The sequence below is a fragment of the Ramlibacter lithotrophicus genome, from assembly GCF_012184415.1.
In the GTDB taxonomy this organism is placed as follows: Bacteria; Pseudomonadota; Gammaproteobacteria; order Burkholderiales; family Burkholderiaceae_C; genus Ramlibacter; species Ramlibacter lithotrophicus.
In genome coordinates, this window is record NZ_VTOX01000007.1 from 1 (window position 1) to 53,522 (window position 53,522).

The 53,522-nt window shown below is 68.8% G+C and carries 58 protein-coding genes and 2 tRNA genes (1 of these 60 running past the window's edge); 34 read left to right on the top strand and 26 right to left on the bottom strand.

Annotated elements, in window-relative coordinates:
- From RAMLITH_RS25855 to RAMLITH_RS17590, 5 genes are all read left to right on the top strand, one after another.
- On the top strand, positions 1-236 hold a 236-nt coding region (locus RAMLITH_RS25855), incomplete at its 5' end, for a LexA family protein (RefSeq protein ID WP_420376921.1).
- A 93-nt stretch (positions 237-329) separates the two neighbouring features.
- Entirely contained in the window at positions 330-629 is a 300-nt protein-coding gene (locus RAMLITH_RS17575) for a hypothetical protein (protein WP_168108749.1), read from the top strand.
- Complete coding sequence (locus RAMLITH_RS17580; protein ID WP_168108750.1) at positions 629-1,327, top strand: hypothetical protein; 699 nt, start codon at positions 629-631, stop codon at positions 1,325-1,327. The genes RAMLITH_RS17575 and RAMLITH_RS17580 overlap by 1 nt, the downstream gene beginning before the upstream one ends.
- A 2-nt stretch (positions 1,328-1,329) precedes the next feature.
- Positions 1,330-2,550 carry an IS1595 family transposase gene (locus tag RAMLITH_RS17585; RefSeq protein WP_168108751.1) on the top strand — a complete coding sequence of 407 codons (1,221 nt, stop codon included), beginning with the start codon at positions 1,330-1,332 and terminating at the stop codon, positions 2,548-2,550.
- Positions 2,551-2,558: 8 nt separating this feature from the next.
- On the top strand, positions 2,559-2,906 hold the full coding sequence (locus tag RAMLITH_RS17590) for a hypothetical protein (protein WP_168108752.1): 348 nt from the start codon (positions 2,559-2,561) through the stop codon (positions 2,904-2,906).
- Here the strand turns inward: RAMLITH_RS17590 and RAMLITH_RS17595 are convergent.
- The 4 genes from RAMLITH_RS17595 to RAMLITH_RS17610 form a co-directional block, all read right to left on the bottom strand.
- Positions 2,903-3,232, bottom strand: a complete 330-nt coding sequence (locus tag RAMLITH_RS17595; protein WP_168108753.1) for a hypothetical protein — start codon at positions 3,230-3,232, stop codon at positions 2,903-2,905. The genes RAMLITH_RS17590 and RAMLITH_RS17595 overlap by 4 nt on opposite strands.
- Entirely contained in the window at positions 3,223-3,672 is a 450-nt protein-coding gene (locus RAMLITH_RS17600; RefSeq protein WP_168108754.1) for a hypothetical protein, read from the bottom strand. Before RAMLITH_RS17600 ends, RAMLITH_RS17595 begins: the two co-directional genes overlap by 10 nt.
- Before the next feature lie 10 nt (positions 3,673-3,682).
- Positions 3,683-4,315, bottom strand: a complete 633-nt coding sequence (locus RAMLITH_RS17605) for a hypothetical protein (RefSeq protein WP_168108755.1) — start codon at positions 4,313-4,315, stop codon at positions 3,683-3,685.
- A gap of 211 nt (positions 4,316-4,526) precedes the next feature.
- Positions 4,527-5,102, bottom strand: coding sequence for an HU family DNA-binding protein (locus RAMLITH_RS17610; RefSeq protein ID WP_168108756.1), 576 nt, complete (start codon positions 5,100-5,102; stop codon positions 4,527-4,529).
- Here RAMLITH_RS17610 and yghU point away from each other — a divergent pair.
- The 7 genes from yghU to RAMLITH_RS17645 all read left to right on the top strand — a co-directional run bounded on the left by yghU (position 5,101) and on the right by RAMLITH_RS17645 (position 10,835).
- Complete coding sequence (gene yghU, locus RAMLITH_RS17615; RefSeq protein ID WP_168108757.1) at positions 5,101-5,976, top strand: glutathione-dependent disulfide-bond oxidoreductase; 876 nt, start codon at positions 5,101-5,103, stop codon at positions 5,974-5,976. The genes RAMLITH_RS17610 and yghU overlap by 2 nt on opposite strands.
- Before the next feature lie 27 nt (positions 5,977-6,003).
- Positions 6,004-6,636, top strand: a complete 633-nt coding sequence (locus tag RAMLITH_RS17620) for a glutathione S-transferase family protein (RefSeq protein ID WP_168108758.1) — start codon at positions 6,004-6,006, stop codon at positions 6,634-6,636.
- A gap of 110 nt (positions 6,637-6,746) precedes the next feature.
- A complete protein-coding gene (locus tag RAMLITH_RS17625) occupies positions 6,747-7,424 on the top strand; it encodes a response regulator (protein WP_168108759.1) in 678 nt (225 codons plus the stop codon).
- The gene (locus tag RAMLITH_RS17630; protein ID WP_168108760.1) at positions 7,411-8,817 is read left to right on the top strand and encodes a sensor histidine kinase; all 1,407 of its coding nucleotides are present in this window, start codon (positions 7,411-7,413) and stop codon (positions 8,815-8,817) included. Before RAMLITH_RS17625 ends, RAMLITH_RS17630 begins: the two co-directional genes overlap by 14 nt.
- Positions 8,818-8,938: 121 nt before the next feature.
- Positions 8,939-9,649 carry a TerC family protein gene (locus RAMLITH_RS17635; RefSeq protein ID WP_168108761.1) on the top strand — a complete coding sequence of 237 codons (711 nt, stop codon included), beginning with the start codon at positions 8,939-8,941 and terminating at the stop codon, positions 9,647-9,649.
- A gap of 14 nt (positions 9,650-9,663) precedes the next feature.
- Positions 9,664-10,089 carry a universal stress protein gene (locus RAMLITH_RS17640; RefSeq protein ID WP_181956433.1) on the top strand — a complete coding sequence of 142 codons (426 nt, stop codon included), beginning with the start codon at positions 9,664-9,666 and terminating at the stop codon, positions 10,087-10,089.
- A gap of 176 nt (positions 10,090-10,265) precedes the next feature.
- A complete protein-coding gene (locus tag RAMLITH_RS17645) occupies positions 10,266-10,835 on the top strand; it encodes a DUF488 family protein (RefSeq protein ID WP_202883296.1) in 570 nt (189 codons plus the stop codon).
- A gap of 58 nt (positions 10,836-10,893) precedes the next feature.
- On the opposite strand, the gene RAMLITH_RS17650 is transcribed toward RAMLITH_RS17645, so the two are convergent.
- The 6 genes from RAMLITH_RS17650 to RAMLITH_RS17675 form a co-directional block, all read right to left on the bottom strand.
- Positions 10,894-11,316 carry a hypothetical protein gene (locus RAMLITH_RS17650; protein ID WP_168108763.1) on the bottom strand — a complete coding sequence of 141 codons (423 nt, stop codon included), beginning with the start codon at positions 11,314-11,316 and terminating at the stop codon, positions 10,894-10,896.
- A gap of 150 nt (positions 11,317-11,466) precedes the next feature.
- A complete protein-coding gene (locus RAMLITH_RS17655; RefSeq protein ID WP_168108764.1) occupies positions 11,467-12,279 on the bottom strand; it encodes an ABC transporter permease in 813 nt (270 codons plus the stop codon).
- Positions 12,279-13,457 carry an ABC transporter permease gene (locus RAMLITH_RS17660; protein ID WP_168108765.1) on the bottom strand — a complete coding sequence of 393 codons (1,179 nt, stop codon included), beginning with the start codon at positions 13,455-13,457 and terminating at the stop codon, positions 12,279-12,281. The genes RAMLITH_RS17655 and RAMLITH_RS17660 overlap by 1 nt, the downstream gene beginning before the upstream one ends.
- Positions 13,458-13,480: 23 nt before the next feature.
- Positions 13,481-14,530 carry an ABC transporter substrate-binding protein gene (locus RAMLITH_RS17665; protein ID WP_168108766.1) on the bottom strand — a complete coding sequence of 350 codons (1,050 nt, stop codon included), beginning with the start codon at positions 14,528-14,530 and terminating at the stop codon, positions 13,481-13,483.
- Positions 14,531-14,559: 29 nt separating this feature from the next.
- A complete protein-coding gene (locus RAMLITH_RS17670; RefSeq protein ID WP_168108767.1) occupies positions 14,560-15,684 on the bottom strand; it encodes an ABC transporter ATP-binding protein in 1,125 nt (374 codons plus the stop codon).
- A complete protein-coding gene (locus tag RAMLITH_RS17675; protein WP_168108768.1) occupies positions 15,675-17,063 on the bottom strand; it encodes an aminotransferase in 1,389 nt (462 codons plus the stop codon). The genes RAMLITH_RS17670 and RAMLITH_RS17675 overlap by 10 nt, the downstream gene beginning before the upstream one ends.
- A 299-nt stretch (positions 17,064-17,362) precedes the next feature.
- On the opposite strand from RAMLITH_RS17675, the gene RAMLITH_RS17680 reads away from it, so the two are divergent.
- Positions 17,363-18,313, top strand: a complete 951-nt coding sequence (locus tag RAMLITH_RS17680; RefSeq protein WP_168108769.1) for a rhodanese-like domain-containing protein — start codon at positions 17,363-17,365, stop codon at positions 18,311-18,313.
- Between the two features lie 91 nt (positions 18,314-18,404).
- On the top strand, positions 18,405-18,884 hold the full coding sequence (locus tag RAMLITH_RS17685; RefSeq protein ID WP_168108770.1) for a hypothetical protein: 480 nt from the start codon (positions 18,405-18,407) through the stop codon (positions 18,882-18,884).
- A 656-nt stretch (positions 18,885-19,540) separates the two neighbouring features.
- Here RAMLITH_RS17685 and RAMLITH_RS17690 read toward each other — a convergent pair.
- Together RAMLITH_RS17690 and hrcA are read right to left on the bottom strand one after the other, a co-directional pair.
- A tRNA-Ile gene (locus RAMLITH_RS17690) sits at positions 19,541-19,617 on the bottom strand.
- A 12-nt stretch (positions 19,618-19,629) separates the two neighbouring features.
- Entirely contained in the window at positions 19,630-20,643 is a 1,014-nt protein-coding gene (gene hrcA, locus RAMLITH_RS17695) for a heat-inducible transcriptional repressor HrcA (RefSeq protein ID WP_168108771.1), read from the bottom strand.
- A gap of 137 nt (positions 20,644-20,780) precedes the next feature.
- Here hrcA and RAMLITH_RS17700 point away from each other — a divergent pair, with 137 nt between their 5' ends.
- Genes RAMLITH_RS17700 through rapZ form a run of 3 tightly spaced genes read left to right on the top strand, consistent with a single transcriptional unit; the run spans position 20,781 to position 24,207 of the window.
- Positions 20,781-21,674: an NAD kinase gene (locus tag RAMLITH_RS17700; RefSeq protein WP_168108772.1), complete on the top strand. Its 894-nt coding sequence runs from the start codon at positions 20,781-20,783 to the stop codon at positions 21,672-21,674.
- Positions 21,674-23,335, top strand: a complete 1,662-nt coding sequence (recN, locus tag RAMLITH_RS17705) for a DNA repair protein RecN (protein ID WP_168108773.1) — start codon at positions 21,674-21,676, stop codon at positions 23,333-23,335. Before RAMLITH_RS17700 ends, recN begins: the two co-directional genes overlap by 1 nt.
- On the top strand, positions 23,332-24,207 hold the full coding sequence (rapZ, locus tag RAMLITH_RS17710; protein WP_168108774.1) for an RNase adapter RapZ: 876 nt from the start codon (positions 23,332-23,334) through the stop codon (positions 24,205-24,207). Before recN ends, rapZ begins: the two co-directional genes overlap by 4 nt.
- Positions 24,208-24,562: 355 nt before the next feature.
- Here rapZ and mutY read toward each other — a convergent pair whose 3' ends face one another.
- The 3 genes from mutY to mutM form a co-directional block, all read right to left on the bottom strand.
- Entirely contained in the window at positions 24,563-25,606 is a 1,044-nt protein-coding gene (gene mutY / locus RAMLITH_RS17715; protein WP_168108775.1) for an A/G-specific adenine glycosylase, read from the bottom strand.
- Entirely contained in the window at positions 25,603-27,564 is a 1,962-nt protein-coding gene (locus RAMLITH_RS17720; protein ID WP_168108776.1) for a dynamin family protein, read from the bottom strand. The genes mutY and RAMLITH_RS17720 overlap by 4 nt, the downstream gene beginning before the upstream one ends.
- 112 nt (positions 27,565-27,676) lie before the next feature.
- A complete protein-coding gene (gene mutM, locus RAMLITH_RS17725; protein WP_168108777.1) occupies positions 27,677-28,492 on the bottom strand; it encodes a bifunctional DNA-formamidopyrimidine glycosylase/DNA-(apurinic or apyrimidinic site) lyase in 816 nt (271 codons plus the stop codon).
- 23 nt (positions 28,493-28,515) lie between these two features.
- Here mutM and RAMLITH_RS17730 point away from each other — a divergent pair, with 23 nt between their 5' ends.
- From RAMLITH_RS17730 to RAMLITH_RS17765, 8 genes are all read left to right on the top strand, one after another.
- Entirely contained in the window at positions 28,516-30,228 is a 1,713-nt protein-coding gene (locus RAMLITH_RS17730) for a tetratricopeptide repeat protein (RefSeq protein ID WP_168108778.1), read from the top strand.
- Positions 30,225-30,716 carry an outer membrane lipoprotein LolB gene (locus tag RAMLITH_RS17735; RefSeq protein ID WP_168108779.1) on the top strand — a complete coding sequence of 164 codons (492 nt, stop codon included), beginning with the start codon at positions 30,225-30,227 and terminating at the stop codon, positions 30,714-30,716. The genes RAMLITH_RS17730 and RAMLITH_RS17735 overlap by 4 nt, the downstream gene beginning before the upstream one ends.
- Complete coding sequence (gene ispE / locus RAMLITH_RS17740; RefSeq protein WP_168108780.1) at positions 30,713-31,576, top strand: 4-(cytidine 5'-diphospho)-2-C-methyl-D-erythritol kinase; 864 nt, start codon at positions 30,713-30,715, stop codon at positions 31,574-31,576. Before RAMLITH_RS17735 ends, ispE begins: the two co-directional genes overlap by 4 nt.
- 35 nt (positions 31,577-31,611) lie before the next feature.
- A tRNA-Gln gene (locus RAMLITH_RS17745) sits at positions 31,612-31,688 on the top strand.
- A 49-nt stretch (positions 31,689-31,737) separates the two neighbouring features.
- Positions 31,738-32,718, top strand: coding sequence for a ribose-phosphate pyrophosphokinase (locus RAMLITH_RS17750; protein WP_168108781.1), 981 nt, complete (start codon positions 31,738-31,740; stop codon positions 32,716-32,718).
- Positions 32,719-32,814: 96 nt separating this feature from the next.
- Positions 32,815-33,489 carry a 50S ribosomal protein L25/general stress protein Ctc gene (locus tag RAMLITH_RS17755; RefSeq protein ID WP_168108782.1) on the top strand — a complete coding sequence of 225 codons (675 nt, stop codon included), beginning with the start codon at positions 32,815-32,817 and terminating at the stop codon, positions 33,487-33,489.
- A 72-nt stretch (positions 33,490-33,561) separates the two neighbouring features.
- Positions 33,562-34,170, top strand: a complete 609-nt coding sequence (gene pth, locus RAMLITH_RS17760) for an aminoacyl-tRNA hydrolase (RefSeq protein ID WP_168108783.1) — start codon at positions 33,562-33,564, stop codon at positions 34,168-34,170.
- A gap of 25 nt (positions 34,171-34,195) precedes the next feature.
- Positions 34,196-34,618, top strand: coding sequence for a hypothetical protein (locus RAMLITH_RS17765; protein WP_168108784.1), 423 nt, complete (start codon positions 34,196-34,198; stop codon positions 34,616-34,618).
- Between the two features lie 9 nt (positions 34,619-34,627).
- Here RAMLITH_RS17765 and RAMLITH_RS17770 read toward each other — a convergent pair whose 3' ends face one another.
- Positions 34,628-34,921, bottom strand: coding sequence for a YfhL family 4Fe-4S dicluster ferredoxin (locus RAMLITH_RS17770; protein ID WP_168108785.1), 294 nt, complete (start codon positions 34,919-34,921; stop codon positions 34,628-34,630).
- Positions 34,922-34,975: 54 nt separating this feature from the next.
- Between RAMLITH_RS17770 and RAMLITH_RS17775 the strand changes: the two genes are divergently transcribed.
- From RAMLITH_RS17775 to RAMLITH_RS17800, 6 genes are all read left to right on the top strand, one after another.
- Positions 34,976-35,926: an ABC transporter permease gene (locus RAMLITH_RS17775; protein WP_168108786.1), complete on the top strand. Its 951-nt coding sequence runs from the start codon at positions 34,976-34,978 to the stop codon at positions 35,924-35,926.
- A gap of 271 nt (positions 35,927-36,197) precedes the next feature.
- Positions 36,198-37,073 (top strand): ABC transporter permease, encoded by an 876-nt coding sequence (locus tag RAMLITH_RS17780; RefSeq protein ID WP_168108787.1) that lies wholly within the window; start codon positions 36,198-36,200, stop codon positions 37,071-37,073.
- Positions 37,074-37,084: 11 nt separating this feature from the next.
- Positions 37,085-38,080 carry an ABC transporter ATP-binding protein gene (locus tag RAMLITH_RS17785; RefSeq protein WP_168108788.1) on the top strand — a complete coding sequence of 332 codons (996 nt, stop codon included), beginning with the start codon at positions 37,085-37,087 and terminating at the stop codon, positions 38,078-38,080.
- Positions 38,077-38,937, top strand: coding sequence for an ATP-binding cassette domain-containing protein (locus tag RAMLITH_RS17790; RefSeq protein ID WP_168108789.1), 861 nt, complete (start codon positions 38,077-38,079; stop codon positions 38,935-38,937). Before RAMLITH_RS17785 ends, RAMLITH_RS17790 begins: the two co-directional genes overlap by 4 nt.
- 47 nt (positions 38,938-38,984) lie before the next feature.
- Positions 38,985-40,490, top strand: coding sequence for an ABC transporter substrate-binding protein (locus tag RAMLITH_RS17795; RefSeq protein WP_168108790.1), 1,506 nt, complete (start codon positions 38,985-38,987; stop codon positions 40,488-40,490).
- Positions 40,491-40,503: 13 nt separating this feature from the next.
- Positions 40,504-41,937 (top strand): amidase, encoded by a 1,434-nt coding sequence (locus tag RAMLITH_RS17800; protein WP_168108791.1) that lies wholly within the window; start codon positions 40,504-40,506, stop codon positions 41,935-41,937.
- Positions 41,938-41,952: 15 nt separating this feature from the next.
- On the opposite strand, the gene RAMLITH_RS17805 is transcribed toward RAMLITH_RS17800, so the two are convergent.
- From RAMLITH_RS17805 to RAMLITH_RS17825, 5 genes are all read right to left on the bottom strand, one after another.
- Positions 41,953-42,621: a histidine phosphatase family protein gene (locus RAMLITH_RS17805; protein ID WP_168108792.1), complete on the bottom strand. Its 669-nt coding sequence runs from the start codon at positions 42,619-42,621 to the stop codon at positions 41,953-41,955.
- 107 nt (positions 42,622-42,728) lie between these two features.
- A complete protein-coding gene (coaD, locus tag RAMLITH_RS17810) occupies positions 42,729-43,229 on the bottom strand; it encodes a pantetheine-phosphate adenylyltransferase (protein ID WP_168108793.1) in 501 nt (166 codons plus the stop codon).
- A 46-nt stretch (positions 43,230-43,275) separates the two neighbouring features.
- Positions 43,276-43,881 carry a 16S rRNA (guanine(966)-N(2))-methyltransferase RsmD gene (rsmD, locus tag RAMLITH_RS17815; RefSeq protein WP_168108794.1) on the bottom strand — a complete coding sequence of 202 codons (606 nt, stop codon included), beginning with the start codon at positions 43,879-43,881 and terminating at the stop codon, positions 43,276-43,278.
- On the bottom strand, positions 43,881-45,254 hold the full coding sequence (locus RAMLITH_RS17820) for a M16 family metallopeptidase (RefSeq protein WP_168108795.1): 1,374 nt from the start codon (positions 45,252-45,254) through the stop codon (positions 43,881-43,883). Before RAMLITH_RS17820 ends, rsmD begins: the two co-directional genes overlap by 1 nt.
- A 17-nt stretch (positions 45,255-45,271) precedes the next feature.
- Positions 45,272-46,687: a M16 family metallopeptidase gene (locus tag RAMLITH_RS17825; protein ID WP_168108796.1), complete on the bottom strand. Its 1,416-nt coding sequence runs from the start codon at positions 46,685-46,687 to the stop codon at positions 45,272-45,274.
- A gap of 28 nt (positions 46,688-46,715) precedes the next feature.
- On the opposite strand from RAMLITH_RS17825, the gene ftsY reads away from it, so the two are divergent.
- Positions 46,716-47,855, top strand: coding sequence for a signal recognition particle-docking protein FtsY (gene ftsY / locus RAMLITH_RS17830; RefSeq protein ID WP_168108797.1), 1,140 nt, complete (start codon positions 46,716-46,718; stop codon positions 47,853-47,855).
- Here the strand turns inward: ftsY and cutA are convergent.
- Both cutA and RAMLITH_RS17840 read right to left on the bottom strand, forming a co-directional pair.
- Entirely contained in the window at positions 47,850-48,236 is a 387-nt protein-coding gene (gene cutA, locus RAMLITH_RS17835) for a divalent-cation tolerance protein CutA (protein ID WP_168108798.1), read from the bottom strand. The two genes, ftsY and cutA, sit on opposite strands and share 6 nt — an antisense overlap.
- The gene (locus RAMLITH_RS17840; RefSeq protein ID WP_168108799.1) at positions 48,233-48,685 is read right to left on the bottom strand and encodes a hypothetical protein; all 453 of its coding nucleotides are present in this window, start codon (positions 48,683-48,685) and stop codon (positions 48,233-48,235) included. Before RAMLITH_RS17840 ends, cutA begins: the two co-directional genes overlap by 4 nt.
- A 196-nt stretch (positions 48,686-48,881) precedes the next feature.
- On the opposite strand from RAMLITH_RS17840, the gene rpoH reads away from it, so the two are divergent.
- A complete protein-coding gene (gene rpoH / locus RAMLITH_RS17845; RefSeq protein ID WP_168108800.1) occupies positions 48,882-49,814 on the top strand; it encodes an RNA polymerase sigma factor RpoH in 933 nt (310 codons plus the stop codon).
- Positions 49,815-49,903: 89 nt separating this feature from the next.
- Positions 49,904-51,622 (top strand): sensor domain-containing diguanylate cyclase, encoded by a 1,719-nt coding sequence (locus RAMLITH_RS17850; RefSeq protein WP_168108801.1) that lies wholly within the window; start codon positions 49,904-49,906, stop codon positions 51,620-51,622.
- A gap of 10 nt (positions 51,623-51,632) precedes the next feature.
- Here the strand turns inward: RAMLITH_RS17850 and RAMLITH_RS17855 are convergent, their stop codons facing one another.
- The 3 genes in view from RAMLITH_RS17855 to RAMLITH_RS17865 are tightly spaced (each overlapping or abutting the next) and all read right to left on the bottom strand, a layout consistent with a single transcriptional unit that may run on beyond the window.
- A complete protein-coding gene (locus tag RAMLITH_RS17855; protein WP_168108802.1) occupies positions 51,633-52,241 on the bottom strand; it encodes an SCO family protein in 609 nt (202 codons plus the stop codon).
- Entirely contained in the window at positions 52,238-53,152 is a 915-nt protein-coding gene (gene cyoE, locus RAMLITH_RS17860) for a heme o synthase (RefSeq protein WP_168108803.1), read from the bottom strand. Before cyoE ends, RAMLITH_RS17855 begins: the two co-directional genes overlap by 4 nt.
- Positions 53,149-53,522, bottom strand: partial view of a COX15/CtaA family protein gene (locus RAMLITH_RS17865; RefSeq protein WP_168108804.1) — the 3' portion only. It continues 778 nt past the right edge of the window; only the last 374 of its 1,152 coding nucleotides appear in the window; its start codon lies off the right edge, out of view — the gene reads right to left on this strand; it ends in the stop codon at positions 53,149-53,151. The genes cyoE and RAMLITH_RS17865 overlap by 4 nt, the downstream gene beginning before the upstream one ends.

Genomic DNA, 53,522 nt, shown 5'->3' on the forward strand with positions numbered 1-53,522 from the left:
AACATGCTCACGTTGATCACTCCTGCTTCCCCTGCTCATTTCCTGAGCAGGCCAGTGTCTACACGTGGGTCAGTTTTGGCCGATCGCGCCCCTCAAAGGTGGGTCAGTTTTCAGTGATCATCAACAGCCGCTTCTACCTGCAGGCGGCCAACCCGGACTACTCCGACATCTTTCCGGAAGGCGAGCTGGAGATTCTGGGCGTCGTGGTCGGCCAGTGCCGGACGTACCGGAGATAGGTGATGCAGGCCGGAAAAGCAGTTCTCCAGCCTAAAACGAGCCGCTTAAAGCGGCCGGGTTCTTAGACGCGCGATAGGTCAAAGGACACGAAGATGAAGGTCAAAGTTAGAACGCTGCGCCATCAGGGACAAAGCCTCAACCAGGACGACCTGCGCAAGCTGCCGCCCCGTGTGGGCGAACTGCGCGTCATTGAAGAACGCGACCCGGCTCTGCACCGGCAGGTTCTCCGGGCGCGGCTGCTGGACATCACCCGGGACGCAGAGCGGGACATCCTGCCGGCGCTCTCGGACGCGCGCCTGGTGTTCGCCGCGGACGGCAAGATGACCCTCATCGGAACGGAGCGCAACGAGCGGGTCGAATACGGACAGACTTGGTCCGTCGAGGTGGCCTGATGCTGCACGTCTTCATCCACTCCGGCGCGCTCGACGAGCGCAACCCCGGCAACCAGCTGGCCGTGCTGGACATCGCGTACGCCAAGCGTTCGTACATGGCGGACTACGACATCGCACTCCTGGTGAAAGGCTACGGGGAGGCCCGCCGCGACGCCGTCAAGGGCTACCCGCGCTGGTCCGGGAGCCTCTGGGACCTCGTGGCCAGGGCGCTGACCCGTGCGTTGTACGAGGCCGATGAAGCTCCACCCGCAGGCCCCGTGGACCGGCGCTGCGCCTATGCAACCAAGCTGTGTATTGCCGTCTTTCGCTCGACCGCGGAAGAGGGGCCTGGCTTCGAGATTGCCACCGGCGAAATCGTGCAGGCTGGCAAGCGAGGTTTGTACACGGTGAACCTCGAAGAAGACATTCTTGGCCGGCGCAGCGCCACCTTCGAGTACGGCACGAAGCGACTGGTACACGCCGACTTGGTGTTGCGCGCTCTGTGCTGGGCGCTGTTCGGCAAGGACACGTTGGGGCGCCGGCCGGCGCTCATCCTGCCGCCCGCCATCAAGGTCGACGGTGTTGAGCGGTTTGACATCGAGAACCTTGAGGAGCCGGCTCGCACCGGCTTCGACCGGTACCGCGCGCCGGCGGGGACCACGTCTCCCGACCCGATGCCCAAAGCGGAGGACTACGCCCGCTTCCTCACGAGAGGCTGACCATGAGTGCAGCGGCGACTCCTCCTGGCAACTTCCCTCTGCGTAGCCGCACGGGGACGGCATCTTGGCACCTGAGCAAGCGAGCTGTCGACCTGACGCAGGAGCACATTGCCCGCCTGACTGAACTCCAAGCCGTGATGATGATGGCGGAGGCAAACTGGGGGTCGACGACACAGATGCCGTGTGTGCACTGCGGCACCGTGGACGTGCATTACTGGTCGAAGGAGCAGCTGCGCTGGAAGTGCAAGTGCTGCGGCAAGCGCTTCTCCGCCACATCGGGCACGGGCCTGGCCGACCACAAGCTGCCGTTGAAGAAGATTTTCCAGATTGCGCTGTCCTGGTCGAACGGAGCATCCGGGATGCCCGCGCTGCAGCTTCGCCGGGATTGGGGTGTTGCCTACAACACGGTCTTCACGCTTCTGCACCGGTTTCGGGAGGGCCTTGTGCGCAGCTTTAACGTGGGCATGCTCGCCGGCACCCACGAGATGGACGGCATGGACGTGAACGGCCGACGCTATCGCGAGAAGCGAAACAAGCCGCTTGGCGGCAAGGCGGCGGCTGGCAGCGGCCCCAAAATCCCTGAGTTCTTGCTCAAGCCGAAGGACGGCGAAGAAGTTGTGGGGCCTCCCACCCCACCGAAGTGGGGCAAAGCTGCAAAGCAGCCCATCGACCGGCGTCTCATCATCGCCATGGTGCAGCGCGGGGAGAGCGCTGGCCTGGGCAGCGCGGCGACTCGCATCGCTATTTCCAAGACGGAGTCTCGCGTCAGTGTGACGACCATGGCAACGCGCCATGCCTCCGCAGAGTCGGTGATGATGACCGACGAGGACCCGTCCTACGCCGCGTTCGGGGCGCTGTTCGCCCAGCACGAGACCATCAACCACTCGGTGGGCTACAGCAAGCCGGGTGGCATTTCGAACAACCTGGCCGAAAGCCTGAACTCGCGCCTGCGTCGCGGCGCAGAAGGCATCTACTTGAACCAGAGCGGCAAGTACACCCACGACTACTCGGTGGAGCAGGCTTGGCGCAGCGACTACCGACGAACGCCAACCGGCAAGCGCTTCCTGAGCCTTCTACGGTACGCATGCGCGGCCGGCATGTCGATGTGGTGGCGCGGATTCTTCCAGGGCAAGCACCGCGACCACGAGTTGCTGCTCGAAGGGAATCAGCCCGCCAAGGGACGCGGAAAGCGCAAGGGCTGGAAGCCCCGGCCACCACGATAGGAGCGGACATGACCTGGCACTTGGCAGCAATCGACTCGGCGACCGAACGAACGCTCGATGCCTGGATGGCATTTGAAGTGCCTTTCGATGGCCCGGACAGGCCGTGGACGTGGCATCTGGTTGGTTGGCGCCTGGAAGGTGGCAGGGGACAGGTCAGCTCACCGGTGGTCCAGCTCGACCCCGTGGCGAGAAAGGCGGTGACGCGCAGCGGCCGGGTCTACGAGCTGGGCAAGCGGCCGGGGCTGAACCCCGATGCGTTCGCCACCTGGAGTGCTTGGAAGCGACGTCACGGGTTGCGCGACGAGCGCGAAGTGACGTCGGAGCTCGAAGAGGTGCTTCTCGCCGGCGTGCGCTAGCCTCCGCGCGCCGGCATCATGTTCGCCCGGACATACCGCCGCACTGCTCCCGTGGTCACCTTCCGGCCAAAGGGCTTGAGCCACTCGTTCAAGGCACCGATGGTTTGTGGGTCAAGGCGCGGGTCGAACACGCGGAGCGTGACGTACAGCGCGTCCCGCTGCTTCTCTAGGGCTTGCTTCTTTGCCTCCAGCACGGGATAGGCTTGGTGCTCGCCAAGACGCATAGCCCAGTCGATGAACTCGAGCTCGCCGTGGACGTTTGCAATCAGCCTGCACAAGGTGGTGAGCGCGGTTTGAGTCCGCGTGCGGGTCATCGTCAAAGCCATGCCTGGCGCTCCTGTTCGAGGCGCCGGAGGCTAGGCACATCATCGGCTGCCCATCTCCACAGGCCCGGGCCGCCGGCGCTCTGCGGGTCGTGCAGGCGCTCCACGAGGCCGAGTTCCAGCAGCTTGCGAACGGCGCGGCCAAGGGTGTTCTTCCGGTACCGGTCGCGGGCTTCGGGCGTTGGTAGCTCGAGGCCGAACTGTTCTTCCGCCATGAGCACAAGGGTGCGCATGTCGACAGCGTGGGGTGCCGCTGCTTTCAAGACGCCCCGAACCCAGTCAACCAGGAAGCCACGCCCGCCGTATGCCTTGTGGACTCGAACCGTGGGCACGAGCGCCTGCAGCTCGGATATGCCCATGACCCGGCCGACCTGGTTCAGGGACGCGCGCTGTACCTCCAAGCGTGCGCGGCGGGCTTGAAGCTCCTGCATCTGCTGGTCCAATCGGTCGAGTTCACCCTGGAGGGCTGCCAGTTCGTTGGCAACCCACTTCAGGCCCGATGGCGTACGCGTCCTGGCCACGATTCAGCTCGCGGGCGATGTCACCAAAGGAAGGCTGTGCGCGCCATCGCCACTGCACCGCCCCGGACTGGCCGGGGACCGGTAGCTCCTCGACGACAGCGGCCTCTTTGCGCAGCTGAATGCGCAGCTGCTTGCGAAAGTTCGTTCGCTCGCGCTCTGTCAGGGGCCGCAGGTTGAACTCCGCTAGAGCCAGACGGGCCAGCGCACCAGTGCCTACCGACTTGGGTGCCACCCGCCGCAGCTGCGACAGCAGGAATTCCCTCAAGGCGCCCCTGTGTCCGTACTTGCCGGTGGTCGCCCTGACGACTCCGCCAGCTGCAGGGTTCACTGCTGGATAGCTCGCTGCGAGAACAACATCCAGAGCCGCCAGCTCCTCGACTGCGGCCTGCTGATTCGCTGTCAGGGCGGCGACCAGCGCTGCCAGTTCCTCCGCCCGGCGCTGCGCCCGCTCCGCGGGAGCCTGTGCCGCGGCGGCACTCTCCTGAAGCCGGGCGATTCGTCCCACAAGGGCAGCGCGCTCGTTGAGCAGCCACTTCAGAGTGGGGTCGGTGTTCTGTCGGTGCACTTCTGCGGTCCATTTCGTGACGGTACCGAGGTGAAGCGACCCCACCAGAGCAAAAGCCGCCCTTCAGTTACGAAGGACGGCTTACTTTTGGGTGCTCAGACTCAAGGCTGGGCCATCAGCTGATTAACACCCGTGCTCGCGAGAAAGGCCACCCGCAGGTGGCCTTTCTCGCGTTCTCGTGCAGGCGGCAGCGTCTGCGGACGCGGCCGGCTTACGCCGCCTTGCGCAGCGCGGGTTTCTTCGCCACCGGCGCCTTGGCGACCGGCTTCTTCACCACGGCTTTCCTGACCGCGGCCTTCTTCGCCTTCGGTGCGGCCGCGGCCTTGTCGGCCTTGCGCTTGGCGAACTTCGCGTCGACGGCCGCCTTGAAGCCGGAGCCCGGCGTGAACTTCGGCACCTTGGCCGCGGCGATCTTGATCTTGGTGCCGGCCTGCGGGTTGTAGCCGGTGCGCGCGGCGCGGGCGACCTGCTTGAAGGTGCCGAAGCCGACCAGCGACACCGTGCCGCCCTTCTTCACGGTGGCGACGATGCTGTCGATCACGGTGTCCAGTACCCGGCCGGCTTCTGCCTTGGAAAGCTGGTGCTTGTCGGCGATGGCCTGGACGAGTTCGATGCGATTCATGTAGTAGTTCTCCGAAAGTGACACCCGAGTTGCGCGAGTGGCCGCTCGACGCGAGCGGCGCGCAGAGTGTACCGGCCGGCGCCCGGCGGCTTGTTGCCGGTCCACCGCAAAGCCGCCGCATCGCGCAGCAGGCGACCGGACCCGCCGGTAAACTGGTGGCAACATGACTGATTCTTCCGGCTACACGCCGCCCGCCGTCTGGTCCTGGAAACGGGACAACGGCGGCCGCTTCGCCAACATCAACCGTCCGGTCGCCGGACCGACCCACGACCGGGAACTGCCGGTCGGTCGCCATCCGCTGCAGCTGTATTCGCTGGCGACGCCGAACGGCGTCAAGGTCACCGTGATGCTGGAGGAACTGCTGGCCCTCGGGCACGCCGGCGCGGAATACGACGCCTGGCTCATTCCGATCAACGAGGGCGCGCAGTTCGGCAGCGGCTTCGTCGCGGTCAATCCCAATTCCAAGATACCGGCGCTGTCGGACCGCAGCGGGCCGACGCCGATCCGCGTGTTCGAGTCGGGCGCGATCCTGCTGTACCTCGCCGAAAAATTCGGCGCCTTCCTGCCGGCCGACGCGGCGCTTCGGGCGGAGTGCCTCTCCTGGCTGTTCTGGCAGATGGGCAGCGCACCTTTCCTGGGCGGCGGCTTCGGCCACTTCTATGCGTATGCGCCGGTCAAGATCGAGTACGCCATCGACCGCTATGCCATGGAAACCAAGCGCCAGCTCGACGTGCTCGACCGGCGGCTCGCCGAGAGCGCCTACCTCGCGGGCGACGAGTACACCATCGCCGACATCGCCGTCTGGCCGTGGTACGGCGCGCTCGTCAAGGGGCAGCTGTACGAGGCCGGCGAGTTCCTGCAGGTGCAGGAGTACCAGCATGTCCTGCGCTGGGCCGACGAGATCGCGCGGCGGCCCGCTGCGCAGCGCGGCCGCATGGTCAACCGCACCTGGGGCCAGCCGGCCAGCCAGCTGCACGAGCGCCACGACGCCGGCGACTTCGACACGAAGACGCAGGACAAGCTGGCGGCGCCGCGCTGACGCGCTTTCCCGTTGCACGGAGTTGCCATGATCACCTTGTACGACTGCGCCACCGCGCCGAGCCCGCGCCGCGCCCGCATCCTGCTGGCCGAGAAAGGCGTCGCCCATGAGACGGTGCAGGTCGACCTGCGCAACGGCGAGCAGTTCGGCGAGGCTTTCCGCAGCATCAATCCCCAGTGCACCGTTCCGGCGTTGCGCACCGAGGAGGGCCTGGTGCTGACGGACAACGCCGGCATCACGGCCTACCTGGAAGCGCGTTACCCGCAGCCGCCGCTGCTGGGCGACACGCCGGAATCGAAGGCGCAGATCGCTTCCTGGAACTGGCGCGTCGAATTCGAGGGCCTGCTCGCAATCGCGGAGACGCTGCGCAACGGAACGCCGGCCATGGCCAACCGCGCACTGCCCGGCCCGGTGGACTACGCGCAGATTCCCGAGCTGGCGCAGCGAGGCCTGGCGCGCGTGCAGCAGTTCTTCGCGACCCTGAACGAGCGGCTGGCCGGCCGCGACTTCATTGCCGCCGGCCGGTTCAGCGTGGCCGACATCACGGCGGTGGTGGCGGTCGACTTCGCGCGGGTGGTGAAAGTCAAGCCCGGCGAGCAGCACCCCCACCTGCTGCGCTGGCGCGCCGCGATGGGGCAGCGGCCCTCGATGGCGCCGTAGAGCCGCGGACCGCTCGCCTCGCCCGGCGCGCACGGCTCCTGCGCTGCGGCAAACCGGCGCCTGGAGCCTTGACGTAGCATTGCCGCTTTGCGAGCCAGGGTCGGCCCCCAATGCGAATACTCCTCGTCGAAGACGACAGCATCCTCGCCGATGCCCTCAGTCGCGCCCTCGTCCAGTCCGCCCATGCGGTGGACGTGGTGGAGACCGGCGAGGAGGCCGACCGGGCGCTGGCCGCCGACATCTACGATCTGGCGATCCTCGACATCGGCCTGCCGGGGCTGAGCGGACTGGACGTCCTGCGGCGCCTGCGCGCCCGGCGTTCGCGGGTGCCGGTGCTGATGCTCACCGCGATGGACACCTTGCGCGACCGGGTGCAAGGGCTCGACCTCGGCGCCGACGACTACCTGACCAAGCCGTTCGACCTGCCCGAGCTCGAGGCCCGGGTGCGGGCGCTGCTGCGGCGCGGCAGCACCAGCGCCACGCCTTACCTGCGGCACGGGCGCCTGTCTTTCGACACCGTGGGCCGCCGCGTCTTCCACGACAAGACCCCGGTGGAGCTGTCCGCGCGCGAACTCGCCGTGCTGGAACTGCTGCTGATGCGCGAAGGCCGGGTGGTGAGCAAGGAGCACATCGTCAACCACCTCTACGGCTGGGACGAGGAGGTCGGCGCGAACGCGATCGAGGTCTACGTCCACCGCATCCGCAAGAAGGTCGAGCCGCTCGGATGCGAGATCCGCACCGTGCGGGGCATGGGGTACCTGGTGGAACGCGTCGATGACGCGGAGTGAGCCGCGGCTGCAGGCCAAGCTGCTGCGATGGCTGCTCGGCCCCCTGCTGGCGCTGCTGGTGCTCGACACGGCGGCCACCTACTGGACCTCGTCCAATTTTTCCAACCTGGCGCACGACCGATCGCTGCAGGAGATCGCCAGGGAAGTGGTGCTGCACGTCAAGCCGAACGGCGCCGGGCCCAGGCTGGACCTGTCGCCCGCCGCCGAACGGATCCTGCTGGTGGACCAGGACGACCGCCTGTTCATCAAGATCACTTCGGCCGCGGGCACCGTCATCGGCGGCGACCCGGACATCGCGCCGCCGCCGGCGGACCCGGCCAGGCACGGCAAGCCGGTCTCCTACGACTCGGTGCTGCACGGACTGCCGGTGCGCGTGACGGCGGCCTGGCTGCCTTACGAAGAGGGACCGCAGTCGCCCAGCGTCCTGGTGCAGGTGGCCGAAACCTTGAACAAGCGCCAGCGGCTGGCGTGGGACATCATGGCCACGGCGATGGTCCCCCAGCTGCTGCTGGTGCTGCTGGCGACGGCCGCCGTTTACCTGGGCGTGCGGCACGGGCTCGCGCCCCTCAGCCGCCTGGGGCGCGACGTCGCACGCCGTTCGCACGTCGACCTGAGCCCGATCGATGCCAGCCGCGTGCCGGGCGAGGTGCGCCCGCTGGTCGACGAGGTCAACGAACTGATGCTGCGCCTGGGCAAGACGCTCGACTTCCAGAGCCGCTTCATCGCCGACGCGGCGCACCAGTTGAAGACGCCGGTCAGCGGCCTGAAGGCGCAGATCGAACTCGCCTTGCGCGAAGCGGAACCGCAGCGCCTGCACCATTCGCTCGCGCAGCTTTACGTCGGCGTCGACCGCCTTTCGCGGCTGGTGCAGCAACTGCTGGCGCTGGCCCGCAACGAGCCGGGGGCGATCGACGCCGTGCAGATGCAGTCGCTCGACCTGGACGTGCTGGCCCTGGAAACGAGCATGGAGTGGGTGCCGCAGGCCCTCAGGCACGGGGTCGACCTCGGGTTCGAGGGCGGCGAGGGGCCGCTCATGATCACCGCCGACGCGGACCGGCTGCGCGAGTTGATCAACAACCTCATCGACAACGCCGTGCGCTACAGCCGGCGCGGCGGGCGCGTCACGGTCGCGACGCGGCGCTCCGCCGACGGCGCCGCGGAACTGTCGATCAGCGACGACGGCCCCAGCATCCCGGTGGCCGAACGCAAGCGCATCTTCGAGCGCTTCCACCGGCTGCTCGGGACGCACGCCGACGGCAGCGGGCTGGGGCTCGCGATCGTCAGCGAGATCGCGACGCTGCACGGCGCCCGGATCAACCTGGAAGAGGACGTGGACGGCGTCGGCAACACGTTCAGCGTCCACTTTCCGCCGCCGCCGCGTCCCGCGCCGTAAGCGCGGCGAAAGCTTGGCGACATCTTCACGACAGCAGGGCGGCAGGAGGGCGTAAGCGCCCCTCCCTACCCTCGAAAGTCATCGGCCGCATCCGCGTGCCGGCCACTTTCGAGGAGAAAAGATGTCCTTGCTTTCCAGCCCGGAATTCTGGGTCGCGCTGTTCCAGATCATCCTGATCAACATCGTCCTGAGCGGCGACAACGCCGTCGTCATCGCGCTCGCCTGCCGCGACCTGCCGCAGCGGCAGCAGAAGAAGGCGATCGTGTTCGGAAGCGTGGGCGCCATCGTCCTGCGCGTCGTGCTCACCTTCTTTGCCGTCTACCTGCTCACCCTGCCTTACCTCAAGCTGGTCGGCGCCGTGCTGCTGCTGTGGATCGGCGTCGGGCTGCTCAAGGGCGAGGACGACGGCGAAGAGCTCTCGAGCAACGCCAACCTGGCCGCGGCGATCAAGACGATCATCGTGGCCGACCTCGTGATGAGCCTGGACAACGTGATCGGCGTGGCCGCCGCGGCCAAGGGCAACGTTCCGCTGCTCGTGATCGGCCTCGTGATCAGCATCCCGCTGATCATCTACGGCAGCACGCTGATCCTGAAGCTGATGGCCCGCTTCCCGGTGATCATCACGATCGGCGCCGGCCTGCTCGGCTGGGTGGCCGGCGAGATGGCCCTGTCCGATCCGGCGGTGAAGGACTGGGCCGAAGGCCAGCACACCTTGCACATGCTGGCGCCGGCGATCGGGGCCGCGCTGGTGGTTGCCACCGGCAAGTGGCTGACGATCCGCGCCGCGGCGCAGGGCGCGATCGAACCGGTCGGCGACCGTACGGCGGCCTGAACCTGGAGACCATCATGACCAAGCTCCTCGTGCCGATCCACGGCAATCCCGACCGGTGGCGCGCCGCACTGGCGCAGGCGACCGAGATCCATCGGCGGGAGAACGCGTCCGTGCATCTCCTGAGCGTGCAGCCGAAGGTGTCCGGCCACGTGGCCATGTTCTTCGGCCGCGGCGAGCTGCACCAGATCCAGCAGGCCGCGGGGCTGGAGGACCTCGAGCCCGCGCAGGCCCTCCTGCGCACCGCCGGCGTGCCGTTCACTTCGAGCGTCATGGTCGGGCGCAGCGCGGACACCATCGCTCGCGCCGCCCGCGAGTTCGGCTGCCAGCGGGTCATCATGGGCGGCGACGGCGAGGCGCGCCGCGGCGTCTTCGGCTCCGTCGCGACCCAGGTACGGCAGATCCTGGGCGGCGGCAACGACTGCCAGGTGATCGGCTCCTGAGCCGGCGGCGCGGCGGCTCGCGCCGGGCGGCGGGGCCTCCGCGCCCACGCGGGAAGCATCACCACGTGATAGATTGCGGCAAGTCCCCGCGACTTGCCATGCCGACGAAGAACGAAGCTCCACGTCCCGCCGGTACGAGGCGCCCCGCCGGGCCGCGCCCCGAAGGCATGACGGGCGTGCCTGCGCCGCCCGCCGCGCCGGTCCGGATCTGGACCATCGGGCACTCGAACTCCAGCGCCGGCGAATTCATCGCGGCCCTGCGCGCGCACGGCGTCGAGGCGGTCGCCGACGTGCGCCGCTTTCCGGGCTCGCGCAAGCATCCCCAGTTCGGCGGACCGGCGCTCGCCGAAAGCCTCGCTGTCAACGGCATAGCCTACGCCTGGCTGGCGAAACTCGGCGGCAGGCGGCGCGACGACCCGGGCTCGCAGCAACTGGGCTGGCGCAACGCGTCGTTCCGCTCCTATGCCGCGTTCATGTGGAGCGAGGAATTCGCCGGGGGGCTGGTGGAGCTGGTCAACATCGCGCAGGCGATGCCGACGGCGGTGATGTGTTCCGAGCTGCTGTGGTGGCGCTGCCACCGGGCACTCATCTCCGACGCGCTGCGCTTCCTCGGATTCGAGGTCGTCCACATCATGCGCGAAGGCGCGGGAAAGCCGCATCCGTACACGGCGCCGGCGCGGATCGTGGACGGCGAGCTGGCGTATCCGGCGGAGCCGGCGCCTGCTGACTGCTGCGAAGACGGCTGAAGCGGCCGGTCACCACGTAACCGGCCGGCGCCAACCGGCCGGCGCGGACCGAGTCGCCTCAAAGCGAGCCGAGACGCGGCACGGCCGTCTCCAGGCGGGCGCGCAACACGGCCACGAGCCGCAAGCTCGTCAAAAGGCAATGCGCGTGGAAGGGCCGGCGCGGTGCGGACGCGCTGGACGCGTCTGGCGCGGGCGCTGCATCCGCCATGAACTCCCAATCGTCCGCCGCTTCCGCCGCCACGGCGGAGCCGGCATCGGCGCGGAGGGATCGCGCCGGCGCGAGGGCGGAATCGGCGGGCACGTCGCGCAGTTGCCGCGCCAGGGTCTTGAGGCCGGCGGCGACCTGCTTCCACTCGCCCAGGATCCGGCAACGCTCCGCCTCGGTCAGGTCGGGCTCGTGCAGGCGTCCCCACGACTCGCGCTCGGCGACCAGGGCCACCGCGTAATCGGCCAGCAGTTTCTTTCGGGCTTCGCGTCGCATAGATCAGGTCTTCTATGCGTCGATTCTTGTTCGCCGCCCGCGTAAGCGTTCGTAGCGGATATGCCGGAGCAACAGCGAGTTTGCAACCGTCTTGAAAAGTGTTGACGGCGGCGGCGCGGCGCGGTATTTGGCACGCGCCGTCCGGGCGGTTCAAGCCGCGCGGGTGACCCGGCGGGCGCGGCGCTGCAGCGCCTGCATCAACAGGAACAAGGTGGTGGAGAACACGATCATGATCGTGGCCACCGCTGTCAGCGCCGGCGTCATGCTGTCGCGCAACCCCGAGAACATCTCGCGCGGCAAGGTGCGCTGGTCGGGCCCGGCGATCAGCAGGGCGATCACCACGTCGTCGAAGGACGCGGCGAAGGCGAACAGCGCGCCCGAGCCCATGGCCGGCATGATCCCGGGCAGCGTGACGCGCAGGAAGGTAACCCGCGGCGTGGCGCCGCAGGCGGCGGCCGCCCGCGCCAGGTTCGGGTCCAGCAGTTCCAGCGCCGTTAGCACCGGCACCACCACGAAGGGCACGGCGATCACGGTGTGCGCGACGATCAGGCCGGTGTAGGTGCTGGTGAGCGACAGCGGCGCCAGGAAGAAATACGACGCCACCGCGATCAGGATCACCGGCACGATCATGGGCGAGAGCACCACCATCTTCAGCGCGTCGCTCCACCAGGCCCGCTGCCGCATCAGGCCCAGCGACGCCAGCGTGCCGAGCAGCACCGACAGCACGGTGGCCGCGGCGCCTACCAGCAGCGAGTTGCCCAGCCCGCGCAGCCACCTGCCGCCGCCCAGCACCTCCTGGTACCAGCGCAGCGACAGCCCGGGCAAGGGATAGGTCAGGAAGGAACCGCTGGAGAACGACAGCGGAATCACCGCCGCGATCGGCGCCAGCAGGAACACCAGCACGCACGCGCACAACAGCCAGTAGAGCGTTTTCCAGGGACCGGGCCAGCGCCGCACGTGCATCACCCCATCGACAGCGCGCGGCCGCCCGAAAGCCGGTGCGCCACCGCGTACAGGGCCAGCGTGGTTACCAGCATCAGCAGCCCGAGCGCGGCGGCCAGGCCCCAGTTGCCGGTGTCGGTGGTGTAGGTGGCGACGAAGTACGACAGCATCTGGTCCGAGCCGCCGCCCACCAGCGCCGGCGTGATGTAGTAACCCATCGCCAGGATGAACACCATCAGCGATCCGGCCGCGATGGCCGGCGCGGCCAGCGGCAGGTAGACGCGCAGGAACGCCGTGACCGGCGGCGCGCCCAGGCTGGCGGCAGCCCGCATGTAGTGCGGCGGAATGCCCTTGAGCACGCCGTACAGCGGCAGGATCATGAACGGCAGCAGCACGTGCGTCATGGCGATCAGCACGCCGGTGCGGTTGTAGATCAGGGTCAGCGGCTCGCTGATGACGCCCAGCCGCAGCAGCAGGCCGTTGACCATGCCTTCGCGCTGCAGCACCACCACCCACGCCGCGGTGCGCACCAGCAGCGAAGTCCAGAACGGCAGCAGCACCAGGATCATCAGCCAGTCGGCCGTCTTGTCGTTCACCTGGGTCAGCAGCATGGCCACCGGAAAACCCAGCAGCAGGCACAGCACGGTGACGCTGGCGCTGATACCCAGCGTGCGCAGCAGCACGTCGACGTAGATCCGGTTGGCGGGCGCCACGCGCTCGACGTCGCCCTGCGCATCGCGCCCCAGGTCGAACGCCGCCAGCAGGTAGTAGGCCGAGACCGGGCCGCGCGCCCGCTGCACGGCGGCGAAGAAGTCGGGGCTGGCCAGCGCCGGGTCGACCGCGGCAAAGAACGCGGCGTCGAAAGCGGCACCGGCGCCGGCCGAGTTCACTTCGCGGGCCGCGCGCATCAGCGTGCTGCGCACGCCGTTCACCTCGTAGTTGAGGCGGCGCGCGGCATCGGCCAGGGTGCTCGCGGCGCGCGCCTCGACCAGATCCTGCGCCAGGCCGGCGAACACCGGCGGCGGCACCGGCTGGCCGGGCCGCCAGTCGTGCAGCGCCGCCACGGTCCTCGGCAGCGCGCGCGGCACCTCGGCCTCGCGCACCGCCAGCGACAGCAGCCACGCCAGCGGCGCCACGAAGAACACCAGCAGGAACGCCGCCAGGGGCAGCAGCAGGAAGGTCCGTTGGTGCTGCGGCATGGCGGCTCAGCGAGCGAGGCGGCCTACTTCGTGCCGGACCACTTCGTCCAGCGCTCGGCCAGCTTGTCGCCGTTGTCGATCCAGAACTTCGGGTCTTCGGCGAAGGCCAGCTTCAGGATGTCCGGGTTCGTCGGCAGGTCGGACACCAGCGACTTGTCGATCAGCGGCGCCGCGGCGGCGGCGGTGACGCCGTAGCGCACGTACTTCGGCAGCCTGGCCTGGTTCTCGGGGCGGCCCATGAACTCGATCAGCTTCTCGGCGTTGGCCTTCTGCGGCGTGCCCTTCATGATGACCCAGCTGTCCATCGTGTACGGGGTGTCCTTCCAGACCATCCTGAAGTTCTTCTTGTCCTTCTCGTTGGCCGCGGTGATGCGGCCGTTGTAGGCCGTGGTCATCACGACGTCGCCCGCCGCCAGCATCTGCGGCGGCTGGGCCCCGCTCTTCCAGAACACCAGGTCGCCCTTGATGCTGTCGAGCTTCTTGAAGGCGCGCTCCACGCCCTCTGGCGTGCGCAGCACCTTGTAGACGTCGGCCGCTCGCACGCCGTCGGCGATCAGCGCCACCTCCAGGTTCCACTTGGCGCCGTTGCGGATGGCGCGCTTGCCCGGGAATTTGCGCGTGTCGAAGAAATCGGCCCAGCCGGCCGGCGCGGTCTTGAGCTTGTCGCCGTCGTAGGCCAGCACCAGGTTGTAGATGATGGCGCCCACGCCGCAGGGGTGCACGGTCCCCGGCAGGTAGCGCCCCGCGCCGCCGATGCGGCCGACGTCGAGCTTCTCGTACAGCCCCTCGTCGCAGCCCACTTCCAGCTCGTCGGCCTCCACCTGCACCACGTCCCAGGTGTTGTTGCCGCCCTTGATCCGGGTGCGCAGCACGCCCAGGCCGCCGTCCCAGGCCTCGTCCGTCACCTTGGTGCCGGTGGCGTTGAACGGCTTGAAGAACACCTCCTTCTGGCCGTCCTGGTACGCGCCGCCCCACGACACCACGTTGAGGTCGCGCGACTGCGCCAGCGCCTGGCTGCCCAGGCAGGCCAGCGCCAGGGCGCCGGCCACCACTGCGTACACATGCTTCGTCATGGCTGTCTCCTTCCAGTAAGAGCAACGCTTCAGAAGATCCATGCGTCTTCGGGCCGGAAGCCCAGACACAGGTTCTGTCCCACCACCAGGCCGGCCGGCAGGGCCGCCGGGCTGATCTTCGCGAACCATGGCCGCCCCTGGCTCGCTGCGCTCTCCTGCGCGCCGCGCAGCCGGGCCACCAGCCGCCAGTGATCGCCCTGGTGGATGATGTCGGTCAGGGTGACGTCCAGCGCGTTGGGGACGGTGCGGCTGTCGCCCGGCACCGCCACCTGCAGGAATTCGGGGCGCACGCACAGCTGCACCGGCGCGTTCTCAACCGGCCTGGCCGCGCCGGAGATCCGCGCCTGCAGCGTGTGGCCGGCGCCGGTGCGCACGCTCGCCGTCGGCGCGGCCGTCTCCGGGGACGCGGCCACCGCCAGCGTGCCGCTCAGCACGTTGTTGTCGCCCAGGAAGTTGGCGACGAAGGGGTTGGCCGGTGCGTCGTACAGCACCTGCGGCGCCGCGAGTTGCTCGATCCGTCCGTGGTTGAACACGGCCACCCGGTCCGACAAGGTCATCGCCTCGGACTGGTCGTGGGTGACGAACACCATCGTGACGCCCAGCTCGCGGTGCAGCTTGCGGATCTCCAGCTGCATCTCCTCGCGCAACTTCTTGTCCAGGGCCGACAGCGGCTCGTCCATCAGCACCACGCGCGGCTCGAACACCAGCGCCCGTGCCAGCGCCACCCGCTGCTGCTGGCCGCCCGAAAGCTGGTGCGGCTTGCGTTCAGCGAAATCCTGCAGGTGCACCTTGGCCAGTGCCGCCTCGACCTTGGCGGACATGGCCTGCGCCGGCACCTTGCGCACCGACAGCGGAAAGGCCACGTTCTGCGCCACCGTCATGTGCGGAAACAGCGAGTAGCTCTGGAACACCACGCCCATGTTGCGCAGGTGCGGCGGCAGGCGCTCGATCGGCACGCCGTCCAGCCGGATCGCGCCCGAGCTCGGCGCCTCGAAGCCGGCCAGCAGCATCAGCGTGGTGGTCTTGCCCGAGCCGGAGGGACCGAGCAGCGTCAGGAACTCGCCGGATTCGATGTGCAGGTTGAGCTCGTCGACGGCAGCGGCATGGCTGCCGGGATAGCGCTTGCAGACACCATCGAACTCGATCAGCGCCATGTCCTGACCCACTCCCAGGTGTCGGCCAGGGCGAGCTCGGTGCGCGCCAGCATCGCGTCGATCTCGGCCTCGGTGATGACGAGCGGCGGCGAGAACGCGATGATGTCGCCGCCCAGGACGCGGACGATGAGTCCATGGGCCTGGGCGCGCCGCACGAAGTACGCGCCGACGCCGCGTGCCGGCTCGAACGGTTTGCGCTGCGCCGGATCAGCAGCGAGTTCGAGCGCGCCGATCAGCCCCAGCCCGCGCGCCTGCCCCACCAGCGGGTGCGAGGCGAACTTGCGCAGCCCGTCCTGCAGCCGCGGCGCCACCTCGCGCACGTGGTCGACGATCCGGTCGTCCTCGTAGATGCGCAGCGTTTCCAGCGCCACGGCGCAGGCCAGCGGATGCCCGCTGTAGGTGTAGCCGTGACCGAACACGCCGACGGCGGCGCTGGCATCGGCCACTGCCTGGTAGATCTGGTCGCTGACGTACAGCGCCGACATCGGCACGTAGGCCGAGGTCAGCATCTTGGCCACCGTGATCATGTCGGGCTTGAGGTCGAACACCTGCGTGCCGAAGGGCTGGCCGAGCCGCCCGAAGCCGGTGATCACCTCGTCGGCGATCAGCAGAATGTCGTGCTTCTTCAGGATGGCCTGGACCTTCGCGAAGTAGCCGGCCGGCGGCACGACCACGCCGCCGGCGCCTTGCACCGGCTCCGCGATGAACGCGGCCACCGTCTCCGGCCCTTCGCGCTGGATCGTGTCCTCGAGCTCCTGCGCCAGCCGGTCGACGAACTGCGCCTCGGTTTCCCCGGGCAGCCCGAACTGGTAGAAGTGCGGACAGCTCACCCGAACCACGTCCGGCAGCGGCAGGTCGAAGTGCTGGTGCATCATCGGCAGCCCGGACAGCGACGCGGCGGCCATGGTCACCCCGTGGTAGCCCTTGTTGCGGGCGATGATCTTCTTCTTGAGCGGCCGGCCGCGCGCGTTGTTGTAGTAGCGCACCAGCTTGAACGCGGTGTCGTTCGCCTCTGAGCCCGAGTTGGCGAACAGCACCCGGCCCATGGGCACCGGCGCCCATTCGATCAGCTTGTCGACCAACGCCGCCACCGGCCCCGGCACCTTGCCCGAGAACGAGTGGTAGTAAGGCAGCGTCGTCATCTGCCGATAGGCGGCATCGGCCAGGCGCTTTTCCGAGAACCCGAGCGACGCGCACCACAGGCCGGCCATGCCTTCGATGTAGCCATTGCCGTGCTCGTCGAACACGTTCACGCCGTCGCCGCGCACGATGACCAGGGGCCCTTCCCGTTCGAGCTGGCGCAGCTGGGTGTAAGGGTGGAGGTGGTGCGTGAGGTCGCTGCGTCCAGCGGGCGAGATCGGGAGGGTGGGCGCGTCCATGTCAGTGCTCGTCGTCGGAATGCGGGCTGATCATGGAGGAGATCGGAGAGGTCTGCAATCGCGCAAACCTGCACCGCGCTCGGGACGCTTGATACACGCATCCTCGCAGCCGGACTTCCACCCGAAGCAGGTAGTGGTGACGCGGATCACCGCGGTCACGACTGACGACGGAGCCCGCTTTCATCGAGGATCGATCGTACGGGTAATCCCCAGGGTCGAACCGCAGCTATCCTGACCTGTCTCAACAATGGCGTGTGCCGACGAGCGAAGGATTGCGAATCTCGCGATGGAAGGCGCCCATGCACACGAAGCTTTGTGCGACTGTTGGCTGGCTGCTGCTGGCCATCTCACAGTTGGCCATGAATACGGTATGCAGCGCGCAGCCAGCGGACAGTGCTGTCGCTCGTTTTCCGCCGGTGGCCTTGCCAGACGCAATTCCACACAACGCGGTGGCGCTCTCAGGACGGTGGACTGTGAGCGTGGACGGCGACGGCCGCCGCCGAGAACTGGTCCTGTACCCGTTCGCTCTTCGCCCGCGGCGCTGGCTCTGGGCAGCCGCGTATGGATGGACAGACGGCGCCATGGATCCGGTCCCGCTCAGGATAGAGAACATGGCCGACAAAGTGACGATGGAGCTGACAACCCCTGCAAGGGTGCTCATTCGAGCCGTTGTTCGTGCTGACGACGAGATGGCGGGCACTTTCGAGCCCCGAGCTGGGCCCTCAAGAGCTGTCTCGTTGAAAAGAACCGGCCAGATCACGTTGACTGAGGCGGACAGCTTCGCCGACGAGACCCGCGATTTCGCAGTCGCCCCAACCGCGAGTCTCTCGAAGACATACCACGCGAAAACACCGCTCATCGTGCCCGGCGGAACCACGATCACCACCGTTCACCTCTGGAAATGGCTGACGAGCAGCAACCCACCGGTCGTTGTTGACCTCCTCGACGGCGAGCCCGGCAAGCGGCACTGCCTGCCAGGCGCGGTGTGGGCCGGATCCCGCTTCGGTCAGGGGCAGGTATTCGCCAACGATGAACGCGATTTCGCCGCACTGCTGAATGACGTCACGAGTGGCGACAAAGCCACTCCCATCGTGTTCTATTGCCTCAATCCGGAGTGTTGGCTTTCATACAACGGCGCGCTGCGCGCACTCGCAGAAGGCTATACGAGCGTGCATTGGTACCGCGGCGGGCTCCACGCGTGGAAAGCTGCGCGACTGCCTATGGTCATCGGCGATCTTTATCGGCCATAGCCACGGAAGCGGGACACCCTCTGACTGCGGTAAACAAGGCAAACCCCAGCTACGCAAGTCTACAAGTCATGCCAGATCGGCAGGAGAAACCATGTCGCAGAATCGAGAGCCCATCCCCTTCCTGACTCTTTCGACCGTTGCTGCTGTCTTGATTGCGATATCTCAACCGACTCTCGGGGCCGACTTCCCCGAGCTTCAGCAGCAGGTGGACTCCACCCGCATCCCGTTTGGAAAGGGTACCTGCGCCACCTATCGCACCGGCGTCTGGCTGGCACAAGGCGGCGTGGTCATAGAAATTCAGAAGCCAAGCAACTGCCGCTTTGAGTCGCTCCAGTTAGTAGTTGACGGAAAGCGCTATCCGCTGGCTGCAGCCGACAGCTCGTTCTACCATGGCAAACGGTCCAATGCCTACTGGGAAGTCAAGGTGTACGAGTGGTACAGAAGTGACGCTGGAAAGCTGTTTTTCAGGACGGAGCTTCCTATCGATCCGTCGAAGATACAGGGAATCTTGGAGCCAGGGTGCCAGTCGAAAGACTGCCTGAACGAGGACGCTGCCCTCCCAGCTCGGTAGAGCTGAGGAGATCGATCCAGCGAGGCGTTTCGCCTCCGCGCCTGCTTCTCGCCCGCGGAGGAGCGGAGACCCAACCGCTCTTCAATGCTCCGTGGCCTTTGTTGCGGGCTTGGGGAGAGTCAGACCTGCTGGTCCCACCAGCCGCCTACCAGCAGTTTGCGCACCGGGTCCGCGATCGCCCGGCTCCATTTTGCGATATGCAGTTAGCGGGCGCCGACCACGGTTTGCAGCTCCGCGGTCGTGACGGTATCCAATGGTTGTGGACTCGTCTCGAAAACTGGTCGCGCTCGCGAAGCATGAACATCTGCGCATCGTTACTTTCGCCGCAGTTGCTTCAGGAAGGCTCGCTCCGTAACGTCCCGATTGGTACCGCAAGCGTTACGGGCGCGCATCTGCGACAACGGGCTAACCTCCAGTCTGTCGGCGCCGATGGATTCTGACCCACCTTCGCGGCGATCCTATGCGGGTCTATCCGATTGGATGGCCGTTCGATGACCGCATCATCACCCCGTCACCAAGTGCGCCGCATCTGCACGGAAAGAACGAAGGTCAACCTCAGCACCGTGAGCCCGGGGATAATCCCTTCGGGCCTCGAGTGTTAACCATGTGACCGGCACAACCTGTTAACCGTGTCTCAGGTACGTACCTTGTCTTATTGGTAGGGCGTGTTGGACTTGAACCAACGACCAAAGGATTATGAGTCCTCTGCTCTGACCAACTGAGCTAACGCCCCCCGCCGAGGATTCTAAGAGCCGCCGCGGTTGTGGCTCAGCGCGTTGCTGACCAGCTTGGAGGTGATGTCCACGATCTGGATCATGCGGTCGTAAGGCATGCGGGTCGGGCCGATCACGCCGACGGTGCCCACCACCTGGCCGTCCACCTCGTACGGGGCGCTGACGATGGACAGTTCCTCGAACGGCACGACCTGGCTTTCGCCGCCGATGAAGATGCGCACGCCGGCGGCCTGGCTGGAGATGTCCAGCAGGCGCATCAGCTGCGTCTTCTGCTCGAACAGGTCGAAGGCGCGCCGCAGGTGGCTCATGTCGCTGGAGAAGTCCTGCACCTGCAGCAGGTTGCGCTCGCCGGAGATCACCACCTCGTCCTGCTCGCTCATGGCCTCGGAGCTGGCGTCCACCGCGGTCTGCATCAGCGTGGCGATCTCGCTGCGCAGGCTCTCCACCTCGGCCTTCAGGCGCTCGCGCACCTGCTCGATGGCCATCCCCGCGTAATTGGCGTTGAGGAAGTTGGCGGCCTCGATCAGCTGGCCCTGGGTGTAGTCCTGCGCCGTGAACACGACCCGGTTCTGCACGTCGCCGTCGGGCGTGACGATGATGACCAGGAAGCGCTTTTCCGACAGCCGCAGGAATTCGATGTGGCGGAACACCGACGAACGCTTGGGCGCCATCACGACGCCCACGAAGTGCGACAGGTTCGACAGCAGCTGCGCCGCGTTGGTGATCACCTTCTGCGGCTGGTCGGCGACCAGGCTGGGGGTGGCCAGGATCTGGTCGCGCTGCGCCGTCAGCATGGTGTCGACGAACAGGCGGTAGCCCCGCGCGGTAGGCACCCGGCCGGCGGAAGTGTGCGGACTGGCGATGAGGCCCAGGTCCTCCAGGTCGGCCATCACGTTGCGGATGGTCGCGGCCGACAGCTCCAGGCCCGAGGCGCGCGAGAGCGTGCGGGAGCCCACCGGCTGGCCCTCGGCGATGTAGCGCTCGACCAGCGCTTTCAGCAACAACTTGGCACGGTCATCCAGCATGGCGTTGGGTAGATGGATTCTAGTGAAATCGCCTGGTTCCGCGAGATTCGCCGTGGATGCCACACCCGCGGCCGGCGGGCGCGGCTTCGCCGCCTCCGGATGGTCGTCCCGGCACGCCCGCCATACATAATCCGGCGATGACTTCCCAGTTCCGCCAGGTGGCGCTGATCGGCAAATACCACGCGGCAGTGTCGCACGGCGCCGCGGCGCAGACGCGGGCCGCGCTGGAAGACATCGGCCAGTTCCTCGCCGGGCAGGGCTGCGAGGTGGCGATCGAGCGCGAAACGGCGACCAGCACCGGCATCCAGGGCTACCCGGCGCTGGACCTGCCGGCCATAGGCGCCGGCTGCGACCTGGTCCTGGTGGTCGGCGGCGACGGCACGATGCTGGGCGTCGGCCGGCAGCTCGCGCGCTACGGCGTGCCGCTGATCGGCGTCAACCAGGGGCGGCTGGGCTTCATCACCGACATCCCGCTGGACTACTACCGCCGCATCCTGGAGCCTATGCTGGGCGGCGCCTACGAGGAAGACCTGCGCAGCCTCATGCACGCCCAGGTGTTCCGCGACGGCCAGTGCATGTTCGACGCGCTGGCCATGAACGACGTGGTCGTCAACCGCGGCGCCACCTCCGGCATGGTGGAACTGCGGGTGGAGGTGGACGGCCATTTCGTGGCGAACCAGCGCGCCGACGGCCTGATCGTCGCCTCGCCCACCGGGTCCACCGCGTACTCCCTGTCCGCGGGCGGCCCGCTGGTGCACCCGTCGACCATGGGCTGGGTGCTGGTCCCGATCGCGCCGCACACGCTGTCCAACCGGCCGATCGTGCTGCCCGACGGCTGCGAAGTGACGATCGAGCTGGTATCGGGCCGCGATGCCAGCGCCAATTTCGACATGCAGTCGCTGGCCTCGCTGCTGCACGGCGACCGGGTGACCGTGCGCCGGTCGGAGCACCGCGTGCGCTTCCTGCACCCGGTGGGCTGGACCTACTTCGACACGCTGCGCGAAAAACTGCACTGGAACGAGGGCAACTGATGGGCCTCAAGCGCATCGCTCTGCGCGATTTCGTCATCGTGCGCGAGCTCGACCTGGACTTTGCCGGCGGCTTCTCCGTGCTCACGGGCGAGACCGGCGCCGGCAAGTCGATCCTGGTGGACGCGCTGCAACTGGCGCTGGGCGCCCGCGCCGAAGCCGTGGTGGTGCGCGAAGGCGCGCCGCGGGCCGAGATCAGCGCGGAGTTCGACGCGCCGGCCACCCTGGACGCGTGGCTGCAGGAGGCCGGCTTCGACGCCGGCGACGGACTGCTGCTGCGCCGCACGATCGACGCGCAGGGCAAGAGCCGGGCCTGGATCAACGGCAGCCCGGCCACGGCCGGCCAGCTGAAGGAACTGGCCGACCAGCTGGTCGACATCCATGGACAGCACGCCTGGCAGAGCCTGACGCGGCCCGACGCCGTGCGCGCGCTGCTCGACGCGTATGCCGGCGCCGACCCTCAGCCGCTGCTGGCCGCCTGGCAGCATTGGCGCGCCGCCCAGCGCACGCTCGAAGAAGCGCGCGCCGCCCAGGACTCGCTGCAGCGCGAACGCGAGCGGCTGGCCTGGCAGATCGGCGAGATCGACAAGCTGGCGCCGGGCGCCGACGAGTGGGAGGAACTCAACGCGGGCCACACGCGGCTGGCCAACGCGCAGGCGCTGCTGGAGTCGGCGCAAGGCGCGCTGCAGGCGCTCGAAGGCGAGGACGGCGGCGCCGCCTCGCAACTGGCGCAGGCCCAGGGGCTGCTGGAAGGCCAGCAGCACGTGGAGCCGGCCTTCCGCGAACTGGCGCAGGTGCTGGCGTCCAGCCTCGCGCAGGTCGAGGACGCCGCGCATTCGCTGCACGCCTACCTGCGCAAGACCGACCTCGACCCGCAGCGACTCGCCGAGCTGGACGAGCGGATGTCGCAATGGATGTCGCTCGCGCGCCGCTACAAGCGCACGCCGGCGGAGCTGCCGGCGCTGCTGGCCGGCTGGAAGGACGAACTGGCTCGGCTCGACGCGGCGGCGGACCTCGCGGGACTGCAGGCGGCGGCCGACCAGGCGCAAGCGGGCTACATGGCGCTCGCGAAGGCGCTGTCCGGCGCGCGTGCCAAGGCGGCGCCCCAGCTTGCCAAGGCGGTGACGCAGGCGATGCAGGGCCTGGGCATGAAAGGCGGGCGCTTCGAGGTCAAGCTGGAACCCTTGCCGGAGCCCGGCTCCCAAGGGCTGGAGCAGGTGAATTTCCTGGTGGCCGGCCATGCGGGCGCCACGCCGCGCCCCGTCGGCAAGGTGGCCTCGGGCGGCGAGCTGTCGCGCATCGCGCTGGCCATCGCCGTCACCACCAGCCGGCTCGGCGAAGCCCAGACGCTGATCTTCGACGAAGTGGACGCTGGCGTCGGCGGCGCCGTCGCCGAGACGGTGGGCCGGCTGATGAAGCAGCTGGGGCGCGACCGCCAGGTGCTGGCCGTGACGCACCTGCCGCAGGTGGCCGCCTGCGCCGACCACCACCTGGTGGTCTCCAAGCAGAGCGACCGCGCCGGCACTTCGAGCACGGTGGCGCCGGTGCAAGGCGAGCAGCGGGTCGCGGAGGTCGCGCGGATGCTGGGCGGCGAGAAGCTGTCGGGCACGAGCCTGGCCCATGCCAAGGAAATGCTCTCGACCGCGGGCGAGGCCAAGCCATGACGCTGGAAGTGGTCCTCATCACCGGCATGTCGGGGTCCGGCAAGTCCGTGGCCCTGCGCGCGCTGGAGGACGCCGGCTATTACTGCGTCGACAACCTGCCGCCGGAACTGCTGCTGCCCTTCGTGGCGCTGGAGCAGCAAAGCAGCGTGGAGCGCGTCGCCATCGCCGTTGACGTGCGCAGCGCGACGGCGCTGCCGCTGGTGCCGGCGCAACTGCGCGAGCTGCGACGCGGCAACGTCAACGTGCGGCCGCTGTTCCTCGACTCCACGACCGACACGCTGGTGCGGCGGTTCTCCGAGACCCGGCGCCGCCATCCGCTTTCGAGCACGCCGGCGCCGCAGGACGGCCCGGACGGGCAGCGCGCGCTGGTCGAGGCGATCGAGCTGGAACGCGAGCTGCTGGCCGAGCTGCGCGACCAGGCGCACGTGATCGACACCAGCGTGATCCGGCCCAGCCAGCTGCAGGCCTACGTCAAGTCGCTGCTGTCGGCACCGGTCAGCCAGCTGACGCTGGTGTTCGAATCCTTCGCCTTCAAGCGCGGCATCCCGGTGGATGCCGACTTCGTCTTCGACGTGCGCATGCTGCCCAACCCGCACTACGAGCCGGGGCTGCGCGACCTGACCGGCCGCGACGAGCCGGTGCGCGCTTTTCTGGAGCAGCACCCGGACGTGGAGCGCATGCGCAGCCGGATCGCCGCCTTCATCGACGAGTGGCTGGAGCCGCTGGCGCGCGATCACCGCAGTTACGTCACGGTGGCTATCGGCTGCACCGGCGGCCAGCACCGGTCGGTGTACCTGGTGGAGCAGCTGGCGGCGTGGTTCGGGCAGAAACGCACGGCGCTCAAGCGCCATCGCGAGCTCGACGCGGGCTAGTCGCACTGGAGGCTCTGACCGCGGTGACGGGGCGGGCGGAGACAACCCTTCCTTCCTCCACCACCGCAGTGCCGCCGACCCGTGCCACGAGGTCGAGTCAGCGGGGTCAGATCACGATTCAGGACGAGGCTGCGGCCGGAGCGGGAGGTCTGGTTCGAAATCGTGCTCTGACCCCGCTGACGGGCGGCCCGAGACAACCCTTCCTTCCTCCACCACCGCGATTGGGGTCGGAGCGGAATTTCGAACACCACCGAGCGCTGCGGTGGGGCCATCGTCCTGAATTCCGGTCCGACCCCAATTGCTCCGGCGCAAGGCACTCACCCTGGTTCCTCCCCCCGGGGAGAGCAAGGAAAACCTAGTCCTGCGCCAGCAGCCGCTGCACCGGCGCCGGCACGCCGTAGCGGCCCAGCTCCTCGCGCACCGCCCATGTCCCTTCGCGTCCGGCCATCGCCTGCCTGGGCAGCCGCACCGCCACCGGATGCAGGTACAGGTCCTTGTGGGTCAGCACGTGCAGGAACGGCGGATCCTCGCGCCAGCCGGCACGCTCGTGGCCGCCCAGCGATTGTTCCAGGGCGCTGGCGCTGTCGAACACCGGCAGGCAATACAGCCCGGCCCAGATGCCGGTGGCCGGCCGCTTCTCGAGCCACACCGCGCCTTCTTCGCTCGCCGCCCGCAACAGCCACAGCGACTGCGAGCCGCGGGTGAGCTTGCGGGTCCTGACCGGGTAGCGCTCCGGATTGCCCGCGGCGCGCGCAACGCACAGCGAGTTCGCCGGGCACAACAGGCACGACGGATTGCGCGGCAGGCAGATCGTGGCGCCCAGGTCCATCAGGCCCTGGGTATACGGCGGCATGGCCCGCTGCAGGTCGCGACTGGGCAGCAGGTCCTGCGCGTGTTCCCACAGCTTGCGTTCGTTCGCTGCCGCGGCCAGGTCGTCGCCGAACCCGAGCACCCGGGTGAGCACGCGCTTGACGTTGCCGTCGAGGATCGCGGCGCGCTCGCCGAAGCAGAAGGCGGCGATCGCCGCCGCCGTCGACCGGCCGATGCCGGGCAGCGTCTCCAGCACCGCCGCGCGGCTCGGGAATGCGCCGCCATGCACGGCAACGACTTCCTGCGCGCAGCGGTGCAGGTTGCGCGCACGGCTGTAGTAGCCGAGCCCGGACCAGCAGGCATACACGTCGTCCAGGCTGGCGGCGGCCAGCGCGCGGACGTCCGGAAAGCGCGACAGGAAGCGCGGGTAGTACTCGAGCACGCGCGACACCTGCGTCTGCTGCAGCATGATTTCGGAGAGCCAGACGCGGTAGGGGTCGCGGGTGCCTTGCCACGGCAGCCCGGCGCGGCCATGCGAGCGCTGCCAGCGCACGACGCGCCCGGCAAAACCCGCCGGCAAGCCGCTCATGCGGACATGCGCAGGGGCTCGGATGGCGCGGATTCCTCTTCGGGGACGGTGATCAGCTGCCCCGTGAGCTCCAGCAGCTTCGCCTCCAGGACTGACAGCGCGGCTTCCTGGCTCTCAATCTCGGCGATGCGCTGGTCCAACCCCGACGCAGCCTGCTGGATGCGCTCGATCGCCTCGAGCCGCCGGCCGAAGTTGCGGCGGCGCTCGCGCAACTGCGCGTCGAGCTGGGCTGCGGCCGACTTGTTCCACAGTTCCAGTTCGCCGAGCGCCGATTCGTAGACCACCCGCAGCCGCGTCGCCAGGGCGCGCACCAGCCGGTCGGCGAATTCGGGCTGCGCCAGGCGGAACATGTTGCCCATCCCGAGGTACTGGATGTGGCTGCGCTCGACCAGGTCGAGGTCGCGCTGGAACCGCACCAGGTCCGGCTCGCGCGGCGCCTGCAGCGAGAACCCGTATTCGGCATTGAGCTGGCGGAAGGTGCCGGTGAGCATCGACTGGATCTCGGCGCTGCTGTCCGCCGCCTGGCGCAGCGTGGCGCGCAGCCGGTCGAAGGTCTGCGCGTAGGCCTTGCGCGCGCCGAGCTTGATGCCGGGCTGCCGCAGCTTGGCGGTGAGCTCGGCCATCTCCTGCTTCAGCGCGGGCGTGCCGAGCAGGGCGAGCACTTCGCGCAGCAGCTTCAGGTGCACGGAGCGCACCGCGTGCACCCGCGCCCCGCTCACGTCGAACTCGCGCTGCTCCTGCTCGATGCGGGCGCGCATCTGCCGGATCACCGACGTGTTCTTGCCGCGCAGGCCCTTGAGCTCCATCATCTGCTCGGCCAGGTCGCGCCGCCGGATCTGGATGGCGCGCGCGGCCTCGGAGCGCAGCGACACGATGTTGGCGGCGACGGAGGCGCGCAGGATGTTGCGGCGGTGCCCCATCACCCCGTGGCTGAGCGCGCGTTCGAGCACCGGCAACTGGCTGGCCTGCAGCAGAGCGGCGTCCTCGTTGATCTTCGCGAGCAGGCCCTTCTGGGCGGAAACGGGGATCACCTGCGACTCCGACAGCCCGAGCACCTGCGCCGAGGTGGCGCGCTGGCGCTCGATCTCGCCCTGCACCTCGTACGGGGTGCGCAGCGCGTCCCACATGGTGTCGATCTTGTTCAGCACCACCAGCCGCGCGTCGGCGCTGTCGCCCTCTGAGATCAGGTGCTCGCGCCAGATGGCGAGGTCCGACTTGGTGACGCCGGTGTCCGCGGCCAGGATGAACACCACCGCGTGGGCCTGCGGGATCAGGTTCACCGTCAGTTCCGGCTCGGCGCCGATGGCGTTGAGGCCTGGCGTGTCGAGGATGACGAGGCCCTGTTTCAGCAGCGGGTGGGCGATGTTGATCAGCGCGTGGCGCCAGCGCGGCACCTCCACCTTGCCGTCCGGCCCCAGCAGCGGGTTGTTCTCGGGGAATTCGTCGTGCCAGAACCCCAGCGCGCGCGCCTCGTCGGTGGTCACGCGCCGCACTTCGGCCACTTTCTCGAAGGCCTGCGCCAGCTGCGACGCGTCGTTGACGTCGAGGTCGAAGCGGACCCACTTCTCGGGCACCGCGCGCCATTCCATCAGCGGCTGCGGCTGCAAGCGGGTCTCGATCGGCAGCAGCCGCAGGCAGGGCGGCACCTCGCCGTCGTAGCCCAGCTCCGTCGGGCACATGGTGGTGCGGCCCGCGCTGGCCGGCATGATGCGGCGCTTGTAGCCGGCGAAGAAGATCGCGTTGATCAGCTCCGACTTGCCGCGCGAGAACTCGGCGACGAAGGCGACCATGACCTTGTCCGAGCGGATCTGCGTCTCCAGCCGGCGCAGCCGCTCCTCGACGGCGGCGTCGAGGAGGTCGTGGTCACGCAGCCACTCCGACAGCAGTTTCAGGCGCAGCGCGAACTGGCGCCTCCAGGCGCCGTGCTGGTCGAACTGTTCGTTGAAGGAAGTGCCCACTGTGTCCCCGTGGTAGAGCAATTGAATATAGCATCGGCCCCCCGGCGCGCGTCCACGCGCGCGCGCGGATGTCGTTTTTCGGCAAGCGCGCGCCGGCCGCCCGCGCCGCAGTTCACGGCTTCTGGCAGGTGGGGCAGAAATAGGTGGCCCGCTGGCCCTGGCGGATCGTCTTCACCGCCGTCCCGCAGACGCGGCATGGCTGTCCCGCGCGGTCGTACACCATGGCATCGAGCTGGAACAGGCCGGCCTCGCCATGAGCATTGGAGAAGTCGCGCAAGGTGCTGCCGCCCCGCTCCACGGCCCGCGCGAGCACGTCGCGCACCGCCTGCTGCAGCAGCCGGGCCCGCGGGCGGCTGATGCGCGACGCGCGCAGCGTCGGCCGGATCCGCGCCAGGAACAGCGCTTCGGAAGCGTAGATGTTGCCGACGCCCACCACCACGTCGCCCGCCAGGAGCACCTGCTTGATCGGGGCGTTGCGCCGCCGCAGGCGCTGGTGGAAGGCATCGAGGTCGAAGGCGTCCGACAGCGGCTCGACGCCCAACCGCCCCAGCAGCTTGACCGCCTGCGCCGCATCCTCGCCGGGCGCAAAGACCACCGCCCCGAACCGGCGGGGGTCGTTGAGCCGCAGCACGCCGCGGGTGGTGACGAGGTCGAAGTGGTCGTGCGCGCCCGGCTGCGGCTGCGACGGCGCGAAACTCAGGCTGCCGGACATGCCCAGGTGCAGCAGCAGCACACCCTGGTCGAGGTCGATCAGCAGGTACTTGCCGCGGCGGCGCACGCCGGTGACTGTGCGTCCCACCAGCGCCTGCGGCGTCACGCCCAGCGGCCAGCGCAGGGGCTTGCCGACGCGCACCGCCTCGACGCGGCCGCCCGCGATGCGATCGGCGAAGCTGCGGCGGGTGACTTCGACTTCCGGCAGTTCGGGCATGGGTCCTGGATTATCATGAATCGATGAAGAGATTGACCCTCGCCGGCGCCCTGCTGCTGGCATGGATTCACATCGCACCGGCCCAGGCGGCGGAGCCCCCGGCACAGACGGCCCTCGACGCGGAACTCTTCTACGAGTTGCTGCTGGGCGAACTCAATGCGCGCGGCGCGGAGCCGTCCACCGGCTACTCCCTGATCCTGGATGCGGCGCGCAAGACGAACGACCCGGCCCTGTACCAGCGGGCGGTGGACCTGGCGTTCCAGTCGCGGTCGGGCGATGCCGCGCTGCAGGCGGCCCGCGCCTGGAAGGACGCGCATCCCACTTCGCGCGACGCGAACCGCTACGTGCTGCAGATCCTGATCGCGCTGAACCGGGTCAGCGAGAGCGCGCCGGCGCTGCGGACCGAGATCGAGCTGTCCGACGCCAAGGACCGCAATGCCACCTTGTCGCTGATTCCGCGCAATTATTCGCGGGTCTCCGACAAGAAGCTGGCGGCGTCGGTGGTGGAACAGGCACTGGCCGACTACCTGCGGCAACCCGACACGGCCGGCGCCGCCTGGACGGCCGTCGGCCGGATGCGGCTGGCCGCCGGCGACCGCAAGGCCGCGATCGACGCGGCCCAGCGCGCACAGGCCGCGAGCCCGGGCGCGGAAGGGCCGGTGCTGCTGGCACTGGAACTGATGGATCCGAAGGAGCCGCAGGCCGAGTCCCTGGTGCGGCGGTACATGGCAGGCAAGCCGCTGCCCGAGCTGCGCATGTCCTATGCCCGCGAACTGCTGGAAGCGCAGCGCTACCAGGACGCGGCGCAGCAACTGGAGTTCGTCACCAGGGAGAAGCCCGACTATCCCGAGGCCTGGCTGGTGCAGGGAACGCTGCAGCTGCAGGACAACCGCGACGATGCCGCTGAAGCGTCGATCAAGCGCTACCTGGAGCTGGCACAGGCCCAGGGCAAGCCCGAGGACCGCAGCCGCGGCATGGCGCAGGCCTTCCTGTCGCTGTCGCGGATCGCCGAGCGCCGCAAGGACCTCGCCCAGGCCGCCGCCTGGCTCGACCGCATCGAGAATCCCCAGGACCTGGTCGCGGCCCAGCAGCGTCGCGCCTCGATCATGGCGCGGCAGGGCAAGCTCGAGGAGGCGCGCAAGCTGCTGCGAGCGCTGCCCGAGCGCAACCCGGCCGATGCCCGCACCAAATTGATGGCCGAGGTGCAGCTGCTGCGCGACACGAAGCACTGGCGCGAGGCCTACGAGCTGCTCGGCCGGGCCGCGGCCAAGCCGCCGGTCGACGTCGACCTGCTGTACGAGCAGGCCATGGTCGCCGAGAAGATGGGCAACCTCGCCGCCATGGAACGCCTGCTGCGCCAGGTGATCGCCACCAAGCCGGACTACCACCATGCGTACAACGCGCTGGGCTATTCGCTGGCCGATCGCAACCTGCGGCTGCCCGAGGCGAAAGAGCTGATCCGCAAGGCGCTGACCTACGCGCCCGACGATCCCTTCATCAGCGACAGCCTCGGGTGGGTGGAGTTCCGACTGGGCAACCTGGGCGAGGCGCTGCGCATCCTGGAGACGGCGTACAAGACCCGGCCCGACGCCGACATCGCCGCCCATCTCGGCGAGGTGCTGTGGACCCTGGGCCAGCGCGAGCGCGCCGAGGCCGTGTGGAAGGAAGGGCTGCTGCTCAACGCCGACAACGACACCCTGCAGGAAACGCTCAAGCGCCTGCGCGTCAAGCCATGAACCGGCGGCGGGTGTCGTGGCTGCTCGGTTGCGGCCTGGTGGCGTTGGCCGGATGCGCCACGCCGCCGCGGCCGGCCGACGGCGCGGGTGACAACGGCCCCTGGAGCGGGCGGCTCGCGCTGCAGGTCAAGGACCAGGCGAGCCAGTCCTTTGCCGCGATGTTCGAACTGCGCGGAACCGCCGAGTCGGGCGAATTGACGCTGACGAGTCCGCTGGGCGGCACGCTGGCCGTGCTGGCCTGGGCGCCGGGGAGCGCCACCTTGCGCAGCAACGGCCGCACGCGCAGTTTTCCGTCGGTGGAGGCACTGGTCACCCAGGCCACCGGGGCCGCCATCCCGGTGGCGGCGCTCTTCGACTGGCTGCGCGGGCGCAACACGCCGGTGCCCGGCTGGCGGGCGAACCTCTCGCAACTGGCGGAAGGACGCATTTCCGCCGTGCGGCACGAGCCGCAGCCGGAGGCGGACCTGCGGGTGGCGCTGGACCGATGAAGGCGCTGTACGACGTCCCGGCCCCGGCCAAGCTGAACCTGTTCCTGCACGTGGTGGGGCGCCGGGCGGACGGCATGCACCTGCTGCAGTCGGCGTTCATGCTGATCGACTGGTGCGACACGCTGCACTTCGAGCTGCGCGCCGGCGGCGCCATCAGCCGCGAGGACCTCGGGGTGCCATTGCCGCAGCAGGATCTCGTGCTGGCGGCGGCGCAAGCGCTGCAGCGCGCCGGCGGCGTCACGGCCGGCGTCCACGTCGCCATCGACAAACGGGTGCCGAGCGAAGCCGGCCTGGGCGGCGGCTCGTCCGACGCGGCCAGCTGCCTGCTGGCGCTCAACCGGCTGTGGGGCCTGAACCTGCCGCTGGCGCGGCTCGCTCAGATCGGGCTGGCGCTGGGCGCCGACGTGCCCTTTTTCCTGCACGGCCGCAACGCCTGGGTGGAGGGCATAGGGGAGCATTCGACGCCGCTGGCGCTGCCGCCGGGGCGGTTTGCCGTCGTGAAACCTTCCCAGGGCCTGGCCACCGCCCGCATATTCGCGGACCCGCTGCTCAAACGCGACACCGAGCCTGCTATAATCTCAGGCTTTGCTGCAAACCCTTCCGGGAATACGGACCCTTACCGGTTCGGCCGGAACGATCTGCAACCCGTTGCCCAGCGCCTGTGCGCCGGGGTGACCCAGGCGCTGGAATGGCTTGGATCGCAAGGCCTGCAAGGGCGGATGACGGGCTCCGGCAGCGCGGTCTTTGCGCCGCTACCGGCAGGGCAGGCACTGCAGGCGGCCCCGGCGGGCTGGCAGGCGCGGGAATGCAGCAATTTGGAGGTCCATCCCCTCTTCGGGTGGGCCCCCAGCGACGATTGATCGGTGGTCGGCTGGTTGCAGCCGGCAACCCGTGTAGGGGAGTCGCCAAGTTGGTTAAGGCACTGGATTTTGATTCCAGCATGCGAGGGTTCGAGTCCTTCCTCCCCTGCCAAATACGCGTTGCGTACAGGCACTAAAGTTCAAATTCGCTGGGTCAGTCCATGCAGGTTGCTCCCCCCTCTCCCGATTTCATGGTGTTCACGGGCAACGCCAATCCGGCGCTGGCCGCCGAGATTGCCGGCCACCTGGGCATCTCGCTCGGCGCCGCCAGCGTCGGGCGCTTCTCGGACGGCGAAGTCACCGTCGAGATCAACACCAACGTGCGGGCCAGGGACGTCTTCGTGGTGCAGTCCACCTGCGCCCCGACCAACGACAACCTGATGGAACTGCTGATCATGGTCGACGCGCTCAAGCGCGCCTCGGCCGAGCGCATCAGCGCCGTGATCCCGTATTTCGGCTACGCCCGGCAGGACCGGCGGCCGCGTTCCACGCGCGTGCCGATTTCGGCCAAGGTGGTCGCCAACCTGCTGCAGAAAGTGGGCGTCGCCCGGGTCCTCACCATGGACCTGCACGCCGACCAGATCCAGGGCTTCTTCGACATCCCGGTGGACAACATCTACGCGTCGCCGGTGCTGCTGGGCGACCTGCGCCACAAGAGCTACGACAACCTGATCGTGGTGTCGCCCGACGTCGGCGGCGTGGTGCGCGCCCGCGCGCTGGCCAAGCAGCTGGACACCGACCTCGCGATCATCGACAAGCGCCGGCCGCGCGCCAACGTCAGCGAAGTGATGCACGTGATCGGCGAGATCGACGGCCGCAACTGCGTGATCATGGACGACATGATCGACACCGCCGGCACGCTGGTGAAGGCGGCCGAGGTGCTGAAGGCGCGCGGCGCGAAGAAGGTCTACGCCTATTGCACGCACCCGATCTTCTCGGGTCCCGCGATCGAGCGCCTGTCCAAGGGCACGGCCCTGGACGAGGTGGTGGTGACCAACACGATCCCGCTGTCGGAAGCCGCGCGCAACTGCGGCAAGATCCGCCAGCTCTCCGTGGCCCCGCTGATCGCCGAGACGGTGCAGCGGATCGCCAAGGGCGAGTCGGTGATGAGTTTGTTCTCGGACCAGGAAAACCTCTTCTGAGGCTTGCCTGACGGGACATCGAGCGGGCCTGCGCGAGCAGGCCCTTTTTTGCAACGGAGCCGCACTGGTCGCGGTGGGCTTCAACTGGAGTGAATCATGAAATTCGTCGCTTTCGAGCGCGCCAAGCAGGGCACGGGTGCGAGCCGCCGTCTCCGCAATACCGGCAAGACGCCGGGCATCGTGTACGGGGGCTCGGGCGAGCCGCAGCTGATCGAGCTGGATCACAACGCCCTGTGGCACGCCCTCAAGAAGGAAGCCTTCCATTCCACCATCCTGGACATGGAGCTGAACGGCAAGGAAGGCAAGGTGCTGCTGCGCGACGTGCAGGTGCACCCGTTCAAGCCGATGGTGCTGCACATCGACTTCCAGCGCGTCGACGCCAAGACCCGCCTGCACATGAAGGTGCCGCTGCACTACGTGAAGGCGGACGAGTCGCAGGCAGTCAAGTTCGAGAACTGCGTCGTGAACCAGGTCATGTCCGAACTGGACATCTCCTGCTTCCCTGGTGACCTGCCCGAGTTCATCGAAGTCGACCTGTCCTCGCTCAAGAAGGGCATGTCGCTGCACCTGAACGACGTCACCCTGCCCAAGGGCGTGACGGCCGTTACCCGCGGCAAGCCGAACCCGGTGCTGGTCTCCGTGGTCGTGGTCGGCGGCGAGGAAGCCGCCGCCGGCGCCGAGGGCGCGGAAGCCGCGCCGGCAGCCGCCGCTCCCGCGGCCGATGCAAAGGCCGCGCCGAAGGCCGACGCCAAGCCGGCCAAGAAGAAGTAAGCCGCCCGCCGCGGCAACGACGGCCCGCCCCCCGGCGGGCCGTTTGCTTTTGGAGCCGGATAATGCCGCTCCATGATCAAACTGTTCGTGGGGCTGGGCAATCCGGGCCCCGAGTACGAAGCGACGCGCCACAACGCCGGGTTCTGGTGGGTGGACGCGCTTGCCGGCGAGCTCAAGCTGTCGCTCGTCCCGGAGAAGGCATATCACGGCCGCATGGCGCGCGCGACGCTGCACGGCCACACCTTCTGGCTGCTGCAGCCGCAGACCTTCATGAACGTTTCGGGCCGCTCCGTCGCCGCCCTGGCGCGCTTCTACAAGATCGCGCCGGAGGAAATCCTGGTGGCGCACGACGAACTCGACATCGTGCCGGGCCAGGCGAAGCTGAAGTTCGGTGGCAGCCACGCCGGGCACAACGGCCTGCGCGACATTCACGCGCAGCTGGGCACCGGAGACTACTGGCGGCTGCGGCTGGGGATCGGCCATCCGGGCGTGAAGTCCGAGGTGGTCGACTGGGTGCTGCGCAAGCCCGCGCCGGAACAGCGCACGGCGATCGAGGACTGCATCGCCCGCACGCTCAAGGCGTTCCCGGCCCTGATGGCCGGCGAGATGGAGAAAGCCACCTTGCTGGTGCACACCAGCAAGCCGCCGCGCGCCAGGCCGCCGCGGCCTGAAGGGGTCTGATCGTCCACCACGAGGAGAGTCCGTCATGTTCCATCCCTTGCGCGTGCTGTGCCTGCTGGCCTGCGTGGCCGGCTGGAGCATTCCCGCGGCCGGCCAGACGGTCTGGCGCTGCGGCGACACCTACAGCCAGAAGCCTTGCCCCGGCGGCAGGGAGGTGCCGGCCGAGGACGCGCGCGACGCCGGCCAGCGCGCGCAGACCAGCAGTGCGGCGCGGCGCGACGCGAAGCTGGCGGACGAGATGGAAAAGGCGCGGCTGAAGGACGAAGCCAAGGCCGCGCCCGCGTACATTCCGCCGCCGAAGGCCGGCGACCCGGCGGACCAGGGCGACCGCACCCGCTCGATGGCGGTGGCGAAGAAGCCGGCCCACTTCACGGCGGTGTCGCCGAAGAAGCCGGGCGAGTCGAAGCCTTCGAAGAAGGCGGCGAAGGCGAAGAAAAGCGGCGACTGATCGCGCCGGTCAGGGCCTGGCTGTTTCGGAATCGGGCGCCGGCACGCCCGTTTCCGGCTTGCCTGTCAGGCGCTGGTATTTGCGCCACAGCGATTCGCGGCTCTCGACGTGGGCCGGGTTCACCGGGATGCAGGCGACGGGACAGACCTGCACGCACTGCGGTTCGTCGAAATGGCCCACGCATTCGGTGCAGCGGCCGGGATCGATCTGGTAGATCTCCGGGCCGAGCGAGATCGCCTCGTTGGGACACTCGGGCTCGCACACGTCGCAGTTGATGCACTCGTCGGTAATCATCAATGCCATGGCGCCACGCCCTCTCGAAAACAGCTCTGCACTTCTGGCATTATCCCCGCCGGAATGAGCATTTTCCTCTTCAAGCGCCTGATCACCCTGATTGCGACACTGGTAGGCGCTTCGGTGGTGGTCTTCCTGGTGCTGGAGATCCTTCCCGGCAACGCGGCGCAGATCCTGATGGGTCCCGATGCATCGCCCGACGCGGTGCAGGCGCTGGCCGCCAAGCTCGGACTGGACCGCCCGCCGCTGGAGCGCTACTTCGACTGGGTCGGCGGCATGCTGACGGGCGACCTGGGCCTGAGCTACACCTACAGCACGCCGGTGTCCGAACTCGTGCTGGAGCGACTCTCCCTCACCGTGCCGCTGGCGCTGATGGCGATGGCGCTCACGTCGATCATCGCCCTGGCTGCCGGCATCTACGCCGCCGCCCGCCACAACAAGCTGGGCGACGTCGGCGTGATGGGCCTGTCGCAGGTCGGCATCGCGATCCCGAACTTCTGGTTCGCGATCCTGCTGATCCTGCTCTTCTCGGTGCACCTCAAGTGGTTCTCCGCCGGCGGCTTCCCCGGCTGGGAAGAAGGCATCCTGGAAGGCGTCAAGGCGCTGCTGCTGCCGGCGATCTCGCTGGCGGTGGTGCAGTCGGCGATCCTGGCGCGCATCACCCGATCCGCCGTGCTCGAAGTCCTGCGCGAGGACTTCGTGCGCACGGCGCGGGCCAAGGGCGTGTCGCGCACCGGGACCTTGTGGGGCCATGTCCTGCGCAACGCGATGATCCCGGTGATCACGATCATGGGCCTGCAGTTCGCCGAGCTGCTCGCCGGCACCATCGTCGTCGAGAGCGTGTTCTACCTGCCGGGCCTGGGTCGGCTGATCTTCCAGTCGATCTCCAACCGCGACCTGATCGTCGTGCGCAACTGCGTGATGCTGCTGGCCGCGATGGTGGTCATCGTCAACTTCGTCGTCGACCTGCTGTACGCCGCCATCGACCCGCGGGTGAAAGCCAGCGACATTTGAGGGCCTGTTCACACCTTTTTTGACAGATGCGTTGCGAGTCAAAAAGGCCAAGTGCTAGGCGCGGCGATGCAGCCGCACCCGACGTGCGGCCAGTCGCCGCAACAACGCAATTGGCCTTTTTGGCCGCAACCCGGAGGGAACGTGCTTACAACCGCGCCACTCGTTGTTGAACTCCTAGCCAAGGCGTCCAGCCTTGGCGTTGTCGTCCGCCTAGATTGGCGCGGTTCTAAGCACGTTCGCACTGCCAAAAAAGGTGTGAACAGGCCCTAGCATGAGCGCAGTCCCCGTCGCAGTCCCTCCCATCGTCCAGGGTCCCGGCTTCTGGCGCCGTGCGTTCTCGCACCGCAGCTTCGCCGTCGGCTCGGTGCTGAGCCTGCTGCTGGCGTTCGCGGCGCTACTGTCGTTCGTGTGGACGCCGCATTCGCCATACGAGATCGACATGGGCCTGAAGCTGCTGCCGCCCGACGCGAAGTACTGGTTCGGCACCGACGCCTACGGCCGCGACGTTGCTTCGCTGCTGCTGGTGGGCGCCCGCTCGTCCATCGTCGTCGGGGTGATCGCCGTCGGGATCGGCCTGGTCGTGGGCACCGCGTTCGGCCTCCTCGCCTCCGCGAAGCGCGGCTGGGTCGAGGAAATCATCATGCGGCTGGCGGACTTCGGCTTCGCGTTCCCGGCCATCCTGTCCGCCATCATGCTGACGGCGGTGTTCGGCCCCGGGATGGTCAACGCGATCATCGCGATCGGCATCTACAACATCCCGACCTTCGCGCGCATCACGCGGGCCTCGGCCAACGCCGTCTGGTCGCGCGAGTTCGTGCTGGCCGCGCGCGCCTGCGGCAAGAACGCGTTCTCGATCACGATGGAGCACGTGCTGCCGAACATCATGTCGGTACTGATCGTCCAGGCGACCATCCGCTTCGCCATCGCCATCCTGGCCGAGGCGGCCTTGTCGTACCTCGGACTCGGGACCCAGCCGCCGCAGCCCTCCTGGGGCCGCATGCTGAGCGAGGCGCAGACGCTGATGTTCCAGGCGCCGCTGCTCGCCGTCTTTCCCGGCATCGCCATCGCCCTGGCGGTGCTCGGCCTGAACCTGCTCGGCGACGGCCTGCGCGACCTGTTCGATCCGCGGCTGGCCCGCAAGCGCTGAAGACGCCGCCGATGCCCCTGCTCGAAGTCAACAACCTGCACGTGCGACTGCAGACCCATCGCGGACCGGCCTACGCGGTGCGCGACGTGAGTTTTTCCCTGGAACGGGGCGAGACGCTTGGGCTGGTGGGGGAGTCGGGCTGCGGCAAGTCGATCACCGTCATGGCCCTGATGGGCCTGCTGCCGGAGAACGCGCAGGTCACGGGCAGCATCCGCTTCGAGGGCCAGGAGCTGGTCGGCAAGAGCGACCGCGAGCTGTGCCGGATTCGCGGCGACCGCATCGGGATGATCTTCCAGGAGCCGATGACCGCCCTCAATCCGGTGCACAGCATAGGCCGCCAGGTGGCGGAGCCGCTGCGGCTGCACCGCGGGATGTCGGCGGGGCAGGCGCGCCAGGAGGCGATCGCCCTGCTGGACCGGGTGGGCATTCCCGACGCGGCGCGGCGCATCGACGCGTATCCGCACCAGTTCTCCGGCGGGCAGCGCCAGCGGGTGACGATCGCGATGGCGCTGGCCTGCGGTCCGGACCTGCTGATCGCCGACGAGCCGACCACGGCGCTGGACGTGACGATCCAGCGCCAGATCCTCGACCTGATCCGCGAGCTCGTCGCCGAGCGCGGCATGGCGCTGATGCTGATCTCGCACGACCTGGGCGTCATCGCGCAGAACGTGCGGCGGATGATGGTGATGTACGGCGGCAGCGTGGTCGAGAGCGGCCCGACGACTTCCGTATTCGCGCACCGCATCCATCCGTACTCGCTGGGCCTGTTCGCCGCCCGTCCGGCGCTGGGAACGGCCAAGGGCAAGCGCCTCGTGACCATCGCCGGCACCGTGCCCGAGCTGGTCGACCTGCCCCCCGGCTGCCCGTTCGCCGGGCGCTGCAGCTTCACCATTCCCGAGTGCCACGTCACCGTGCCGCCGCCGCAGCTGGTGGAGCCGGACCACCAGGCCCGGTGCATCCGCCTGGATGCAGTGGCCGCCGCCCGCCGTGAGGGAGTGGCCGCATGACGGAACCACTGCTGCAGGTGGACAACCTGGTGCGGCACTACCTGATGCCGCGCGAGAAACTGTTCACGCCGCATCCCGTGGTGCAGGCGCTCAACGGCGTGAGCTTCACGATCGAGGCCGGCCGCAGCCTGGGCATCGTGGGCGAGTCGGGTTCCGGCAAGTCGACGCTGGCGCGGCTGGTGATGGCGCTGGACCACCCCACGTCGGGCAGCGTGAAACTGCTCGGCCGCGACCTGCAGGCGCTGCCGCGCGAGGAACTGCGCCAGGCCCGCCGCGACATCCAGATGGTGTTCCAGGACCCGTACGGATCGCTCGATCCGCGCCAGACCGTGGAACGCATCGTGACCGAGCCGCTGGCGGCCCAGGGCGACACCACGCGCGCCGAGCAGCAGCGTCGCGCCGCGCAGGCGCTCGACTCGGTGGGGCTGCGGGCCAACGACCTGGGCAAGTACCCGCACGAATTCTCGGGCGGCCAGCGCCAGCGCATCGCGATCGCCCGTGCCCTGATCACGCGCCCGCGCCTGATCGTCGCCGACGAGCCGGTGAGCGCCCTGGACGTTTCGGTGCAGGCGCAGGTGCTCAACCTGATGCAGGACCTGCAGGCGCAGTTCGGCATCACGTACATGTTGATCAGCCACGACCTGGCGGTCGTTCACCACCTGTGCGACGACGTCGCCGTGCTCTGGCAGGGCCGCATCGTGGAACAAGGTCCCCCCGACCGGCTGTTTCGGGCGGCCGAACATCCCTACACGCGCACGCTGCTCGAAGCCGTGCCGAAAGCCGAACCGCCGTCCCGTGCGGCGCCCCCGCGCGACGGGGAAATCCCGCTTGTCACTGCGAGCCGATCCCGGCCATGATCCGCCACGCCCCCGGAGGGGCTTTTCACACCCTGGAGTCAAGCACCATGTTGAAGCGACGCACCGTTCTCACCCACTCGGCCTCGCTGGCCGCGCTGGCCAGCGTGCCGCTGGCGGTTTCCACGCCGGCCCTGGCGCAGGGCCGCAAGGATGCGGTGGTGCTGGCGATGGCGCTCGAGCCGCCGGGACTGGACCCGACGGCCAACGCCGCGTCGGCGATCGCGGAAATCACGCTCTACAACATCTACGAGACGCTCACCAAGATCAACTCGGACGGCACCGTGTCGCCGCTGCTGGCCGAAAGCTGGGAAGTCTCGCCCGACCTGCGCACCTACACGTTCCGCCTGCGCAAGGGCGTCAAGTTCCACAACGGCGAGCCGTTCAACGCGCGCACGGTGAAGTTCGCGTTCGAGCGGGCCGGCGCCGAGAAGAGCACCAACAAGGACAAGCGCACCTTCGCCAGCATGGAGACGGTGCAGGCCGTGGACGACAACACGCTGGTCATCGTCAACAAGGAGCTGGACCCCGACTTCCTGTTCCTGATGGGACAGGCGACGGCCGTCATCGTCGAGCCCAAGAGCGTCGATGCGAACGCGACGAAGCCGGTCGGCACCGGCCCGTACAAGCTGGAGAACTGGAGCAAGGGCTCGTCGGTCACGCTGACGAAGTGGGACGGCTATCGCGATCCGGGCAAGGCGAAGATCAAGCGGGCCACCTTCCGCTTCATCTCCGAGCCCGCGGCGCAGGTCGCCGCCCTGCTGGCCGGCGACGTCGACGCCTTCCCGCGCGTGACGCCGCGCAGCGTGCCGCAGTTCAAGGGCAACCCGAAGTTCCAGGTCGTCGTCTCGGGCTCGCGCGCGAAGACCGTGCTCGCGATCAACAACAAGAAGAAGCCGCTGGACGACCTGCGGGTGCGGCGGGCCATCAACGCGGCGATCGACCGCAAGGCGGTGATCCAGGGTGCGGGCGACGGCTACGGCGCCCCGATCGGCAGCCATTACGTCCCGGGCGCCTTCGGCTATGTCGACACCACCGGCGTGAATCCGTACAACCCCGACAAGGCCAAGGCGCTGCTGAAGGAAGCCGGCGTCACGGCGCCGCTGGAACTCACCATGGTGCTGCCCCCGCCGCCGTATGCACGCCAGGGCGGCGAGGTGATCGCGTCGCAGCTCGCCAAGGTCGGCATCAACGTCAAGCTGCAGAACGTCGAGTGGGCGCAGTGGCTGAGCGGCGTCTACGGCAACAAGAACTACGACCTGTCCATCGTGTCGCACGTCGAGCCGTTCGACCTCGGCAACTTCGCCAAGCCGGGCTATTACTGGAACTACGAGTCGCCGAAGTTCAACGACCTGTACACGAAATACAAGACGTCGCCACGCGAAGCCGACCGCAAGAAGATCGTCGGCGAAATCCAGCGCCTGCTGGCCGATGAAGCCGTGCTCGGGTGGCTGTACCAGCCCCAGTGGGTGACGGTGGCCAACAAGAACATCAAGGGCCTGTGGAAGGACATGCCGGTGTTCGTGAACGACCTGTCCGCCCTGTCCTGGGCCTGAAGACCGGGATCGCATGACGACACCTTCGCCGGCCCTGCATGAACTCTCCGCCGCCGAGCTGGTCGGCGGCTACCGCCGGCGGGACTTCTCGCCGGTGGAAGTGATCCAGGCCGTCCTCGGCCATGTCGAGTTGTGGGAGCACAAGCTGCAGGCGCTGTACCTGCTGCGCCCGGAACTCGCACTGGAACAGGCGCGCGCCAGCGAGGCACGCTGGCTGCGAGGCGCGCCGCTGGGTCCGCTCGACGGCGTGCCAGTCACGGTCAAGGACAACATCGCGACCCGGGGCGATCCGCTGCCGCTCGGCACGGCCGCGAGCGAACTCGCGCCGGCGGCGGCCGACGCGCCGCCAGCCGCGCGGGTGCGCGAGGCGGGCGGCGTCGTCATCGCCAAGACCACCATGCCGGACTACGGCATGTTGTCGTCCGGGCTTTCGAGCTTCCACCACCTCGCGCGCAATCCCTGGGACCTGGGCAAGACGCCTGGCGGTTCCAGTTCTGGCGCCGGCGCCGCGGCGGCCGCCGGGTATGGTCCCTTGCACATCGGCACCGACATCGGCGGTTCGCTGCGGCTGCCGGCCGGCTGGTGCGGCATTTTCACGCTCAAGCCGAGCCTGGGCCGCATCCCGATCGATCCACCGTACACCGGCCGCGCGGCCGGGCCGATGACACGGCGCGTTGCCGATTCGGCGTGGTTCATGCAGGTGCTGACGCTGCCGGACGCACGCGACAGCATGAGCCTGCCGTACCAGGCGATTGCCTGGGACCAGTTCGACGCCGGCGTGGAAAAGCTGCGGGGACTGCGCATCGGGCTGCTGCTGGAGGCCGGCTGCGGACTCGCCGTGGAGCCCGAAGTGCGCGCCGCGGTCGAACATGCCGCCCGGCTCTTCGAACGCGCGGGCGCCGTGGTGGCGCCGATGCGTCCCTTCATGACGCAAGCCATGCTCGACGGCATGGACCACTTCTGGCGGATGCGCTCGCTCGTCGACATGAAGGCGCTCTCGCGCGAGCGCAAGGCCAAGGTGCTGCCCTACATCCAGCAATGGGCGGACAGCGCCGCCGGCATGGACGGCGAGGCGGTCTACAAGGCCGCCAGCCAGTTCCACCAGACGCGTGTCGCGACGGTGGCGGCCTGCGCCGGCTTCGACTACGTGATCTCGCCCACCTCGCCGGTGCCGGCGTTTCCCGCCGAACTGCCCTCGCCGACCAACGACCCGCTGCGGCCGCTGGAACACATCGGCTTCACGGTGCCGTTCAACATGTCGGAGCAGCCGGCCGCGTCGATCAACTGCGGCTACACGGCCTCGGGACTGCCGATCGGGCTGCAGATCGCGGGCAGGCGCTTCGACGACCTGGGCGTGCTGCAGGTCTCGCGCGCATTCGAACTGATCCGGGACGAGCAGCGTCCGTGGCCGCTGCCGCCGTCGGAGGCGGTCGAGCACATCGACTGAGGGCGGCCGGCGCCTTCAGCGCGACGGCGGCAGCTCGGCGAGCAGCTTGCGCTGGTCGTAGACCGGCTGCGGCGGCAGGTCGGCCAGGTGCGCCGTGTCGGCCCAGGCCAGGACCTCGATGCGGCCAGCGCTCACCCGCACGCGGCTGACGCCGGCATTGGGGATCTCGCTCTGGCGGGGGCCGCTCAACGAGAGCGAGCGCGCCGTGCGCCAGATCATGTCCAGCACCCCGCCGTGGGTGACCACCACCAGCGTGCCACCCGGATGGTCGCCGGCGATGCGATAGACCGCGTCGACCACGCGGGCGTGGAACTCCCGGGTCGTCTCGCCGCCCGGCATGCAGAAATCCTCGTGGAACCGCAGCCATTGCTCCCAGGCCTGCGGATGCTGCGCCTTGATGTCGTCGACGCGCATGCCGTCCACGGTGCCGAAGCTCTGTTCGCGCAGCGACGGCTCGGTCACGCTCGGGACGCCGAGCTGGTCCGCGACCGGCCGAGCGGTCTGCTGCGCGCGCAGCAGGTCGCTGGCGTAAAGGTGCGCGGCGGGCTCGGCGGCGAGGCGCGAGGCCAGGCGCCTCGCCTGCTCGAGGCCGATGGCGTTGAGCCCCACGTCGACATGGCCCTGGAAGCGCAGCTCGCGATTCCAGTCGGTTTCCCCATGCCGCACGAGAATCATTTCAGTCATCGCGGCGATTATCCCGCCGCGCCGCGCCGGCCACGGTCCTGCGCGCGACCGAACTGTCGAGCACGGCTTCCGGCGTGCGGTATTGCACGCCCGTGCCGTGGCGCCGGCTAGTCGCGGCCGAGGCTGCGCACCTTCTCCTGGAGCTTGCGCTGGACCGAAGGCGACACGAACTTGTCCACCTCGCCGCCCAGCACCGCGATCTCGCGCACGAACGTGCTGCTGATGAACTGGTACTTGTCGCTGGGGGTGAGGAACACGGTCTCGACGTCCGGCATCAGGCTGCGGTTCATGCCGGCCAGCTGGAACTCGTAGTCGAAGTCGGTGACGGCGCGCAGCCCCCGCACCATGGCCTTGCCGCCGCGGGCGACCACGAAGTCGCGCAGCAGGCCCGAAAAGCTCTCGACCTCCACCTGCGGATAGGGCTGCGCCACCAGGCGCGCCATCTCGATGCGCTCCTGCAGCGTGAACATCGCCTTCTTGTGGTGGCCGGCGGCCACGGCGACGATCACGCGGTCGAACAGCTGCGTGGCGCGGCGCACCACGTCCTCATGGCCCAGGGTCATCGGGTCGAAAGTGCCGGGGTAGACGGCGATCACGTCGTGGGCCATTGGATCTCCTGCGCCGGGCCCGCTGCCGAGCCCATGTTGCGCCGCATTATGCAGTCCGCTGCAGCAGGTGCGCGTGCACCGCCCCGGCGCGCAGGTGCCGCAACAGGGCGAATCCGTGTCCGGCCAGGGCCGGCTCGCCCCAGGCGGTGGGGGACTCGAGGTACGCCAGGTCGCCTGGCGCGAGCAGCGTCGCGGCCGCGGCGAGCGCCTTGTCGAAGATGGCGGCGTCGAACGGCGGGTCGAGGAAGACCAGGTCCACGCTGCCTGGGGCGAGCCGGGTGAGGACCGACAGGCCATTGCCGCGCTCGACCTTGACGGACTGCGCGTCCAGGCGCTTCTGCACGGTCCGCAGCTGCGCGACGAGTTCGGGATCCTGCTCGACCATCAGCACCTCGGCGGCGCCGCGGGATGCGGCCTCGAAGCCGAGCGCCCCGGTGCCGGCGAAGGCGTCGACACAGCGCCAGCCGGCCAGGTCGTGGTCCAGCCAGTTGAACAGCGTTTCGCGCACCCGGTCCGGCGTCGGCCGCAGGCCCGGCTTGTCGGCCACCGGGAGTTTGGTGCGCTTCCACTGCCCGCCGATGATGCGCACCTCGCGCGGCAGCGGTCCGCGCGGCGGGCGCGCGGGCCGGGCAGGATTCGCGCCGCGGGCCATCAGCGCGCCGCCGCAGCGCCGACGGTCACCATGACCATGCGCTGCGGCTGCAGCTTGCGCGCGAACGCCGCCTTGATGTCGGCGATGGTGACGCGCTCCACCCTGGAGATCCAGGTGTCCAGGTAGTCCAGCGGCAGGTCGTACCACGCGATGTTCGCCACGTTCTCCAGCAGCTTGCGGTTGCTGTCGATCAGCAGCGGGAAGCCGCCGACCAGGTTGTCCTTGGCGGCCTGCAGCTCCACGGGTGTCGGGCCGTCGGCGACGAACCTGGCAACCACGTCCCGTGCCACCTCGATCGCCTGGGCCGCCTGGTCGGGCCGGGTCTGCAGGCCCACGGTGAAGGCGCCGGCATGCAGTCCGGGCGAAAAATAGCTGTAGACGCTGTAGCTCAGGCCGCGCTTTTCCCGCACTTCGGTGGTCAGGCGCGACACGAAGCCGCCGCCGCCCAGCGAGTAGTTGCCCACCAGCAGGGGGAAGTGGTCCGGGTCCCTGCGCTGGTAGCCCGGCTGGCCGATCAGGACATGCGCCTGCGCCGAGGCGAAGGGGACCTCGCGCAGCACGGGGGCGGCGAGCGGGGGCACTTCGGCCACGGCCGGCAAGGCCTCGCACCGTCCCGCGGCCGGCAGGCGCGACAACAGGGTGGCGACCATCGCATCGGCCTGGGCGCGCGTGACGGCGCCGACCACGCTCACCCTCGCGCGGCACGTGGCGAGCAGGCCACGGTACATCGTCTTCATGTCCGCGACGGAGATGCGCTGCAGCGTTTCCTCGGTCATCTCGTAGCCGTACGGATGGCCGCCGTACACCGCCTTCGCATATTCCTTGCCGACGATGGTGCCGGGGCGCGTGTTCGCCTCGCGGATCGCCGCCGAGATGCGCTGGCGTTCGCGCTGCCATACGTCGTCGGGAAACGACGGCTCGCCCAGTTGCCGCGACGCGAGCTGCACCGCCTTGGGCAGGATCTCCGGGTCGGTCAGGGAGCGCAGCGAAAAACTCATGCGGTCGGAACTGGCGCTGGCGTCGAACCCCGCGCCCAGGTCGGCCCAGGCGTCGCTCAGCTGGTTCTCGTCCATGGCCTGCGGGTACGGCGTGGCCGCGCCGTTCGCCGCCGCGGCGATGCCCTTGGACGTCATGCCCGCCGTCACGCTGGCCAGTCCGGCCTGGGGCGCCGGGTCGCGGCGGGAGCCGGCATCGAAGTCGACGCGGATGTCCACCATCGGAATGGACGGACTTTCGACGAGGTAGACCTTGGCGCCGCCCGGCTGGGTCCAGTGCTGGATCGGGATGGCGGCGAGCACCGGTCCCGATGCCAGCAGGAGTACCACGGCGCAGCGGCGCAGGGCAGCCGCGATGTTCTTGGTGTTCATGTTCATGGTCGCGGGCCTGTCGGTCAGTGGCGGGCGCCGGCGGGGGGCTTGCGCGGTTTGCGGTTGGGGTCGACGGGCTGCGGGTGCAGCGTGGCGACGGTGAGCTGGTCGTCGCCGAAATAGCGCGCGGCGACCGACTTCACCTGTTCCGCGGTGACGCCCTTCAGCCGCTCGATCAGGCGCTCGCCGGCGTCGGGCGGAAAGCCCATGATCCAGTAGCTGCCGATCTCGCGGGCCTGGTTCATCACCGAGTCCAGCTTGTAGATCTCGGCCGCGATCCATTGCGTCTTCACGCGCTTGAGCTCCTCCTCGCTGACCCCGTCGCGCGCGACCTTGGCGACCTCGGCGCGCAGGGCCGCCTCGACCTGCGCGGCCGTCTTGCCCTTTGCCGGAACGCCGTCCAGCGTGAACATCTGCGGACCGCGGCCCCACAGGCCGTTGCCGGCGCCCACGCTGTCGGCGACCCGGTCCGGGCCCTGCGTCAGGTTGCGGTTGAGCCGCGCGCCGCTGTGGCCGTCGAGGACGGCCGCGAGCACCGTGAGGGCCAGCGCATCGTCGTTCTCGGGGGCCGGTTCGAACGACGTCAGCTGCGGCACCTTGAACGCCAGCGCCACGTACGCCTGTTCCGCCGGCGCCTTGAACTCCAGCCGGCGCACGCCGGCCTGCGGCGGCTCCTCCCGCGGCTTGCGTGGCGGGACCGGGCTGGCCTTGATCCCGCCGTAGTGCTTCTCGGCCAGCCGGCGCACCTGCTCCGGGTCGACGTCGCCGGCCACGACGATGACCGCGTTGGCCGGCACGTACCAGCGGCGGTAGAAGTCGCGGGCGTCCTGCGGCGTCATCGCCTCGAGGTCGCTCATCCAGCCGATGATGGGGCGGCGATAGGGCGAAGCGAGGTACGCGGTGGCGCTCAGCTGCTCCCACAGCAGCGAGCGCGGTGCATCCTCGGTGCGCAGCCGGCGCTCCTCCTTGACGACTTCGAGTTCAGGCTTGAACTCGCTGTCGGGCCACTTGTTGTTGGCGAAGCGGTCGGCCTCGAGCTTCATCACCTCTTCGAGCTTGCCGGCCGGGATCTGCTGGAAGTAGCCGGTGGCGTCCTTCATGGTGAAGGCGTTCTCGCGGCCGCCGAGCGCCGCCACGCGACGCGAGAACTCGCCCGGCTTGAGCTTCTCCGTGCCCTTGAACAACATGTGTTCCAGGACATGGGCCACGCCGCTCGCGCCGTCGACCTCGTCCATCGATCCGACGCGCACGTACACCATGTGGACCGCCGTCGGCGCCCTCTTGTCGGGTTTGACGATCAGCGTGAAGCCGTTGGCCAGCTTGAACTGCTGGGCCTTGGCGGGTCCGGCGGCTGGGCTCTGCGCGAGGCTCGGAGGCAGGAAGGCCAGGGTCCCGCACAGGCAGAGACTCCACAGGGCTCGGCGAAGGAGGTGTTTCATAGAATCGCAGATTCTAGAGAGCCCCTCAATGTTCAGTTTCTTCAGGAAAAAGCCGGCAGCCACGCCGGCGCCTGCGCCGGAACCGGCGCAGGTCCAGGCTCCCACCCCCACGCTGCCGCCCGCCACCCCGCCGGCCACGCCTGCGCCCACGGCTGCCCCCGCCGCGCCGGCGAGCACGCCGGCTCCCGCTCAGCCAGCCGCGGGCGGCCTGATCGGCAGCGCCCTGGTGCAGGCGATGGACATCCCGGTCGCGCCGCCGGTCGCGCCGGAGCGGCAGGGCTGGATGACGCGCCTCACGGCCGGGTTGCGCAAGACCGGCTCGAACATTTCCCAGGTGTTCACCGGCGCGCAGATCGACGATGCGCTGTACGAGGAACTCGAAACGGCCCTGCTGATGGCCGACACCGGGGTCAAGGCGACGGAACACCTGCTGGAAGAGGTGAAACGCCGCGTCAAGGCGAGCGGCGCCACGCGGCCGGTGCAGGCCAAGAACATCCTGGTGGATTCGCTGACCCAGCTGCTCAAGCCGCTGGAGAAGCCGCTGGTCATCGGCCAGTTCCAGCCCACGGTGATCATGGTGGCGGGCGTCAACGGCGCCGGCAAGACGACCTCGATCGGCAAGCTCACCAAGCACCTCGCCGGCGAGGGCGCCTCGGTGCTGCTGGCGGCGGCCGATACCTTCCGGGCCGCCGCGCGCGAGCAGCTCGCGATCTGGGCCGACCGCAACATGGTGGAGATCGTCAGCCAGGCAGGCGGCGACCCGGCGGCGGTGAGCTTCGACGCGGTGACTGCGGGCCGGGCGCGCGGCAAGGACGTGGTGCTGGTGGACACCGCCGGCCGGCTGCCGACCCAGCTGCACCTGATGGAGGAGCTGCGCAAGATCAAGCGAGTGGTGCAGAAGGCCGACGCGACGGCGCCGCACGAGGTCCTGCTGGTGATCGACGGCAACACGGGCCAGAACGCGCTGGCGCAGGTGCGGGCTTTCGATGCGGCGCTGCAGCTCACCGGCCTGATCGTCACCAAGCTGGACGGGACGGCCAAGGGGGGCGTGCTGGCCGCCATCGCGCAGGAAAAGCCGGTGCCGGTCTACTTCATCGGCGTGGGCGAGCAGCTGGAAGACCTGGAAACCTTCGACGCCCGCGAGTTTGCCCTGGCGCTGCTCTCATGAGCCGGCCTGCGCAGGCGGTGGTTGCCCGGTCGCCGGGCCGGCCGCGCTGACTTCGCCGCGCACCCACTGGGCGTATTCCGCGCTCGCCGCCACGGTCATCGCAACGAATTGCGCCAGTTCGTAAGGGTGGTGCCCGGCGAGGAAAGCCCGCAGCGCCGCCTCCCGTGCCGGCATGGTCTTGATCACCAGCCGCGCTTCCCGGTCCTCGCAGAGCTCGCCCTTCCAGCGGTAGAGCGAAGTCACGTCGTGGTCGATCTGCACGCAGGCGGCCAGTCGCTGCTCGACCATTTGGCGGGCCAGCGCTGTGGCGGTCGCTCCGGAATCCACGGTCGTGGTCACGACCAGGATCTGCTGTTCCGGCTCGTCCCTCTCCCCGGTCATAGCGAAACGGGGCGCGACTGGTACTTGAGCTCTGCCGGCAGCCCCAGCAGGGAGGTCGGCGAACCCTGGGTGCTGCTGGTGGCCTGTACCCACAGGCCGTCGAACTGGGTGTGCTCCAGGAGCACCGAGGCGCTCACCACCTTGCGGATGCGGGCGTCGATCACTGGCAGGTTCTGCAGCACCACGGGCGTGACGACCGGATCCCAGCGCAGGACGCGCACGTAGCCGGCGAAGGAGCTCAGGCCCGATGGCGCGGTTCCGGTCCGCCTGACGCCGATCTGGACGTCCTCTTCCTTGATCAGCATCCGCTTGAGGCAGTTGCCTATCACACGAAGGTAGTACGTTTCGATGTCGCGGGTGGTCAGGGTCGAGGATACCGACGAGCTTGCGCCCGGGGGCCGGGCCTTGCGCCGGTTGCCGAACAGGACGCGCTCGAAGATGGGCTTCATGGTGCCTCCCGGCCCACTCACCGTGCGCTGGGCCTTGCCGCACCATGCTAGTCCACAAAGGGCCCGGGCAGAAGCGGGTACGGTTTGATACCCGGGAAAACCCCGGATTGGGTAGCCTGGACCCTGAACTTTTGCGTTTAGCACTCCCCTAAGCAGAGTGCTAACATCGCAGACGAGAACGAAAGGAGATTCCGGTATGTCCGCTTCCACTGGAGCCCCAGGCACCGCGTTGGCCATGGCCAACCCGTGGTCGGTTGTTCCGTCCCTGGGCAACCTGGATGCCTACATTTCCGCCGTGAACCGCCTTCCCCTGCTGACGCTGGAGGAAGAACAGGAGTACGCGAGGAAGTTCAAGCAGCACAACGACCTGGAGGCCGCCGGAAAGCTGGTGCTGTCGCACCTGCGGCTGGTCGTGTCGGTGTCGCGCAAGTACCTGGGCTACGGGCTGCCGCATGGCGACCTGATCCAGGAAGGCAACATCGGCCTGATGAAGGCCGTGAAGCGCTTCGACCCCGAACAGGGCGTGCGCCTCGTGAGCTACGCCCTGCACTGGATCCGGGCCGAGATCCACGAGTACATCCTGCGCAACTGGCGCATGGTCAAGGTCGCCACCACCAAGGCGCAGCGCAAGCTGTTCTTCAACCTGCGCTCGATGAAGCAGGGCTTCAAGGACGATGCGCACGCCCAGACCCACCGCGACACGCTGACCGACGACCAGATCGACGTGATGGCGCGCGAGCTGAAGGTCAAGCGCGAGGAAGTGATCGAGATGGAGGCGCGCATGGCGGGCGGCGACGTTCTGCTGGACCCGTCCCCGTCCGACGACGGCGAGGACGCGTTCGGCCCGATCGCGTACCTCGCGGATGCGAACCACGAGCCGACGGCGGTGATGGAATCGCGCCAGCGCGACGTGATGGCCACCGACGGCATCGCCGCCGCCCTGGAAGAGCTGGATCCGCGCAGTCGCCGCATCGTGGAAGAGCGCTGGCTGAAGGTGAACGACGACGGCTCGGGCGGCCTCACGCTGCACGAACTGGCCGGCGAGTACGGCGTCAGCGCCGAGCGCATCCGCCAGATCGAATCGGCGGCGATGAAGAAGATGAAGAAGGCGCTGGCCGCCTACGCATGACGCCGGCGCCGGTGCGCCGATGAGACATGAGGCCCGGTCCCCCCGGGCCTTTTCTTTGGCCGGCCGCGGAATGCGATAACAATCCACGGATGAGGTTGTTCGCTGCCTGCTGGTTCGTGGTCCTGCTGTGGATGGCGGCCGCCGGCCCCATGGCGCAGCCGGCGCCGCCGGTCCTGGGCACGATCGAGCTGTCGCCGGAGCAGCCGATCGTGCCGCTGTCGGGCCGCACCCGTGCGTGGGTCGACCCCACGGGTTTCCGCACTGCGGACCAGGTCGAAGAGATGGCCGCGTCGCTGCCCTGGTCGGTGCACCAGCGCAGCAGCCGCTACGAACTCGACGACAAGGCGCTGTGGCTGCAGTTCGACGCCGCGATCCGCGGCGGGGGCCATTTCTTCCTGCAGGTCACGTCCTCGACGGTGCCGAGCGCCCAGCTGTTCTACCGCGCGAGCGACGGCCGCTGGGTGACCCAGGAAGCCGGAACGGCCACGGCCGTCTCCGATTGGGCGGTGCCCGGCCGCTATCCGACGTTCGAACTGGCGCCGGCCAACGGCACGCCGGTGCGCTATTGGCTGCGGATCCAGCAGGAGCACGTGGCGTTCTCCGTCCCGCTGCGGCTGTACGAGGCGTCACGCCTGCTGGCGACCCGGGAGCAGGGCCAGTTCCTCCTCGGCGCGTACTTCGGGCTGGCCGCCCTGATCATCCTGGGCGCCCTCGTCAACGCGATCGCGCACCGCGACCGCAATTTCGCCACGTTCGCGTTCTACGTGACGGCCCTGGCCGCCGGACAACTGGCCGCGCTGGGCCTGGGCGAGCAGCACCTGTGGGACGGATGGACCGGTTGGAACGAGATCGCGACGTTCCTGCTGCCGGGGATTTCTTCGGCGGCGGGCCTGTGGTTCGCGCGGAACGTCACGGAGCCGGCACGGTTCTCGCGGGCGCTCGACCTGGCGGTGTGGAGCGTCATCGCTGCACTGCTATCCACGGCGGCCCTGGATACGGTGCTGCGGCTGCCCAGTTCCCACATGCTGCTGATGGTGCTCACGCTGCTGGGCATCGCGGTGGCGGCCGGCCTGATCCTGATGGTGTGGGTCCACGGCGAGGAGCCCCAGATCGGCCTCGTCGCGGCCGGCTTCGTTCCGCTGCTGGCGACCGAGCTGCTGCGGGCCCTGGTCGGCCTGGACCTGGTGGCCGCGAGCCCGCTGACGCGCGATGGACTGCTGCTCGGCGGCGCGGCCGGACTGCCGCTGCTGTTCTACGCCCTCAGCCTGCGCAGCAGCCATCGCCGCGAGGCGCAGCTGCGGGCGGCGGCCCTCGCGCGCGACGACGTGCTCACGGGGATCGCGCACGACCGCACGCTGCTGCAGCGGCTCGAGGGCGCGATCGGTCGGGCACACGCGCTGAAGCAGCGCTGCGCGCTCGTCACGCTGAAGATCTCCAACTTCGACGCGCTCGCAGCCGAGTTCGGCCGCGAGGCGGCCGACCGGGCGCTGGTGGTGTCGGCGTCGCTGCTGCGGCGCGCCGCCACCGACATCGACCTCGAGGCGCGGGTCGGCGACCACCATTTCGCCCTGCTGCTCGAGAGCCCGACCACGGCGGAAAACGCGATGAACCGGGCGCAGGAGCTGGTGGCGCGCGGCCTGCGGCCGACCACCGCGCTGCCCGGCAACGCCGCGGTCAGGTTCCACGTGGCCGTGGCCCTGCTGCCGCACGAACAGCTGGACGCCAGGTCGTCGCTGGACTGGCTCCTGGATGCCGTGAACGCCATGCCGCCCGAGGCACGCAAGGTCATCCGGGCGATGAACTTCTGATCCGCCCGGCTCAGGCGTCCTTGAGCAGTATCTTCAGGTCGGACGCCAGCGCCTCGGGACCGGTGCCGTAGCGCGTGTACAGGCGCACCCGGCCCTGCGGGTCGTACACGTAGCTGCCGGCGGAGTGATCCATCGTGTAGCTGTCCGGCATCTTGCCGTCGACCTTCTTGTAGTAGATCTTGTATTCCTTGGCGACCGCGGCGAGCTCGTCGGGCGTGCCGCGCAGCGCCACGAAGTCGGGGCCGAAATTGGCCATGTAGGCCTTCAGCATTTCGGGCGTGTCGCGCTGCGGATCGACCGTCACGAACACGCCTTGCACCCTGGCTCCGTCCGGCCCCAGCAGCCGCTTGGCCTCGGCGATCTCCGACAGAGTCGTCGGACACACGTCGGGGCAGTGCGTGTATCCGAAGAACACCACCACGGCCTTGCCGCGGAAGTCCTTCAGCGTGCGCGGACGGCCGTCGTGGCCGGTGAGCTGGAAATCGCGCGCGTACTCGGCACCGGTGACGTCGATCGCCTTGAACTGCGGTTTGGTCTCGCCGCACGCGACGAGAAGCGGCGCCAGCGCGGTCGCCAGCAAGGGAGCGGAAGTGGCGCGCAGGAGGCTTCGGCGGTTCATGGTCGGAACAGGTAGTGGTCGATCAGCAGGGCCGCAAAGAGCAGGCTGAGGTGGATCAGCGAGTAGCGGAAGGTCTTGCGCGCCAGCGCATCGGAGTAATCGCGCCACAGGCGCCATCCGTACCAGCAGAAGCCCAGGCTCAACGCCGTGGCGGCGGCGAGATAGAACCACGAGCTCATGCCGGAGGCAAAAGGCATCAGGCAGGCGGCGAACAGCACCAGCGTGTAGAGGAAGATCTGCAGCCGCGTGAACTCGTTCCCATGCGTGACCGGCAGCATCGGCAGCCCCGACTTGCGGTAGTCCTCCACCCGGTACAGCGCCAGCGCCCAGAAATGCGGGGGGGTCCACAGGAAGATGATCAGGAACAGGATCAGCGCCTGCGGCCCGACGTCGCCCGTCATCGCCGTCCAGCCGAGCACCGGCGGCATGGCGCCGGACGCGCCGCCGATCACGATGTTCTGCGGCGTCAGCGGCTTGAGCACGACGGTGTAGACGATGGCGTAGCCGACGAACGTGGCGAACGTCAGCCACATCGTCAGGGGGTTCACCCAGGCGTACAGCAGCCAGGAACCAAACGCGCACAGCAGCGCCGCGAAAACCAGCGTTTCGCCGTCGCCGAGCTCGCCGCGCGCGGTCGGCCGCCAGGAGGTGCGGCGCATCTTGGCGTCGATACCCTTCTCGACCAGGCAGTTGAAGGCCGCCGCCGCGCCGGCCACCAGCCAGATGCCGGCCGCCGCCAGCACGGCCTGCTGCAGGTCGGCCAGCGTGGGCAGGCCGGGGACGGCCAGCGCCATGCCGATGACGGCGCAAAACACGATCAGCTGCACCACGCGCGGCTTGGTGAGCGCGTAGAACTGCCGCGCCTTGGCCGCCAGCGGCGCCACCACCGCTTCCTGCTCCACCGCGCTCATCCGGATCGCTCCCGTGCGGCACCCGCGGCGCGGGGCTGCCGCGAAACGCTGCGCCTCGTCTCCGCCAGCGCCCAGGTCAACACCAGGACGAGGCCCGCAGCGCCGCCCGTGTGCGCCACTGCCACCAGCACGGGCCAGTCGAGGAGCACGTTCGAGACGCCGCTTGCCAGTTGCCACACCGCCAGCCCGCCAATCAGGCGAGCCTGGCGCTGCACCGCGTCGACCCGCGCGAGCTGCCATGCGAGCAGCCCCAGCACGGCCAGCACGACATAGGCCGCCAGCCGGTGCGCATAGTGGATCGCCGTCAGCGCGGCGAAGCCGACGTGTTCGCCGCCACCGGTCATTCCCAGCTCGCGCCAGAGCTCGAAGC

Bases quoted from the DNA above. Each gene is read 5' to 3' on its own strand.
- RAMLITH_RS17575 (WP_168108749.1), top strand. From the start codon at position 330: ATGAAGGTCAAAGTTAGAACGCTGCGCCATCAGGGACAAAGCCTCAAC.
- RAMLITH_RS17580 (WP_168108750.1), top strand. From the start codon at position 629: ATGCTGCACGTCTTCATCCACTCCGGCGCGCTCGACGAGCGCAACCCC.
- RAMLITH_RS17585 (WP_168108751.1), top strand. From the start codon at position 1,330: ATGAGTGCAGCGGCGACTCCTCCTGGCAACTTCCCTCTGCGTAGCCGC.
- RAMLITH_RS17590 (WP_168108752.1), top strand. From the start codon at position 2,559: ATGACCTGGCACTTGGCAGCAATCGACTCGGCGACCGAACGAACGCTC.
- RAMLITH_RS17595 (WP_168108753.1), bottom strand. From the start codon at position 3,232: ATGGCTTTGACGATGACCCGCACGCGGACTCAAACCGCGCTCACCACC.
- yghU (WP_168108757.1), top strand. From the start codon at position 5,101: ATGACTGATTCTTCCGGCTACACGCCGCCCGCCGTCTGGTCCTGGAAA.
- RAMLITH_RS17610 (WP_168108756.1), bottom strand. From the start codon at position 5,102: ATGTTGCCACCAGTTTACCGGCGGGTCCGGTCGCCTGCTGCGCGATGC.
- RAMLITH_RS17620 (WP_168108758.1), top strand. From the start codon at position 6,004: ATGATCACCTTGTACGACTGCGCCACCGCGCCGAGCCCGCGCCGCGCC.
- RAMLITH_RS17625 (WP_168108759.1), top strand. From the start codon at position 6,747: ATGCGAATACTCCTCGTCGAAGACGACAGCATCCTCGCCGATGCCCTC.
- RAMLITH_RS17630 (WP_168108760.1), top strand. From the start codon at position 7,411: ATGACGCGGAGTGAGCCGCGGCTGCAGGCCAAGCTGCTGCGATGGCTG.
- RAMLITH_RS17635 (WP_168108761.1), top strand. From the start codon at position 8,939: ATGTCCTTGCTTTCCAGCCCGGAATTCTGGGTCGCGCTGTTCCAGATC.
- RAMLITH_RS17640 (WP_181956433.1), top strand. From the start codon at position 9,664: ATGACCAAGCTCCTCGTGCCGATCCACGGCAATCCCGACCGGTGGCGC.
- RAMLITH_RS17650 (WP_168108763.1), bottom strand. From the start codon at position 11,316: ATGCGACGCGAAGCCCGAAAGAAACTGCTGGCCGATTACGCGGTGGCC.
- RAMLITH_RS17655 (WP_168108764.1), bottom strand. From the start codon at position 12,279: ATGCACGTGCGGCGCTGGCCCGGTCCCTGGAAAACGCTCTACTGGCTG.
- RAMLITH_RS17660 (WP_168108765.1), bottom strand. From the start codon at position 13,457: ATGCCGCAGCACCAACGGACCTTCCTGCTGCTGCCCCTGGCGGCGTTC.
- RAMLITH_RS17665 (WP_168108766.1), bottom strand. From the start codon at position 14,530: ATGACGAAGCATGTGTACGCAGTGGTGGCCGGCGCCCTGGCGCTGGCC.
- RAMLITH_RS17670 (WP_168108767.1), bottom strand. From the start codon at position 15,684: ATGGCGCTGATCGAGTTCGATGGTGTCTGCAAGCGCTATCCCGGCAGC.
- RAMLITH_RS17675 (WP_168108768.1), bottom strand. From the start codon at position 17,063: ATGGACGCGCCCACCCTCCCGATCTCGCCCGCTGGACGCAGCGACCTC.
- RAMLITH_RS17680 (WP_168108769.1), top strand. From the start codon at position 17,363: ATGCACACGAAGCTTTGTGCGACTGTTGGCTGGCTGCTGCTGGCCATC.
- RAMLITH_RS17685 (WP_168108770.1), top strand. From the start codon at position 18,405: ATGTCGCAGAATCGAGAGCCCATCCCCTTCCTGACTCTTTCGACCGTT.
- hrcA (WP_168108771.1), bottom strand. From the start codon at position 20,643: ATGCTGGATGACCGTGCCAAGTTGTTGCTGAAAGCGCTGGTCGAGCGC.
- RAMLITH_RS17700 (WP_168108772.1), top strand. From the start codon at position 20,781: ATGACTTCCCAGTTCCGCCAGGTGGCGCTGATCGGCAAATACCACGCG.
- recN (WP_168108773.1), top strand. From the start codon at position 21,674: ATGGGCCTCAAGCGCATCGCTCTGCGCGATTTCGTCATCGTGCGCGAG.
- rapZ (WP_168108774.1), top strand. From the start codon at position 23,332: ATGACGCTGGAAGTGGTCCTCATCACCGGCATGTCGGGGTCCGGCAAG.
- mutY (WP_168108775.1), bottom strand. From the start codon at position 25,606: ATGAGCGGCTTGCCGGCGGGTTTTGCCGGGCGCGTCGTGCGCTGGCAG.
- mutM (WP_168108777.1), bottom strand. From the start codon at position 28,492: ATGCCCGAACTGCCGGAAGTCGAAGTCACCCGCCGCAGCTTCGCCGAT.
- RAMLITH_RS17730 (WP_168108778.1), top strand. From the start codon at position 28,516: ATGAAGAGATTGACCCTCGCCGGCGCCCTGCTGCTGGCATGGATTCAC.
- RAMLITH_RS17735 (WP_168108779.1), top strand. From the start codon at position 30,225: ATGAACCGGCGGCGGGTGTCGTGGCTGCTCGGTTGCGGCCTGGTGGCG.
- ispE (WP_168108780.1), top strand. From the start codon at position 30,713: ATGAAGGCGCTGTACGACGTCCCGGCCCCGGCCAAGCTGAACCTGTTC.
- RAMLITH_RS17750 (WP_168108781.1), top strand. From the start codon at position 31,738: ATGCAGGTTGCTCCCCCCTCTCCCGATTTCATGGTGTTCACGGGCAAC.
- RAMLITH_RS17755 (WP_168108782.1), top strand. From the start codon at position 32,815: ATGAAATTCGTCGCTTTCGAGCGCGCCAAGCAGGGCACGGGTGCGAGC.
- pth (WP_168108783.1), top strand. From the start codon at position 33,562: ATGATCAAACTGTTCGTGGGGCTGGGCAATCCGGGCCCCGAGTACGAA.
- RAMLITH_RS17765 (WP_168108784.1), top strand. From the start codon at position 34,196: ATGTTCCATCCCTTGCGCGTGCTGTGCCTGCTGGCCTGCGTGGCCGGC.
- RAMLITH_RS17770 (WP_168108785.1), bottom strand. From the start codon at position 34,921: ATGGCATTGATGATTACCGACGAGTGCATCAACTGCGACGTGTGCGAG.
- RAMLITH_RS17775 (WP_168108786.1), top strand. From the start codon at position 34,976: ATGAGCATTTTCCTCTTCAAGCGCCTGATCACCCTGATTGCGACACTG.
- RAMLITH_RS17780 (WP_168108787.1), top strand. From the start codon at position 36,198: ATGAGCGCAGTCCCCGTCGCAGTCCCTCCCATCGTCCAGGGTCCCGGC.
- RAMLITH_RS17785 (WP_168108788.1), top strand. From the start codon at position 37,085: ATGCCCCTGCTCGAAGTCAACAACCTGCACGTGCGACTGCAGACCCAT.
- RAMLITH_RS17790 (WP_168108789.1), top strand. From the start codon at position 38,077: ATGACGGAACCACTGCTGCAGGTGGACAACCTGGTGCGGCACTACCTG.
- RAMLITH_RS17795 (WP_168108790.1), top strand. From the start codon at position 38,985: ATGTTGAAGCGACGCACCGTTCTCACCCACTCGGCCTCGCTGGCCGCG.
- RAMLITH_RS17800 (WP_168108791.1), top strand. From the start codon at position 40,504: ATGACGACACCTTCGCCGGCCCTGCATGAACTCTCCGCCGCCGAGCTG.
- RAMLITH_RS17805 (WP_168108792.1), bottom strand. From the start codon at position 42,621: ATGACTGAAATGATTCTCGTGCGGCATGGGGAAACCGACTGGAATCGC.
- coaD (WP_168108793.1), bottom strand. From the start codon at position 43,229: ATGGCCCACGACGTGATCGCCGTCTACCCCGGCACTTTCGACCCGATG.
- rsmD (WP_168108794.1), bottom strand. From the start codon at position 43,881: ATGGCCCGCGGCGCGAATCCTGCCCGGCCCGCGCGCCCGCCGCGCGGA.
- RAMLITH_RS17820 (WP_168108795.1), bottom strand. From the start codon at position 45,254: ATGAACATGAACACCAAGAACATCGCGGCTGCCCTGCGCCGCTGCGCC.
- RAMLITH_RS17825 (WP_168108796.1), bottom strand. From the start codon at position 46,687: ATGAAACACCTCCTTCGCCGAGCCCTGTGGAGTCTCTGCCTGTGCGGG.
- ftsY (WP_168108797.1), top strand. From the start codon at position 46,716: ATGTTCAGTTTCTTCAGGAAAAAGCCGGCAGCCACGCCGGCGCCTGCG.
- cutA (WP_168108798.1), bottom strand. From the start codon at position 48,236: ATGACCGGGGAGAGGGACGAGCCGGAACAGCAGATCCTGGTCGTGACC.
- RAMLITH_RS17840 (WP_168108799.1), bottom strand. From the start codon at position 48,685: ATGAAGCCCATCTTCGAGCGCGTCCTGTTCGGCAACCGGCGCAAGGCC.
- rpoH (WP_168108800.1), top strand. From the start codon at position 48,882: ATGTCCGCTTCCACTGGAGCCCCAGGCACCGCGTTGGCCATGGCCAAC.
- RAMLITH_RS17850 (WP_168108801.1), top strand. From the start codon at position 49,904: ATGAGGTTGTTCGCTGCCTGCTGGTTCGTGGTCCTGCTGTGGATGGCG.
- RAMLITH_RS17855 (WP_168108802.1), bottom strand. From the start codon at position 52,241: ATGAACCGCCGAAGCCTCCTGCGCGCCACTTCCGCTCCCTTGCTGGCG.
- cyoE (WP_168108803.1), bottom strand. From the start codon at position 53,152: ATGAGCGCGGTGGAGCAGGAAGCGGTGGTGGCGCCGCTGGCGGCCAAG.